General features: G+C 43.1%; 57 protein-coding genes (2 of these 57 cut by a window edge). 9 read left to right on the forward strand and 48 right to left on the reverse strand.

Features of this window, described 5'->3' with window-relative positions:
- Positions 1–2560, reverse strand: partial view of a metallophosphoesterase gene (locus Q5C82_RS00580; RefSeq protein ID WP_003219780.1) — the 5' portion only. Its footprint begins 1310 nt before the window's first position; 2560 of the gene's 3870 nt are visible here — the first part of the coding sequence; its start codon is at positions 2558–2560; its stop codon lies beyond the left edge, outside the window.
- Positions 2561–2724: 164 nt separating this feature from the next.
- Here Q5C82_RS00580 and Q5C82_RS00585 point away from each other — a divergent pair, with 164 nt between their 5' ends.
- A complete protein-coding gene (locus Q5C82_RS00585; protein ID WP_003219779.1) occupies positions 2725–3198 on the forward strand; it encodes a MarR family transcriptional regulator in 474 nt (157 codons plus the stop codon).
- Between the two features lie 40 nt (positions 3199–3238).
- Here the strand turns inward: Q5C82_RS00585 and cypX are convergent, their stop codons facing one another.
- Both cypX and pchC read right to left on the reverse strand, forming a co-directional pair.
- Positions 3239–4456 (reverse strand): pulcherriminic acid synthase, encoded by a 1218-nt coding sequence (cypX, locus tag Q5C82_RS00590; RefSeq protein ID WP_003219778.1) that lies wholly within the window; start codon positions 4454–4456, stop codon positions 3239–3241.
- A 14-nt stretch (positions 4457–4470) separates the two neighbouring features.
- On the reverse strand, positions 4471–5217 hold the full coding sequence (gene pchC / locus Q5C82_RS00595; protein ID WP_003219776.1) for a cyclo(L-leucyl-L-leucyl) synthase: 747 nt from the start codon (positions 5215–5217) through the stop codon (positions 4471–4473).
- A gap of 439 nt (positions 5218–5656) precedes the next feature.
- Here pchC and pchR point away from each other — a divergent pair, with 439 nt between their 5' ends.
- Positions 5657–6166 carry a pulcherriminic acid biosynthesis transcriptional regulator PchR gene (pchR, locus tag Q5C82_RS00600; RefSeq protein ID WP_003219775.1) on the forward strand — a complete coding sequence of 170 codons (510 nt, stop codon included), beginning with the start codon at positions 5657–5659 and terminating at the stop codon, positions 6164–6166.
- 21 nt (positions 6167–6187) lie between these two features.
- The gene (locus tag Q5C82_RS00605) at positions 6188–7399 is read left to right on the forward strand and encodes an MFS transporter (protein WP_003219773.1); all 1212 of its coding nucleotides are present in this window, start codon (positions 6188–6190) and stop codon (positions 7397–7399) included.
- A gap of 29 nt (positions 7400–7428) precedes the next feature.
- On the opposite strand, the gene Q5C82_RS00610 is transcribed toward Q5C82_RS00605, so the two are convergent.
- The 4 genes from Q5C82_RS00610 to yvlA are packed head-to-tail and all read right to left on the reverse strand — an operon-like array spanning position 7429 to position 9440.
- Positions 7429–7788 carry a phage holin family protein gene (locus Q5C82_RS00610; RefSeq protein ID WP_003219771.1) on the reverse strand — a complete coding sequence of 120 codons (360 nt, stop codon included), beginning with the start codon at positions 7786–7788 and terminating at the stop codon, positions 7429–7431.
- A 1-nt stretch (position 7789) separates the two neighbouring features.
- On the reverse strand, positions 7790–7987 hold the full coding sequence (locus tag Q5C82_RS00615) for a PspC domain-containing protein (protein ID WP_003219770.1): 198 nt from the start codon (positions 7985–7987) through the stop codon (positions 7790–7792).
- Between the two features lie 4 nt (positions 7988–7991).
- Positions 7992–9089, reverse strand: a complete 1098-nt coding sequence (locus Q5C82_RS00620) for a DUF4097 domain-containing protein (RefSeq protein WP_003219768.1) — start codon at positions 9087–9089, stop codon at positions 7992–7994.
- A gap of 24 nt (positions 9090–9113) precedes the next feature.
- On the reverse strand, positions 9114–9440 hold the full coding sequence (yvlA, locus tag Q5C82_RS00625) for a protein YvlA (RefSeq protein ID WP_003219765.1): 327 nt from the start codon (positions 9438–9440) through the stop codon (positions 9114–9116).
- 218 nt (positions 9441–9658) lie between these two features.
- On the opposite strand from yvlA, the gene Q5C82_RS00630 reads away from it, so the two are divergent.
- Positions 9659–9889, forward strand: a complete 231-nt coding sequence (locus Q5C82_RS00630; RefSeq protein WP_003219764.1) for a hypothetical protein — start codon at positions 9659–9661, stop codon at positions 9887–9889.
- 43 nt (positions 9890–9932) lie between these two features.
- On the opposite strand, the gene uvrA is transcribed toward Q5C82_RS00630, so the two are convergent.
- From uvrA to Q5C82_RS00645, 3 genes are all read right to left on the reverse strand, one after another.
- Positions 9933–12806, reverse strand: a complete 2874-nt coding sequence (gene uvrA, locus Q5C82_RS00635) for an excinuclease ABC subunit UvrA (RefSeq protein ID WP_003219761.1) — start codon at positions 12804–12806, stop codon at positions 9933–9935.
- A gap of 7 nt (positions 12807–12813) precedes the next feature.
- Positions 12814–14799 carry an excinuclease ABC subunit UvrB gene (uvrB, locus tag Q5C82_RS00640; protein ID WP_003219759.1) on the reverse strand — a complete coding sequence of 662 codons (1986 nt, stop codon included), beginning with the start codon at positions 14797–14799 and terminating at the stop codon, positions 12814–12816.
- A gap of 184 nt (positions 14800–14983) precedes the next feature.
- Positions 14984–15214, reverse strand: coding sequence for a CsbA family protein (locus tag Q5C82_RS00645; RefSeq protein WP_003219756.1), 231 nt, complete (start codon positions 15212–15214; stop codon positions 14984–14986).
- A gap of 969 nt (positions 15215–16183) precedes the next feature.
- On the opposite strand from Q5C82_RS00645, the gene Q5C82_RS00650 reads away from it, so the two are divergent.
- The 3 genes from Q5C82_RS00650 (at position 16184) to Q5C82_RS00660 (ending at position 20688) form a co-directional block, all read left to right on the forward strand.
- A complete protein-coding gene (locus Q5C82_RS00650) occupies positions 16184–18679 on the forward strand; it encodes a PEP/pyruvate-binding domain-containing protein (RefSeq protein ID WP_003219755.1) in 2496 nt (831 codons plus the stop codon).
- Between the two features lie 76 nt (positions 18680–18755).
- The gene (locus Q5C82_RS00655) at positions 18756–19319 is read left to right on the forward strand and encodes a TetR/AcrR family transcriptional regulator (RefSeq protein ID WP_003219753.1); all 564 of its coding nucleotides are present in this window, start codon (positions 18756–18758) and stop codon (positions 19317–19319) included.
- Positions 19320–19353: 34 nt separating this feature from the next.
- Positions 19354–20688: an MFS transporter gene (locus Q5C82_RS00660; RefSeq protein WP_003219751.1), complete on the forward strand. Its 1335-nt coding sequence runs from the start codon at positions 19354–19356 to the stop codon at positions 20686–20688.
- A 47-nt stretch (positions 20689–20735) separates the two neighbouring features.
- Here the strand turns inward: Q5C82_RS00660 and minJ are convergent, their stop codons facing one another.
- The 30 genes from minJ to degS form a co-directional block, all read right to left on the reverse strand.
- A complete protein-coding gene (gene minJ, locus Q5C82_RS00665; protein WP_003219749.1) occupies positions 20736–21932 on the reverse strand; it encodes a cell division topological determinant MinJ in 1197 nt (398 codons plus the stop codon).
- 78 nt (positions 21933–22010) lie between these two features.
- Positions 22011–22364, reverse strand: a complete 354-nt coding sequence (gene swrA / locus Q5C82_RS00670; protein WP_015251121.1) for a swarming motility protein SwrAA — start codon at positions 22362–22364, stop codon at positions 22011–22013.
- A 382-nt stretch (positions 22365–22746) separates the two neighbouring features.
- On the reverse strand, positions 22747–24189 hold the full coding sequence (ctpB, locus tag Q5C82_RS00675) for a carboxy-terminal processing protease CtpB (protein WP_003219743.1): 1443 nt from the start codon (positions 24187–24189) through the stop codon (positions 22747–22749).
- A 336-nt stretch (positions 24190–24525) separates the two neighbouring features.
- Positions 24526–25416, reverse strand: coding sequence for a permease-like cell division protein FtsX (gene ftsX, locus Q5C82_RS00680; RefSeq protein ID WP_003219742.1), 891 nt, complete (start codon positions 25414–25416; stop codon positions 24526–24528).
- Entirely contained in the window at positions 25409–26095 is a 687-nt protein-coding gene (gene ftsE / locus Q5C82_RS00685) for a cell division ATP-binding protein FtsE (RefSeq protein ID WP_003219741.1), read from the reverse strand. The genes ftsX and ftsE overlap by 8 nt, the downstream gene beginning before the upstream one ends.
- A 234-nt stretch (positions 26096–26329) precedes the next feature.
- Complete coding sequence (gene cccB / locus Q5C82_RS00690) at positions 26330–26668, reverse strand: cytochrome c551 (protein ID WP_003219740.1); 339 nt, start codon at positions 26666–26668, stop codon at positions 26330–26332.
- Between the two features lie 48 nt (positions 26669–26716).
- Positions 26717–27562 (reverse strand): YitT family protein, encoded by an 846-nt coding sequence (locus Q5C82_RS00695; protein WP_013308056.1) that lies wholly within the window; start codon positions 27560–27562, stop codon positions 26717–26719.
- Between the two features lie 167 nt (positions 27563–27729).
- Positions 27730–28831, reverse strand: a protein-coding gene (gene prfB / locus Q5C82_RS00700; RefSeq protein WP_100069435.1) for a peptide chain release factor 2 whose coding sequence is annotated in 2 segments (ribosomal slippage) — positions 27730–28758 and positions 28760–28831 — 1101 coding nt in all. Because the reading frame shifts where the segments join, the coding sequence is not laid out codon by codon here.
- Positions 28832–28900: 69 nt separating this feature from the next.
- Positions 28901–31426: a preprotein translocase subunit SecA gene (gene secA, locus Q5C82_RS00705; RefSeq protein ID WP_003219737.1), complete on the reverse strand. Its 2526-nt coding sequence runs from the start codon at positions 31424–31426 to the stop codon at positions 28901–28903.
- Positions 31427–31594: 168 nt separating this feature from the next.
- Complete coding sequence (gene hpf, locus Q5C82_RS00710; RefSeq protein WP_003219736.1) at positions 31595–32164, reverse strand: ribosome hibernation promotion factor; 570 nt, start codon at positions 32162–32164, stop codon at positions 31595–31597.
- 190 nt (positions 32165–32354) lie between these two features.
- Positions 32355–32732 (reverse strand): hypothetical protein, encoded by a 378-nt coding sequence (locus Q5C82_RS00715; protein ID WP_003219735.1) that lies wholly within the window; start codon positions 32730–32732, stop codon positions 32355–32357.
- A 9-nt stretch (positions 32733–32741) separates the two neighbouring features.
- A complete protein-coding gene (locus Q5C82_RS00720; RefSeq protein WP_003219734.1) occupies positions 32742–33083 on the reverse strand; it encodes a flagellar protein FliT in 342 nt (113 codons plus the stop codon).
- Complete coding sequence (fliS, locus tag Q5C82_RS00725; RefSeq protein WP_003219733.1) at positions 33080–33481, reverse strand: flagellar export chaperone FliS; 402 nt, start codon at positions 33479–33481, stop codon at positions 33080–33082. The genes Q5C82_RS00720 and fliS overlap by 4 nt, the downstream gene beginning before the upstream one ends.
- A gap of 21 nt (positions 33482–33502) precedes the next feature.
- Complete coding sequence (locus Q5C82_RS00730; protein ID WP_003219732.1) at positions 33503–34999, reverse strand: flagellar hook-associated protein 2; 1497 nt, start codon at positions 34997–34999, stop codon at positions 33503–33505.
- Positions 35000–35016: 17 nt separating this feature from the next.
- Positions 35017–35346 carry a flagellar protein FlaG gene (gene flaG, locus Q5C82_RS00735; RefSeq protein WP_003219731.1) on the reverse strand — a complete coding sequence of 110 codons (330 nt, stop codon included), beginning with the start codon at positions 35344–35346 and terminating at the stop codon, positions 35017–35019.
- A gap of 229 nt (positions 35347–35575) precedes the next feature.
- Positions 35576–36403, reverse strand: a complete 828-nt coding sequence (hag, locus tag Q5C82_RS00740) for a flagellin Hag (RefSeq protein ID WP_003219729.1) — start codon at positions 36401–36403, stop codon at positions 35576–35578.
- A gap of 144 nt (positions 36404–36547) precedes the next feature.
- Entirely contained in the window at positions 36548–36772 is a 225-nt protein-coding gene (gene csrA, locus Q5C82_RS00745) for a carbon storage regulator CsrA (RefSeq protein ID WP_003219727.1), read from the reverse strand.
- A complete protein-coding gene (gene fliW, locus Q5C82_RS00750) occupies positions 36766–37197 on the reverse strand; it encodes a flagellar assembly protein FliW (protein WP_003219723.1) in 432 nt (143 codons plus the stop codon). Before fliW ends, csrA begins: the two co-directional genes overlap by 7 nt.
- 20 nt (positions 37198–37217) lie before the next feature.
- Positions 37218–37793, reverse strand: coding sequence for a DUF6470 family protein (locus Q5C82_RS00755; protein WP_003219720.1), 576 nt, complete (start codon positions 37791–37793; stop codon positions 37218–37220).
- Between the two features lie 46 nt (positions 37794–37839).
- On the reverse strand, positions 37840–38736 hold the full coding sequence (gene flgL / locus Q5C82_RS00760) for a flagellar hook-associated protein FlgL (protein WP_003219718.1): 897 nt from the start codon (positions 38734–38736) through the stop codon (positions 37840–37842).
- 9 nt (positions 38737–38745) lie between these two features.
- Positions 38746–40269, reverse strand: a complete 1524-nt coding sequence (flgK, locus tag Q5C82_RS00765) for a flagellar hook-associated protein FlgK (RefSeq protein WP_003219716.1) — start codon at positions 40267–40269, stop codon at positions 38746–38748.
- Between the two features lie 18 nt (positions 40270–40287).
- Positions 40288–40770 (reverse strand): flagellar protein FlgN, encoded by a 483-nt coding sequence (gene flgN, locus Q5C82_RS00770; protein ID WP_003219714.1) that lies wholly within the window; start codon positions 40768–40770, stop codon positions 40288–40290.
- A gap of 15 nt (positions 40771–40785) precedes the next feature.
- Entirely contained in the window at positions 40786–41052 is a 267-nt protein-coding gene (gene flgM, locus Q5C82_RS00775) for a flagellar biosynthesis anti-sigma factor FlgM (RefSeq protein ID WP_003219712.1), read from the reverse strand.
- Positions 41053–41132: 80 nt separating this feature from the next.
- Positions 41133–41552 carry a TIGR03826 family flagellar region protein gene (locus tag Q5C82_RS00780; protein WP_003219710.1) on the reverse strand — a complete coding sequence of 140 codons (420 nt, stop codon included), beginning with the start codon at positions 41550–41552 and terminating at the stop codon, positions 41133–41135.
- A gap of 72 nt (positions 41553–41624) precedes the next feature.
- Positions 41625–42347 carry a ComF family protein gene (locus Q5C82_RS00785; RefSeq protein ID WP_013308058.1) on the reverse strand — a complete coding sequence of 241 codons (723 nt, stop codon included), beginning with the start codon at positions 42345–42347 and terminating at the stop codon, positions 41625–41627.
- Positions 42311–42607, reverse strand: a complete 297-nt coding sequence (comFB, locus tag Q5C82_RS00790; RefSeq protein ID WP_003219707.1) for a late competence protein ComFB — start codon at positions 42605–42607, stop codon at positions 42311–42313. Before comFB ends, Q5C82_RS00785 begins: the two co-directional genes overlap by 37 nt.
- Positions 42608–42675: 68 nt before the next feature.
- On the reverse strand, positions 42676–44058 hold the full coding sequence (gene comFA, locus Q5C82_RS00795) for an ATP-dependent helicase ComFA (protein ID WP_079996654.1): 1383 nt from the start codon (positions 44056–44058) through the stop codon (positions 42676–42678).
- Between the two features lie 107 nt (positions 44059–44165).
- Positions 44166–45011 carry a DegV family protein gene (locus Q5C82_RS00800; RefSeq protein WP_003219702.1) on the reverse strand — a complete coding sequence of 282 codons (846 nt, stop codon included), beginning with the start codon at positions 45009–45011 and terminating at the stop codon, positions 44166–44168.
- Positions 45012–45108: 97 nt separating this feature from the next.
- Positions 45109–45798: a two-component system response regulator DegU gene (gene degU / locus Q5C82_RS00805; protein ID WP_003219701.1), complete on the reverse strand. Its 690-nt coding sequence runs from the start codon at positions 45796–45798 to the stop codon at positions 45109–45111.
- Between the two features lie 82 nt (positions 45799–45880).
- Positions 45881–47038, reverse strand: a complete 1158-nt coding sequence (degS, locus tag Q5C82_RS00810; RefSeq protein WP_003219693.1) for a two-component sensor histidine kinase DegS — start codon at positions 47036–47038, stop codon at positions 45881–45883.
- Positions 47039–47253: 215 nt separating this feature from the next.
- Between degS and Q5C82_RS00815 the strand changes: the two genes are divergently transcribed.
- Both Q5C82_RS00815 and Q5C82_RS00820 read left to right on the forward strand, forming a co-directional pair.
- The gene (locus tag Q5C82_RS00815; RefSeq protein WP_003219692.1) at positions 47254–47907 is read left to right on the forward strand and encodes a YigZ family protein; all 654 of its coding nucleotides are present in this window, start codon (positions 47254–47256) and stop codon (positions 47905–47907) included.
- Entirely contained in the window at positions 47907–49031 is a 1125-nt protein-coding gene (locus Q5C82_RS00820; RefSeq protein ID WP_003219689.1) for an LCP family protein, read from the forward strand. The genes Q5C82_RS00815 and Q5C82_RS00820 overlap by 1 nt, the downstream gene beginning before the upstream one ends.
- 73 nt (positions 49032–49104) lie before the next feature.
- On the opposite strand, the gene Q5C82_RS00825 is transcribed toward Q5C82_RS00820, so the two are convergent.
- From Q5C82_RS00825 to Q5C82_RS00860, 8 genes are all read right to left on the reverse strand, one after another.
- Positions 49105–50181 carry an MraY family glycosyltransferase gene (locus tag Q5C82_RS00825; RefSeq protein ID WP_003219687.1) on the reverse strand — a complete coding sequence of 359 codons (1077 nt, stop codon included), beginning with the start codon at positions 50179–50181 and terminating at the stop codon, positions 49105–49107.
- Between the two features lie 144 nt (positions 50182–50325).
- Complete coding sequence (locus Q5C82_RS00830) at positions 50326–51519, reverse strand: glycosyltransferase family 1 protein (protein ID WP_079996656.1); 1194 nt, start codon at positions 51517–51519, stop codon at positions 50326–50328.
- Between the two features lie 28 nt (positions 51520–51547).
- Positions 51548–52306, reverse strand: a complete 759-nt coding sequence (locus Q5C82_RS00835) for a glycosyltransferase family 2 protein (protein ID WP_003219681.1) — start codon at positions 52304–52306, stop codon at positions 51548–51550.
- Positions 52307–52329: 23 nt separating this feature from the next.
- On the reverse strand, positions 52330–53010 hold the full coding sequence (locus tag Q5C82_RS00840; protein WP_003219679.1) for a Wzz/FepE/Etk N-terminal domain-containing protein: 681 nt from the start codon (positions 53008–53010) through the stop codon (positions 52330–52332).
- 28 nt (positions 53011–53038) lie between these two features.
- On the reverse strand, positions 53039–54505 hold the full coding sequence (tuaE, locus tag Q5C82_RS00845; protein WP_003219676.1) for a teichuronic acid biosynthesis protein TuaE: 1467 nt from the start codon (positions 54503–54505) through the stop codon (positions 53039–53041).
- 83 nt (positions 54506–54588) lie between these two features.
- On the reverse strand, positions 54589–55974 hold the full coding sequence (gene tuaD, locus Q5C82_RS00850; RefSeq protein WP_079996657.1) for a UDP-glucose 6-dehydrogenase TuaD: 1386 nt from the start codon (positions 55972–55974) through the stop codon (positions 54589–54591).
- A gap of 61 nt (positions 55975–56035) precedes the next feature.
- Complete coding sequence (locus Q5C82_RS00855) at positions 56036–57205, reverse strand: glycosyltransferase family 4 protein (protein WP_003219671.1); 1170 nt, start codon at positions 57203–57205, stop codon at positions 56036–56038.
- A protein-coding gene (locus Q5C82_RS00860) for an MOP flippase family protein (RefSeq protein ID WP_032727386.1) crosses the window boundary here: on the reverse strand, positions 57202–57671 show its 3' portion. It continues 982 nt past the right edge of the window; 470 of the gene's 1452 nt are visible here — the last part of the coding sequence; its start codon lies beyond the right edge, outside the window — the gene reads right to left on this strand; its stop codon occupies positions 57202–57204. Before Q5C82_RS00860 ends, Q5C82_RS00855 begins: the two co-directional genes overlap by 4 nt.

Raw genomic sequence — 57671 nt, forward strand, 5'->3', positions numbered from 1 at the left:
CCTTCCAGACTGCTTCCGCCAAGTCATTCTCATCAACTGACGGATCAACCGTCACTTCAAAGCGATGATATGGGAAAAGCTCCTTCTTTTCTGTCGATACTGTTTTTCCGTCAGCAGCAGATACCCTCTCCAATTCTTTATTCGTAAACGGGGTCTCACTTTCCGGCACCAAGCTTTTCGGCGGTTCAGTCAGTGACGCATGCTTGAATATTTTCACATTGTTTCGCGCCGTATACTGAAATCCTCTATAAAAAGCGACATCCATGGCATCATTCGTCGGGTCCTTCACCCGCACAGAGAGCTTAGCCCTATGCGTGTCGGCTTCGCTGTCTATGACCTCCGGCTGATCTGGATGCTCTCGTTCTGTTTTAAACATCCGCTCAACAACTGTTTTATTGCCCGCTAGATCCGTTGCTGTCACTTTTAGCGAATGTTTTCCCGGCAAAAGTTCAGAAGATGACGTATGGTATGGGAGTGTAATGCTTTCACCATCTAAAGAGGCCTCCGCTTCTTCAATTTTGCTCCATTTATCATACATATCCGCCTGCAGGATGAGGTTTCCTTTGTACGTTTGTCCCTCGGTGATATTCGGCTCAATGTGAGGCCCTGAATTATCTACCCGCACAACCAAGCTTACATTTTCCTTGCCGTCGCTTGCTTGAATATGGTGAGCGCCTTCAGAAAGCTTTGATGTATCCCACTCCAGCAACTGTGACGTAAACAGTCCGTCAGGCAGATTGAATTGAAATTGCCAGCTTTTATTCGAGCGCTGATTATCTCCAATAAAGAGTTCCTTCTCAGGAGAAACCCTCTGATCCCTGATCACCGTACCATCCGATAACACCAATCGGGCGTTTTTGACTAAGAAATCATCACGGTTTTCAGCCGTATCAAACGGCGATACCTTTGAACCTGACCGTATCGTAATATGCTGCAGCTGCTTCCCTTTACGAAGCAGCGTCTCTGGCAATGGAACGGAATAGGTGCGGTATTTATTTGTCGTATCATCAAACACCTTTAACACTTTGCCTTCCATCGTTACCGCGTTTTTAAAGTAAAGATTCGTTTTTCTCGTATCGAACGCAAAATACACTTCTTTTTCCATAGCGGGCTCTGTCACTTGTTTTTTTCCGTCAATCCACAGCTTAATGCTGTCAGTGCGCCCGTCTGTCGTCGCTTTAAGAAACTGAGTTCCCGACAGCGTGTCTCTGTTTTCAATATTCATCCGCAAACCGTGCGACTTGCTTGTTTGTTTAATATCAATCATTTTGACCGGGGTTCTTGCTTCATTGATCCCGTCTCCTGCAGTCACGTAATACTCAAGCTGATCCTTCCCGATCAGTTCAGGCGAATACACAATATAATGATAGAGATTGTCGTTGCGGTCTTTTTCAGCGAGAATGCGCTTAAACGGTTTGTTTTCATCTGTCCGATAGTAGAAAGCCGCCGTTTTCACAAGACTGCGATCCCGTATGTCAGCACGCAGCTCAATGCTTTCAGCAGGACGGACAGGCTTGCGGTCAGTCAAATCCTCAATGACTGGTTTTTCTTTATCAAGCTTGATTTTTCGTTTCTGCTTAGGCACCTGCGCCTGTAATACGGTTCCGGGGGATGGATTCTTTTCTCCGATTGAAATATTGAGAAGTTCTGCGGTACCGTCCAGCGGATACTTGTAAAGCACAGACGACAGCCGGCGCAGCGCATGTTTCCGATAATGCGCAACCGAAATATCTTTTCCTGTATTCGTTGATATCACGACTGACCTCGGTCTGGTATTAGCCATGCCCTCTGTCTCTTCTATCACCGCAAGATTTTTCCCTTCCGTTAATTGTGTCTGATAATATCGATTGAAATCCTCCGTCGTCAATTCTGGATGTCCGGCAGGCTTCAGCCAAACCACACACGTTTCACCGGATGGAATCGTGATCTTTTTTTCCGGTCTCCAAATCAAATCGGAGTCAGGCCCTTCTTTCGGATAGCGGTAACGGATGTGATAGTCTTTAAAATCAATCGTTCTGTCAGTCGTATTATAAATCTCAATAAATTCATAACCGTCTGCACGTCCAATGTTCTTTGTATCAACAGCTAGCTCTGTGATCAGAAGCTCCGGAATATGGGCAAGATCAGCCTGATATCCTTCGAGCTTCAGTTTCTTCATCTCCGACTCGACCCGCTGCTTCCCGTTGGAAACCACAATGTAATACTCAAGCTCGCTGTTCCAAATCAATCGTTTCGGAATTTGTGCGAAAAACTTGCGAACCGCTCCGGGTGTCGGGTCCATCGGTACCATTTTGTAGCCCAGCTCATTACTTTGTTTATAAAACAGAAAGGCAGAAAATGCTTGATACTCATGGTCACGCACTTGAGCCTCAATCATCAGATTGCTTTTCATTTCAGCTTTCACATCGATTTGAGGAGGATTTTCAAGCAAGGGTATGTAATGAGGCGCTTGGAATGGTTCCTGGTTTATAACAGGAAAAGCTTTCGGTTCATGATGGCCGCCAGACAAACCTGAAAGAAAAGACAAGAATAAAGAAGCAATAACAGTATATTTCCTCATCAAATCACCTCCCTTTTCATGTATTTTGCGTCTGAACAGGGAAGCTTATGAGTTCATTTTTGTGCATAAAGGACAAAAAAGCGTCTGCCTCTTGAACATTCCACTATTACCCAGTAAACTAAGGATAGTTAACCAGTTAACAATTAAGTCAGAGAGGCAAATTGATGGACAACAGCATTTATGATGAATTAATTCAAGCTATACAACAATTCGCATTAAAAAGGGATAAACGTGTTATGCAAAAGGTCCAGATACCGTCCCGCAACATGTCCTCAGAACATCCCGAACACCTCAGAAAAGAATGGACATTGACTCAGCTTCACATTGTTTCCTGTATACATACCAGCCAAAATGTGAACAACAGCTTCTTAGCATCCCGCTTACACATCTCAAAAGCCGCTGTTTCAAAAGCAGTTCAAGCTTTGTTGAAACACAATATCATCACAGTGACAAAAAAGCCCGGCAACAAAAAAGAAATTTTTTATACGCTAACTGAAAGCGGCAGAGAACTGGCGGCATTACATGAACAGCTTCATGAGAAAGCAAAGGAGCAATATAAACAGCTCTTCAATGAATTTTCAATTGATGATTTAAAAACAGTGACTGCGTTTTTCAACTTGTGGGTAAAACATATGTAAAAAAAGCCTCCCCCGCATGGGAGAGACCTTTGAAATCTTATTACGCCCTGTCAAACGCAACGTGAAGTGAAACAGGTCCGCGTGTATACAGACCGGACTCAGCATAACGAAAACCTTCCTCTAATCTAATATTCCGCATCTTATCCAGCACAATATTGGCTACAATCTCGATTTCGGTTTTGGCAAAAGCTGCTCCTACACAGTTATGGATGCCGGATCCGAAAGCGAGATGCCTGGCGGCGCCGCTAAAAGCGCTCTTGATGCCGAGATCTTCCCGATGAATATGAAACACGTCGGGACGTTCAAACGCTTCAGGGTCCCGGTTAGCCGCTCCGATCATACAAAAAACTATCGTATCTTTTTTGATTTCCATACCGCCGATCACTGTATCTTGGGACAGCTGCCGCGGAATCAGCTGAACCGGCGGTTTATAACGCAACGTCTCCGCAATGGCTCTAGGCACTAACGAACGGTCAGCCAAAACATCATTCATCTGATCGGGATTGTTGAGCAAATGATAAATCATCAGTGCCAGCGTCTTATCTGCCGGTTCCGTTGCGGCTAACAGCACATTGAGAATCAGTGCCAGTATATCCTTGTCCGACATCGCCATGCCTTCATATTCAGAAGTGCATAGGATAGAAATTAAATCGGATCCCGGATTGACGCGGCGTTCTTCGATGACCGGCATCAAGTATTGGGAAAGCTGTTCGCTGCACCATAAAGAATGCGCCCGCGCTTCAGGAGTCTGAGAGAGGCTCGTAATAAAATCGGCAACTCCACTGTGCCACTCAGCGATTTTTTCATGATCTCTTTTATCCAGCCCGAGCATGTCCATCGTGACACACACCGCAAACGTCTTTCCAAAATCATTGACGAGATCGATTCTCCCTCTTTCAAGATAAGGTGCTAACAAGTTTTCTGCATTTTGTTTAATCAATGGAGACAGATGATCTAATGCGTCCCCTACAAAGCTTCTCACTACAATTCTTCTTTTTGCGGAGTGTTCTTTCCCATGCATTTGGGCCAGCACAGGGCCGCGCATGACTGGTTCAGCACGCTCAACAAGTGATTTAGTCGTGAAAATATCAGGATGCTGAAGGATATAGCGGACATCGTGATAGCGGCTGATAAAATAGCTATCTATCGACTCTTCATAATGAACAGGATCTTCCTCCCGCAGCTGTGAAAAATAAGCATATGGATTTTCTTGAAATTGATCTGAAAGCACGCTAAACAATTTAATGGATTGATTCATGTTTACTCCCCCTATCATCCTTCAGATATGATCCGTGTTTCAGAAAGCATCTGCGCCATTTCTTGCACAATGAGATACCCTTGATTCGGCCGCATACGAATAGAAAATTCTTGGTTACTGATCTTCTCACCCAGCTTCCATGGACGATGATAAGCAAGGAGCGTCTCTTCCACCTCAAGAATATCCGGAGCCCCGATAAAAAACGGCAGCTCAGCAATGACATATTCCACAGCCAAATTCAGCATATCCTCACTGACTTCTTCCATCATCAAACTGATTCCGCGTGCACGCCCGATCATCGCTTCACGAGACATGTCCAAACAAGCATGCCGAAAATGAGGCTGATCAAAAAACGCATGTTCAACTTCTTGTCTCATCAGCTGATAGGCTTTGTTTTCCGCGAAATCAGAAAATGTATGAATCGCCTTCGTGTCCCCGCCATGAGCCGCAAGAGCCCTTTCTGCAAATCTCCTGTTTCGCGATACCTCTTTCCTTACTTTTCTTTCAGCCTTGCCTCTGGGAGTGCCGAGCGCTTCAAGAAGGTTAGCCGCCTCATGCCCCGCAAGCAAAACGGAAACGCTTTTAAATTCTGCTGTTGCCCATCCAATCAATCTGTAAATATAATCCTCAGAAAACCTGCTGTTAAATGGGCTGATCCCCACCAAAACATGCCGGCGCCGTTCAAATATTTCTCTGCAATTTTGTGTCAGTGACTCAGCAGTAAAATCTATAGGCTTTCTATCCGTCACCATTTCGGTCATCTCATTCACCCCTAAAACACTTATCCCGCTTTAAGTCATCACCCTCAAAAATGAGTTGGAACAACTGGCACAACTGAACAAGACGAATGGCAGGCAGCACTTAAAGTTACCAAGCGAATTATGTTAAGATTCAAACTTCTATTTTCATTTTTCAAAATGCACACCATAATTAATGTTTACTAGTAAACATTAGTCATTTTATCCCTTATTCCTCTACCCGTCAATATAATCTGTACCCAAATATTTGAAAATAAATGTAAATGTCACATTTTTCACACACTTTTTACACTCGTTTTCAGTATGACGCCACACCAAACAAAGCTTAAACACCAGCAATTGACAACGAAAACAAGAAAAGATAAAATGAAATTGTTCACCGGTAAACAATATTACTTATTGTTTCATCGTAAACTATTATTCCTAAGAAAGAAGGTAGCCTATGTCTGATTTGACAAAGCAGATGATATACGACATATACGTGAGACTGCTGCACCTTAATGAACAAAAAGCGAATACTTCACTTCAGCAATTTTTTAAGGAAGCCGCAGAAGAGGATGTGATCGATATCCCTAAAAACATGACAAGCATTCATGTCATTGACTGTATCGGCCAGCATGAACCCATTAACAATGCGGGAATTGCCAGAAAAATGAACTTATCGAAAGCGAATGTAACGAAAATCAGCACAAAACTGATCAAAGAAGAATTCATTAACAGCTATCAGCTGACAGATAACAAAAAAGAAGTGTATTTCAAATTAACACGTAAAGGCAGACGGATTTTCGACCTGCATAAGAAATTGCATAAAAAAAAGGAGCTGGCTTTTTACCAATTCCTCGATTCATTTTCACAAGACGAACAAAATGCTGTATTGAAATTTCTAGAGCAGCTGACATCCACACTTGAAGCAGAGCAAACCGATGAGACTCCGGACAAACCCGTAAAGTAAACAAAAAGGCGGTGTACACTGATGACTCAAACAAAATCAAAGGCGGTATTGATCTTATACATTGTTTGCTTCAGCGCATTTTTTGCATCTTTAAGCCAAAACATTTATTCACCTATTATCCCGATTATTAAAGAATCATTCCATGTTTCCGCAGCAATGGTAAACCTGTCAGTCTCAGTTTTTATGATTGTGACAGCGATTATGCAAATTATATTAGGGACCATCATCGATTTTAAAGGCGCGCGGTTTGTCTTGATTGCCGGAATTATGGCAACAGCAGCTGCCAGCATCGGCTGTGCGGTGACCACTGACTTTACTTTGTTTCTGATATTCAGAATGATACAGGCTGCCGGATCCGCAGCACTGCCTCTTATTGCTGCCACAACGATCGGACAGCTGTTTACAGGCAGTGACCGCGGGAGTGCAATGGGAACGTATCAAATGCTCCTGTCCGCCGCGCCGGCTATCGCCCCCGTTCTCGGGGGATTCATAGGCGGAGCAGCCGGATACGAAGGGATCTTTTGGATGCTTACAGCCATCTCTGTCGTTATGCTGGTAACAAACAGCATCATCTTTCCTAAGGACTCTCCCGCTGGATCTAAGCAGCAAGCCCAAGGCAATGTGTTCACTCATTACAAATCAATATTTACAAATCGAACAGGAAACGTCATTTTGACCTTAAGCTTTGTCCTCTTTTTCATTTATTTTGCGGTGATTGTCTACCTCCCGATATTGCTGACGGAGCACTATCATATTGATGTGAGCATAGCAGGACTGTTATATTTGCCACTGGCGCTAAGTACGATTGCCGGTACGTTTCTATTTAAAAAAATACAGGCAAAAGTCGCGCTGAACACCTTGTTTACCGGCAGCAATGTGGTTGCGGCCTGCAGTATCGTGTTGTTCGCCGTTACACATTCCGTTTCTCTCATTCTCATGGCTCTCACACTGGCGCTGTTTGGTATCTCGATGGGGGTCATCCCTCCCTTGTACTCCACAATGATCACCAATGAATTTGAACACAATAGAGGGAGTGCAATCGGAGTTTTTAACTTTATCAGATATACAGGCATGGCGGCAGGTCCGATGATATCCGCCTATCTGCTCACACTGATGCCGTCTGCCATGTCCTTTGGTCTCTTAGGCCTTGTATTTGCCGCATTGAGCTTTTGCCTTCTGCCGCAAATGTATCCGCCACAGAAGCGCATTAAATCAAAAAAACACCACATGTAAAAAAGCTGCCTTCTGTACGGCAGCTTTTTTTATTTCTTTCGCAGTGGCTCTAAAATGCCTTTTTGAATCAGCAAATGGAACACCGACAGGATAACAGATGCCCATATCGCTGTGCCGAAGCCGTCAATTTGAAAACTGTCACCCATAATGGACGCGGTCATCATCAGGGTGATGGCGTTAATCACAAACAAGAAGAGACCAAGCGTCACCATCGTGACTGGCAGTGTAAAGATAATCAAAAGCGGTTTAATCAGCACGTTTAAGATCGATAAAATGAGGCTGGCGATAATCGCTGCCCCGATGCTGCTGACATGGATGGAGTCAATGTATCCATCAATGACGATTAATAACAATGCATTTACCAAAATGCTGACTGCCCATTTTACCATGTCATTTCATATCCCTTTCTGACGGGACGATAAAAATCCAAATGATATAAATGAGCAAAACAGGGAAAACACTTGTCATAACAGCTAAGATGACAGTGATAACTCTGAGGAGTGATGCGTCCCAATTGAAATATTCCGCGAGACCTCCGATGACACCGGCCATTTTCTTGTTTTTTTCTGAACGATAAAGCCTATTCATTTGATCACCTCTGTGAGTACTTTAGTTTAATGGCGCCTGTTAATGATTCTGAGAAGACGGTGATGTTTTGATCATGTGCCTGATTTGAAGTGAACAACATTTCTTTTTGAATGGTATCATTTTTTTCTTTCAGCATCTCAACATCCATTAATTCATGGGACAGCGAACCAAGATTGCTTTTTAGCTCTGCCTTCACTGCAAGATCTTCCGGAATCGCAAGCTCCACATTTCCAGTCGTCGTTTTGGTATAAATAGAGCGGCAGTCCGATTCTGTTACGTGAATCGCAATATTTCCGTTAAAGCTTTGAACGTCAATGGATTCGCTTCTCCCGCGGAGATCGATCAATCCGTTAATGGTTTCCGCTTCTATCGTGCCGCAGCTGTGGCTGGCAAGCTTAATTTGCCCGTTGGCCGTTTCAGCTGTGGCTTTTTCGGCTGTTAAATGCGAGAACGACAGCACGCCGTTTGTCGTTTTCGCAGAGAACTCTTTTACATGTAAATGTTCCCCTCTGACCGGACCATTAAACAGCTTCACCCGAATCTTATCATACTCCTTCTGAGGAATATATAAAGTCACATTGGTTTTCATTGTTTTCTTCTCAGTACGGATAAAAAACTTATTTCCTTTGATTTCACATTCAATATGCTGAAGAAATGCATGTCTCGCCGCATCCTGGCTGTCAGCGCGATATACCTTCGCCTGGCATTCCGCTCTGATATCCTCGTCTTCCCAAGGGACGATATTCACGCTGCCGTTGGCAATTTGAAGCTCAACACTGGAGAAGTCAGTATCTTTAAATTGAAAAATGTGCTGAACATCATACGCATGGCCAAAGTTCAAATCAAGGTCAACTTCCTTGACCTTTTTCACGGCCGAATCAATCCAGTCAAACAGCTTGGCTCCTAAAGACGGCTTGCTGCTTTCTTTTTTTTCTGCTGTAAACGGCTCTTCCTCGTCATGTACATGAACTGATAGCGCTGTGATTTTTTCTTCTTTTTCCTTGTAGTCGCTGTCAAGCTTTTCAATCAGTGTCAAAGCCTCTTGTGCTGTAAGCTTTCCTTCCTCAACAAGCTTAAGGATACGTTCCTTTTCTTGTTTCATTACGATCTCCTCCCCATTGTCTACTTATGCTGCACGCAGCACCTTAATGCCCTGAATCACATTCCAAATCATTATGCCAATAACAACTAAGAAATAAATAACCGCTCCCCCAATGATCACAAATACAGGCAGCAGGCTGTCTCCATCAATGGCAATGGCTCCACCCAGAAAAGCGATAAAAAGGACTAGCCAGCCGGCAAAAGGAACAATGTGAGAAATAAGAGAACGTATCGCATGGCGTTTTGTTTCTTTCTCATCTACAACAAAATAAGCGACAATCGGCACAATGATTGGCGCAATGAACACACTGAAATAACAAAGTGATGCAATAATAGCTTGATTACGGTTCAATTCATTCCACACTCCTATTGTGAATTGTCCATGACAAAAGATCAGGGACGTTTTACTTATTCATACGTTTAAAACCTCTTCAGGGTTTCAAATTCATTCTTTAGACATGCTCCGATTTACGGAAATTGGATTTTAAAAAGTTTTAGAAGTAGAATCTTCCGGCTGTACCGATTACAATATGTAAAAAGCTTACGGCAATCAAGGAGGCTGGACAAGCAATGGAGAAAGATCCCAGTGACTATACAGTAACACAAGAATCGGTTTTAAAGCTGATTCGTGAACAAAAAAGAATGAACCGTGAAATGATCGCTGAGCTTGAACAGATCCACGGACCTCTTCCCATCTCTCACGATATTCAATATATAAAAGTACTGCTCGACAGCAGCAACACGCATATCGTTCAAGATTTAATGAGTGTAAGCAAGCAGCTGTATAAAAAGACTTTGTAATATATACTGCAAAGAAAAGACAAAACCCTCTGAAAAGAGGGTTTTAAGATGTTGCCGTTTCTTTCGCTTCCAAGAGCGATGTCATGCGTTTTTTGTCACGCTCCATAACAGGCTTCAAATAACGGCCTGTATACGATTCTTCCACTTCAATGATTTCCTCAGGCGTTCCTGATGCGACAATGGTTCCGCCTCCGGCTCCGCCTTCTGGCCCCAGATCCACAATGTAATCCGCTGTCTTAATGATATCAAGATTGTGCTCAATGACGAGCACTGTATCTCCATTGTCAACCAGACGCTGAAGCACGACAAGGAGTCTGGCGATGTCGTCGACGTGCAGACCTGTCGTCGGCTCATCTAAAATGTAGAGCGTACGTCCAGTTGAGCGTTTGTGCAGCTCTGATGCAAGCTTCACACGCTGTGCTTCTCCGCCCGACAAGGTTGTCGCCGGCTGGCCGAGCGTAATATAACCTAAGCCAACGTCAAAAAGGGTTTGGAGCTTACGCTTGATTTTAGGGATATTTTCAAAGAAAGAAAGAGCATCTTCAACCGTCATATCAAGCACATCAGAGATGCTTTTTCCTTTGTATGTCACTTCAAGCGTTTCCCGGTTATAGCGTTTGCCGTGGCACACCTCGCACGGAACATACACGTCAGGAAGGAAGTGCATTTCAATTTTAATAATCCCGTCTCCGCGGCAGGCTTCACATCGCCCGCCCTTCACGTTAAAGCTGAAACGGCCTTTTTTATAGCCGCGGACCTTCGCTTCATTTGTCTGCGCGAATACATCCCGAATGTCATCAAACACACCGGTATATGTCGCAGGATTGGATCTCGGCGTTCTTCCGATTGGCGCCTGGTCAATATCAATGACTTTATCTAAATGATCCAAACCTTTAATCTCTTTATGGCTGCCGGGCTTCGCCTTTGCTTTATGGAGCTTTTGCGCCAGCGCCTTATGCAAAATTTCATTGACGAGGGTACTCTTTCCTGAGCCGGAAACTCCTGTAACCGCTGTGAACGTTCCAAGCGGGAACTTGGCATTCGCTTTTTTCAGGTTGTTTTCTGCAGCCCCTTTAATTTCAATGTAACGGCCGTCCGGCTTTCTTCTTTCAGGAGGCAATGGGATGAACTTTTTCCCTGATAAATAGCTGCCCGTTAATGAATTTGAATCTTCCATCACTTCTTCCGGCGTACCCGCAGCCGTCACCTGACCGCCGTGAATGCCGGCCCCAGGTCCAATATCTATTAAATAATCGGCTGCCATCATCGTGTCCTCATCGTGTTCGACAACAATCAGCGTGTTCCCAAGGTCTCTCATATTTTTCAGAGCACTGATCAAACGGTCGTTATCACGCTGATGCAGGCCGATAGACGGTTCATCTAAAATATAAAGCACTCCGGATAAGCGCGAGCCGATTTGCGTTGCCAGCCTGATGCGCTGCGCCTCTCCCCCAGACAATGTTCCCGCTGCCCTGCTCAATGTCAGGTAATCAAGGCCGACTTTGTCCAGAAAGCTTAAACGCTCCACAATTTCACGCAAGATCAAATTGGCAATCTGCATATCCTTCTCAGAGAGGGTAAGGCCTTTGAAGAAAGCAAGTGCGTCGGCGACAGACAGCTCGGTAATTTTTCCGATGTGGCGGCCGTCAATCAGTACGGCAAGCGCCTCTTTCTTTAATCGATAGCCTTTACATGTCGGACAAGACTTCTGAGACATATACTGCTCCATTTGCTCTCGGATAAAATCAGAGCCTGTCTCCTTATAGCGTCTTTCAATGTTGCGCAATACGCCTTCAAATTGAATTTCACCTTCACGTATTTGCCCAAAATCATTTTCATATCGGAAATAAATCAGGTCGTCTCCACTGCCGTACAGCACTTTATCCAGCTGATGCTTCGGCAGATCTTTTACCGGCACGTCCATATCAATCCCGTAGTGGGTGCAGACCGCATTAAGCAGCTGCGGATAATATTGTGAGCTGATCGGTGTCCAAGGGGCGACTGCATTCTCCTTCAATGATAATTCTTGGTTGGGGATGACAAGATCGGCATCCACTTCAAGCTTCATTCCAAGACCGTCACACGTCGGACATGCTCCGAACGGGCTGTTGAACGAAAACAGCCGCGGCTCAAGCTCGCCGATTGAAAATCCGCAGTGCGGGCAGGCATGATGCTCACTAAACATCAGCTCTTCCTCACCGATGACATCAATCATAACCCGTCCTTCACCTAAACGGAGCGCCGTTTCCAATGAATCTGACAGACGGGCCGCGACGCCTTCTTTCACCACAATCCGGTCAATGACAACCTCAATCGAATGCTTTTTATTCTTCTCTAATTCAATATCATCAGAAAGCTCAGCCATTTCGCCGTCAATTCTGACTCTGACATAACCTTGTTTTCTGATCTGGTCAAGCACTTTGACATGAGCGCCTTTTCGGCCTGAGACAATCGGGGCCAGAACCTGAAGCTTCGTCCGTTCCGGGTATTCCAGAATTCTGTCCACCATTTGCTCGATGGTCTGCGATGTAATCTCAATCCCGTGCTCCGGACAATGAGGCTTCCCTACTCTCGCATACAAAAGACGCAGATAATCATAAATCTCAGTAACCGTACCGACAGTAGACCTCGGATTGCGGCTCGTTGTTTTCTGATCGATGCTGATGGCAGGAGAAAGCCCCTCAATCGCATCGACATCCGGCTTATCCATTTGCCCTAAAAACTGGCGGGCATATGCAGACAGCGACTCGACATACCGTCTCTGCCCTTCTGCATATATGGTGTCAAAGGCAAGGGAGGATTTCCCTGATCCGGACAAACCCGTAACAACGACAAGCTGATCTCTTGGAATCGTTACATCGATATTTTTCAGGTTATGCGCCCGGGCTCCCTTCACCTCTATCCGATCCATAGCCATTTGTTCATCATCCTTCCGCTTTTAGCTCTAAAAGTAAATCGCGAAGCTCCGCGGCTCTTTCAAAGTCAAGCGCCTTGGCGGCTTCCTTCATTTCGTGCTCCATTTGTTCGACGACTTTTTGACGCTCTTTCTTCGTCATTTTCGACAGCTTCGGCGCAGCTTTTGTTTTATACTCCGCTTTGTCCTCAGCAGCCACAGTCGCACGAATCACGTCACGAATTTCTTTATTAATCGTTTGCGGCGTAATGCCGTGCTCTTCGTTAAACCGCTCCTGCTGCTCGCGACGGCGTTTCGTTTCATTAATGGCAATTTCCATAGACTTCGTCATTTTATCGGCGTACATGATGACACGGCCTTCCGCGTTCCTCGCCGCCCGTCCGATCGTCTGAATAAGCGAACGCTCCGAACGCAGGAAGCCTTCCTTATCCGCATCCAAAATCGCAACCAAGGATACTTCCGGAATATCAAGCCCCTCTCTCAGGAGGTTAATGCCAATGAGCACATCATGCTTGCCGAGACGCAAATCACGGATAATTTCGATCCGTTCAAGCGTCTTAATTTCTGAATGCAGATAATTAACTTTGATGCCGATTTCTTTTAAATAATCGGTCAGGTCCTCTGACATCTTCTTCGTCAAAGTCGTCACAAGCACCCGTTCATTCCGTTCAACTCTCGCTTGAATTTCACCGATTAAATCATCAATCTGTCCTTCAATCGGCCGCACGTCAATAAGCGGGTCAAGAAGCCCTGTCGGACGGATGATCTGCTCTATCATTTCATCTGTATGCTCAATCTCATATGGCCCTGGTGTTGCTGACACATAGACGATATTGTGCATATGCTTTTCAAATTCTTCAAAACGGAGCGGGCGGTTATCAAGCGCTGACGGAAGACGGAATCCGTGATCCACAAGCACCTGTTTTCTCGCCTGGTCTCCGTTAAACATGCCGCGCACCTGAGGAATCGTCACATGTGACTCATCCACCACAATCATAAAATCGTCAGGAAAATAATCGAGAAGCGTATACGGCGTTGAACCCGGCGGGCGAAGCGTCAAATGTCTTGAATAGTTCTCAATACCGGAGCAAAATCCCATTTCCCGCATCATTTCAAGATCATATCTCGTCCGCTGCTCTAAGCGCTGCGCTTCCAGAAGCTTGCCGTTTTCATGCATGACCTTCAGCTGCTCCTCAAGCTCTTTCTCGATATTTTGAATCGCTTTCTCCATTTTTTCGGCCCGCGTAACGAAGTGGGATGCCGGGAAAATCGCAATATGTTCACGGTCGCCTAAAATTTCTCCGGTCAGGGCGTCCACTTCCCTGATCCGTTCAATTTCATCTCCGAAAAACTCGACTCTTACACAGTGTTCATCACGGGATGCCGGGAAGATTTCCACTACATCTCCGCGCACACGAAATGTACCGCGCTGAAAGTCGATATCGTTGCGGGCATATTGGATGTCTACAAGCTTTCTGAGCAGCTCGTTGCGCTCAATTTCCATATCAGGCCGCAGTGACACGACCATTTCCCGGTATTCTTCAGGCGAACCGAGGCCATATATACAAGACACACTCGCAATAATAATGACATCTCTCCGTTCAAACAGAGACGATGTAGCGGAGTGTCTGAGTTTATCAATTTCATCATTAATGCTGGCATCTTTCTCTATAAATGTATCCGTTTGAGGCACATACGCCTCCGGCTGATAATAATCATAGTAGCTGACAAAATACTCGACAGCGTTGTTCGGAAAAAATTCCTTGAACTCACTGTAAAGCTGTCCGGCGAGGGTTTTGTTATGGGCAATCACGAGCGTCGGCTTATTGACTTCTTTAATCAAATTGGACACCGTAAATGTTTTGCCCGTTCCTGTCGCACCCAGCAGAGTCTGATGCTTCTTGCCCTCCTGAATTCCTTTTACAAGTTTTTCAATGGCTTTCGGCTGATCTCCCTGGGGCTGATATTTCGAGACTAACTCAAAGCGATCTTTCACAAAATAAGCCTCCGTTTCTTTAACGAAATCTTCCTATAGATATAGTAACACAATGGAATGGAAAATCACTAAAAATACGAACTAAAGTTCGGTGGTTTTTTATTTCCAGCCGTTTTCGTGTATAAAAAACCTGCTTTTAAAACGTAAAAGCAGGAATTCAGTCTTTATATTCATTATGTCCGATTTATTCTTCTTTTTTCTCAGCAACTTTTTTGGCCATATACAGTCCGCCAGCCACAAGAGACACAACATCCAATCCTACAATAAAATACGTTTCTGTATAGCCTTTTAAATAAGAGGCAAACAGCAATGCAGCTGTTAGAGCGATCGCCACATAATGATTAAAGGTGACTCTTGTAAAAAGAACAACAAGCATAAAAGGGAAAAACAATGCAAAAACGGCTTTTGTAATCAACAAAAACCCTCCTCAGGGATTCTTCATCTGATCTGATTATAGTAAAAAATGAAGAATCGGACAATCGTGCAATCGTTCCCTCTTACTACACCATACCCTTTTTCAGCCAAAATCAATCACCATATTTGCACTTTGGTTCCGGTCAATATAAACATCAATAGATCAATAATAGAATGAAATGATTTATAAGATAAACAAGCAGAGTTATATATTATGGTTGTCAGAATTGGCCAGTTCAAAACAAAAAAGAAGTTCGAGTTCGGAAATTTTAACAGCAGCTGTACTATCCGGTTTCCTTATGGCATCACAACCCGCTTTTGCAATCACAGGTTTAGCTGATAAAAGTTCAGCTCTCGAAGTTCTTCCCGTTAATCATTATAGATGGAAGCTCCAGACAGCTGCCTGAAGAGGGTTTCTTCGGAAAACAAAACAGCTGATCATGTTCTATCCGCTTCGTTTACTTTCCAAGCGGAAAAAACTACGATCTTGAAAAACAGTTTGTGACCCCTGAGAAGACAATCGCTATCCTAGCAGAAAATCATTGCCCAGGGGAAGGACTCCCTCTTCACCTCACTTCGATTAAGCCGAGAGAACGTGTGTATATGAGGCTGAAATCCCATGATGGCATCTACAGCACAACAAGCAACTATGATTTCACTTATTCCATTCAGAAATTGATCTCACTTTAAGGAGTGCCGCTGTTCCAATCAGCGGCACTTTTTTATGAATGCATGCCACTGCCAGAATCCGAGAATAAAAGAAAAATAGGCATACTGCACCAGTTCGGCCGCATTTTTCATGATAATCTAACTAACTTAACTATTCATTTTATTTAGGACTTTCTGAGTTTGACAGCATTTTCCTGAAAACCTACAATTGAATGATAGTGTTTACTATCATTTTTTGAACACTGGTTCCGTTATAAAGACTAGAGAGAAAACCAAAATGAAGGAAAGAGGGGTTTCAAATATGTATTCTGTATTATTTCGCCAAGCAGAAGAATCCAGCCAGCTTGCAGGAGCAAAAGGCATGAACTTGATTAAATTGACCAAACACGGTCTTCCTGTTCCGGACGGGTTTATTATTCAGACGAATGCGCTCGCCCGTTTTATGGAAGATAATCAGCTTCGTGAAACTAGCGAAAACATCGAAAGCGGGATCATCACCGGAACATTTTCTGAGAAACTGAAACATGAGCTGACAAGTTCCTTTTACAAGCTGAGAGAATCATACCGATCCGTTGCCGTGCGTTCTTCATCTGCCTCGGAAGATTTAGAAGGCGCTTCATTCGCGGGTCAATATGAAACCTACTTAAATATCAAAACAGAGGAAGAGTTTCTAACTAAAGTGAAAGAATGCTGGGCCTCATTTTTCTCAGGCCGAGTCAGCAGCTATAAGAAAAAAATGAATAACCAGATTGCAGAGCCGTTAATGGGAGTTGTCGTTCAGGGCCTGATCGATTCAGAGGTATCAGGTGTTATTTTCAGCCGTAATCCTGTTACCCATGATGATAGAGAGCTGTTAATCAGCGCCAGCTATGGTTTGGGGGAAGCTGTCGTGTCGGGAAGTGTCACCCCAGACACATTTATAGTCAATAAATCTTCGTTTGAGATTCAGAAAGAAATAGGTGCAAAGGAAATCTATATGGAGTCTGCAGCAGAAGGAATCACAGAAAAAGAAACGAGCGAAGATATGCGCAGCCGTTTTTGCCTTGCAGATGAACAAGTAATTGAACTGGCTGAAATCACGAAAAAAACCGAAGACCTGTACGGATATCCAGTCGATATAGAATTCGGAATCGCTGATCATCAAGTATACCTTCTGCAGGCCCGCCCGATTACCACCATTGATCAGGACAAAAAAGAGGCAGAAGAAGAACGGAGCTTCATGATTACAGACGCTGATATGAATGATTTCTGGCTCAACATGGAGTCAAATATTGAAGGCCCGGTGAGCCCGTTATTTTCATCCTTGATCGTACCGGCGTTGGAGTATGGCTTGAAGAGGAGCATGCAAAAGTTCCCGATTGGTGTAGTTGTTGAAGAAGTAAAACTTTATCGCGGACATATTTATTCCAAAAGCCAGGGCGGACAGCAGCAGCCTTCTGAAAACTGCGGCAAAGAGCTTTTTCCAATATTATCGGAGCGTATGTATGACATCATCAATCACACATACCTCCCATTTTATAGAACGCTTGACCAGCTCGCACAAACAGAGCATACCGCAGAAAGTGCACTGGATGCTTTTCAAAAACTGAAGGCTTTTTATCTCACGGCTTATGAGGAGCACTTCAATATCGTTTTTCCGCAAGTTCTTCTAACAAACAAATTGCAAGCGATGTACCAACATATTCAAGGAGAATCAGAAAACGCTCATTTTTACGAGATGCTGACAGGCAAAATGAACAAATCACTGGAAACAGACCGCCGCCTGTGGCTATTTTCTGTTGAAGTTCAGGAAAACCCGAATCTGCTGTCTATTTTTGAAAACACCAAGCCGGAACAGCTGCAGGAAAAAATGGAACAAACAGATGAGGGCAGACACTTCCTGAAGAACATCCATGAATTTTTACAGGAATACGGATGGCGATCTGTAAAGAGCCATGATCTGATTCAAGAGACCTGGGCAGAAAATCCGTATTATGCCCTTGCCAATATTCAAAATTATGTCCGCAATGGCTATCATTTTGACAATGAATTTCAGAAAACGAAAGAAAAACGAGAGAAATTATACAATGACTTCTTGGAAAACATAGAAGACCCCGATTTGCGTAAAGAATTTGACCGTTATTATAAATGGACGCTGAACGCTGCAAATATAAAGGATGATCATCACTTTTATATTGACGCCATGCTGGATGCCAAGGCGAGAGTCTTTTTGCTGAAGGTAGGTGAATTGCTGGCGGAAAACGGTGTCATTCAAAATCGTGAAGACCTTTGGTTCTTATATGATGATGAAGTGGAAAACGCGCTTCTTCACCCTGTATCCATGCAAGAAAAGGCTGAAAAACGCAGACAGACCTTTCACGAGTATGAACTTGCTCAAGCCCCTGCCTATCTCGGCACTCCAACAAAAGAACAGCTCAAAGCTGCAGAAGAAATTGTCGGCGCTGTGATAGAGGATGAAAAAAACACGGAGAATCATGTTTTTGGCATTGCGGCATCAAGCGGCATTGCAACAGGTCCGGTAAAAATCATTCGGGACGCCAGTGAATTTTCTCAATTCGAGCCTGGGGATGTCCTCGTTTGCAAAATGACCACACCGCTATGGACCAGCCTGTTTCAAGACGCAAAAGCAATTATTACAGACACAGGCGGCATTTTGTCTCACGCTGCGATTATTGCCCGCGAGTACGGCATTCCCGCCGTTCTCGGCACACGTACAGCAACAGAAAGACTTCGGAACGGAGACATCATCACTGTTGATGGAAGCAACGGCAAAATCACGGTTGTCAGCCGGGCTTGATGCGTCCTCCCTCTTTCTTATACAAGCGGGGCAGGTGTATACTTGTCCTGCCAGTATATTCGTGAGGTGAAACGTATTGAGACCGACAAACAAGAGAATCCTTGACGCTGCCATGCAGCTGCTCGTCAAAAAAGGATATCGCGCAACGACTACAAAAGAAATTGCAGAAAAAGCAAATGTAAGTGAAGCGACGATTTTCAGGAATTTTAAAAACAAACAGGGACTAGTCGAGGCTTTGCTTTCTCAGCATTCTCCAAACAGAAGCAGCATTCTGGAACAAACTGAAGGCGATTTGTACAAAGACCTGCTTCATATCGGAACCTGTCTCTTGGAGGAGCTGGAACATAGAAAAGATATTATTAAAATCAGCTTTCGTGAACCGGCCATGTTTCAAGACGTCATCAACCACGTAACAGAATATCCCCAATCTATGAAACAGCTATTGGTTGATTATCTCAAAACAATGGGCGAAAAAGGGGTTATTCAGACAGGAGATGAAGAGGAGCATGCCGACGTGTTTATGTCGATCATTTTCGGTTATTTTATTCACCGTCTCCATTTAGGAGACCGTGTGATTTCAATGCCCCAGGAAAAAATGCTGGAGCATAGCACAGCTCTATTTGTCAAAGGAATTTCGTGATGAACTCCTTGGCATAACAAAAAGGAGGATCCCAATGAGTTCAAGAAAAGAATGGGCGCTGATCGTCTCACTATTATTAGGGGCCATCCTGGTTCCCATTAACTCCACGATGATCGCGGTCGCGCTCTCATCTATATCCCATACGTATAACGAGTCCATCGCCAGCATCACTTGGGTGGTTACCGTTTATTTAATCGTGATGGCAGTCACACAGCCGATTGCCGGGAAACTCGGTGACATGTACGGCAATAAAACAATGTACTTATGGGGCGTCGGCCTTTTTCTAGTCGCTTCCTTAGGCTGCGCACTCTCACCGAGCCTGCTGCTGTTGATTGTCTTTCGGGCATTGCAGGCTGTCGGCGGCGCACTGCTTACGCCAAACAGCATTGCCATTATCCGTCACGTTGTTTCTGAAAAACGCCTTCCGAAGGTGTTTGGATTTTTTGGACTTGGGGCAGGACTTGGGGCAGCGCTCGGGCCTTTTATCGGCTCTATACTGATTGACAGCTTCAGCTGGCATTCGATTTTTTGGGTCAACATCCCATTTCTCGCCATAGCTTTATTTACGGCATTAACCATGTTCCCTCAATATAAAGAAAATAAATCTGACGCGCCGCTGGATATTATCGGCTCTCTCTTGCTTGCAGGCAGTATCGTTTCGATTATCCTGCTGACGAAAAATGAGGCTTCATGGGGCTATGCGCTATACAGTGTATTGATACTTCTATTTGTCCCGCTTTTTTTCAGAAGAGAAAAACGTACACAGCACCCAATCATTGATTTTACACTGTTTAAAAGCTCAACCTTTACAAATGCCAATCTATCAGTCTTATTAAGCAATCTGATGATGTATGCCGTCTTATTGATCATGCCGTTATTCATGGCGAGCCAATTTGGGCTTAATACGTCTAACAGCGGCATGGCGCTCTCTGTATTTTCGATATTCATGTCGGCCAGCAACTGGGTCGGCGCCCAGCTCCATCACAAATGGGGAGCAAAAAAAATCATTTTTCTATCATTTGCCATGATGGCTGGAGCGAATCTATTATTTTTGCTATTAAGCAGCTCACATTCTGTCTTGTTCCTCATGCTCTCTCTTATCCTGGGCGGGCTCGCGTCCGGGGTCGGTCTGACCAGCATGCAGGTGTCTTCCCTCGCCACAGTAGACCCCGGGATGTCAGGAGTGGCGTCAGGGATCTTTTCGACCTTCCGTTATTTCGGAAGCATCATTTCATCAGCCTTAATCGGCATGATTTCGGGATATCGCACCCTATTTATGATTCTCTTTGCTGTATCCATCATTGGCGTTTTTGTTTCATTAGGCATCAAATCTGATGAAACGGCACGGATGGAAAAAAACTCAGCATAACACAAAACAGCCCGGCACCACATCTTCTCGCGGTGCCGGGCTGTCTTTTATGATCCGGACAAAGCGGCTGCTTCGTCTTCACGGTCATCCTTTACGAAAAGGATACCCAATTCATGATGTTCTCCCTCATAAGACGCTCGCTGATCAAAACGAATTTCTCCATTCAAACCGATAATTTCAAGCTTCACATATGCACGGTTATGCTGGAGCGCTTCATAAAAATCAGAAACATTCTTAACGGGTATGCCATTAACTTTCGTAATGATTTCCCCGATTTTTAATTCCAAATCCTCAGCCGGTGTGTTTGGTATAATCCCAAGCACCATTAAGCCCTGATCACGTTTCGAGAAATAAAACGGAGCCGCGTTATCATTCACCCTTTGCTTAATGGACAGAAAAATACGTCCTAAAACAGCCACACAGACGGCTGCACCCGCAAGCGGCGTCCACAGTAAGCTCGCTGCACCGAGAACTGTGACGGCAAGGCCGAGAATACAAACGCGTTTCGCTGTGATCCTTATACTCGTTTCAGGCAGCGATCCCTGCACCCTTTGCCCAAATCCGACAAAGTAAGGAATCCACAGAAAATGGAATGACCCACCGGGTACAGTAAATACAGGCCACCAGCTGAGGTGCGATTCTAATCCGTTACCGGGTACGAGAAGGAACAGCGGCAAAAGCCATATCCGGTTTGCCAGCTGCTGTCCGATCGGCAAACCGCGGCTGCTTACGACAAGTGCCGGTGATGTTCTCACATGTGCAGAACGATAAGCAACCGCTCCTTCAATAATAATCAGCAAGCCTAAAAACACACCCATAGCCGGCCAAACGACTGCAAATCCTTGCGGAAATCTCTCCAGAAAAGGCTCCGCCTGATACATTTGCAATCCAAAACATATCAGCATACTTACACTGACGATATATGCAGCAGACATCCAGTTTGCGCGAAGAGTGAGCGCTGCCGCTGCAGTGATAACAGCAATAATCGCAAGTAAACCGAGAGGAACCGAGATTCCGAGTACGCCTAAAACAACTGACAAAAGGAGGCCAGGGATCAGTCCCTTTGTATAAGTAAATTTCAGATCATCATAAATATCTGCTATTCTTGTATGAAAGGTTTTCCGTTCCCGTTTGATTCTAACATAGCCGAAAGCCAGGCTTATGATGATAAAAAACCAGAAAAGCGGGTGTAAGAAGAACAGGCCCGCACTTTTTAACAGTTCAATTCCCCATTGAACAGACACTATCTTTCACCGCCTCAAGCCAAACATGTTACTCATATTCTATCAAATATTAAGTGGCTTGGATATCCTCAGGAGGGTTTATCTCTCTTGCGTCATCCACAGCGTGACATTCGATAGTGAAAAATCCTTTAAATAATGGTTTACATCCACATCCAATAACCCGCTGATCAGATGCATCGACCTTTTTATATCTGTCAGATTGATTCCTAATCGCTTATGGTTTTTCATTAAGTAATTAAAATAATGTTTGGCACATTCTTCATTGATGTCATTTACTGATTCGACATTGGTGTAATTGACCAAATACCTGCTGAACAGCATAAGAAGACTTAGTGCTTTTGTAGCCGAAAATGTTACATCTTGTGTTCTGTCTTTTAATTGTTCAACTAATTCATAATATTTTTTTTCACGCACAATACTTGCCCTCTTCAATTGTGAACCCCCATTTTCTTTATACAGATAAGCACGGGCCAGTATAAGCAGCAGTACTGGAGTGCTAACAAGCATTCTCGCTAACGTTACTCTTTAATACCTGTCGTTCAGCTGCCATAAACCTGATTACTGTTCTTTTTAGAACCTTCTTATATTGTATGAAGTAAACAAAGACTAGGCAACTTGCAAAAGTTTCATTTTAAATGCATATTATCTCGTTAGAAAGTCTCTCTCATATATTGATATCGGGTAATCACAGTCCTTTATAAATGTTTATTTGTGAAAATTTTTTTAATTTCTTGTCAAAAACTCATTTTTTATGTGACTTATGATTCATTTTATCGTTAAGTATAAAGAAATAGGAGATGGAACACCATCTCCTTTAATTGACAAATAATGATTTAAGCGCTGTTTGGAGCTGCAAGTCATTTTTTTCATCAGATTTTTTCTTTTCTACCAGCTGATTTAATGCCTCTGCAGTGCGAGTGTCGATTACACCCGTTTTATCCAGTTTGTTTTGATCCTGAAAGGCCATAACTGCTTTTTTCATGTCTTTGCTGAAATAGCCGTCGTCACGTCCCGGGTCAAAGCTGAGGCCTTTTAATAATACCTGTGCATGCTTGACGTCTTCATTGTTCATATCCACTTTAAGCGGCTCTTTCAGCTGCAAGGGCCCGGCGGAAAAATAATCAGGCTGCTTAATCGCAATGGTCGGCTCAATTCCTTTTTTATGAATCCAATTCCCATTTGGCGTCAGCCACTTGTAAAGCGTCAATTTGATATTGCTGCCGTCTCCCATCGGAACAGCCTGTTGAACCGTTCCCTTTCCAAAAGACGTATCCCCTACAACATCATAATGCCCTGCCTCTTTTAATGCGCCGGCAAGAATTTCTGATGCGGAGGCACTCCCTTTATCCGTGATCACATTAACAGGATACGCTTTTTTATGGGCCAATGTTGAAAAATAACGTTTTTTATCTCCATTGCGTTCAGCAATTTGAATATACGGCTGATCCTTTGTGACGAAGTGCTTAAGAATTTCTTCCACACTTTGAAGATATCCGCCCGGGTTGCCGCGTACATCAATAACGAGGCCTTCTATTCCCTTTTTCTCAAGATCTCCCAGCGCTTTTGCAAAATCTTCCGCGGTATGCTCAGAAAAAGTTGAGATGGCGATATATCCGACAGAATGCCCCTGCACTTTTTTCTCTGAAGCAAAAACCGTTTCGAGGGGAATCTCAGCTCTTTTGATCCGGAATGACAGCTGCTTCTTCGTCCCAGGCCGCTGAATCTTCATTGAAACGCTGGACCCTTTCTTTCCTCTTATTTTTAACACAGCGTGGTTTAAATCCTTGCCGGCCATCGATTCTCCATTGATGCTGATGATTTCATCATTAGGCTTGAGTCCGGCTTTTTCCGCTGGCGATTTCTTAAATGGTGAAACAATAATAATTTTGCCGTCTTCCATTCCAACCTCGGCTCCGATGCCTTCAAATGAGGAATCAAGAGAATCAGAAAATTGTTTAGCCGTCTGCTTGTCCATGTAGACAGAATAAGGATCATTTAGTGTAGACAGCATTCCCTGGATGGCTCCCTCGAGCAGCTTTTCTCTATCAACTTTTTCTACGTACTCATTCGAAATTAACTCATACGCTTTTTCGATTTTGTCCATAGCCTTATCCCGTTCAGAGTCAGCTTGTGCCGTCGCGGGAGCTGCTGCAGTCTGGGGCTTATCCATCTCAAGCAGGTTCATTCCCGCATATACACCGGCGCCTCCGAACAGCATGCTCCCCGCTGCGATCACAGCCATTATTTTTTGCTTCATCCTTTACTCCTCCTGTATGCCAGACTGTCTTTATCAAAACCTAGAGATAGTATATGTAAAGGATGGAGATTTCATGTAATCATAGAAGAAAAAGAAGGCAAAAGAAAAGCCGCCCCGAAATTGGGACGGCTTCAGCATGTCGACAAACCCTCACACTCGTTGTCAAATCTGCTCTTCGGTGCTCACGAATTTCAACATTCGCTGTGCTTCGATGCTTGTTTGCTCCTAGACTTCGGGTTTTTAATCACGCTAAAAAAATGACAAAATCCTAAACCGTTTTAGTTAGGATTCTGTCAACATTCTGGAAACGCCCCGAGAACGGGACGTTTTTTTCTTTTATACTCGCAGAAACTTGCGGATGGAAGTCAGACTTCCCCATACTCCAATTACTGCGCCGATTGCAACAAGCACTAACGAAATTTGGAATACAAATGGATTATAAGGAAGAAGAGAAACAAATGATCCTTGAACCTTCGGAACGACCCATCCGATGACATATTGGTAAGTGCTCAGCACCAGTGCAATCGGAATTACTGAACCGAATACGCCAAGCAGCAATCCTTCAAGGAAAAACGGCCAGCGGATAAACCAGTTCGTCGCGCCGACAAGCTTCATGATTTCAATTTCTTTTCTTCTTGCGAAAATTGTAATTTTAATGGTGTTGGAAATTAAGAACATCGCCGTAAATACCAGGCCGATAATTAACGCGATTCCGATGTTGCGGGAAACGCCGACCACTTTAAACAAACGGCTGACCTCTTCTTTTCCGTAAGTAACTTTATAGACATGATCCATTTTTTCAATCTTTTTCGCCACGTTCGGCGTATCATGCGGATCTGTCGTTTTGACGACAAACGCGTCATTAAGCGGGTTTTCCTGATCCTTCATCGTCAGGGATTTTCCGCTGTCGCCAAAGCTGTCAACCAGCTGATCAAGCTCTTTTTCTTTAGATGAAAAAGTGACACTTTGAATGCCCTTCAGATCCTTAATATCGTTCTGCAGCTTATCCTGTGCCTTCTGATCTGCAGTCAGATCAATCAACACTTTGATTTCGACTTGTTTTTCAGCATTCGAAGCCATGTTATTCAAATTCAGCATAATCACTAAAAACACGCCGACTAAAATCAGCGTTACGGTTACAGCACTAATGGATGCAAACGTCATCCATGTGTTTCTCCCGAGAGATTTAAAACTCTCACGCAAGTGGCGCCCGAGAATTTTAATCATATGAACCATACTCCCCTCTTGACTCATCACGCACAATGATACCATCTTCGATTGCAATGACACGTTTCTTAATGGTGTTTACGATTTCTTTGTTATGTGTCGCCATCACGACTGTTGTCCCTCGGTTATTGATTTCTTCCAGCGTCTTCATAACTTCCCAGGACGTATCCGGATCAAGGTTTCCTGTAGGTTCATCCGCAATGACAACATCAGGGTTGTTCACAATTGATCTGGCAATAGATACTCGCTGCTGTTCCCCGCCTGAAAGCGTGTCAGGAAATTGTCTTGCTTTATGCTTCAGCTGCACGAGATCAAGCACTTCAAGCACCCGTTTCTTAATGACAGACGGCTGTTCTCCAATCACTTCAAGGGCAAAAGCCACATTTTCAAAAACAGTAAGTTTCGGCAGAAGCTTAAAATCCTGGAAGACAACACCTATTTTACGGCGCACGAAAGGAATCTCTTTTTCTTTAATTGTAGCGAGATCTTTATGATTAATTAAAATTTGTCCTTTTGTCGGTTTTTCTTCTCTGTATATCATTTTAATAAAAGTAGATTTACCCGCTCCGCTCGGACCGACAACATAAACAAACTCGCCGGGATGAATGGTAACAGAAATCCCATTGAGCGCTTTTACGCCGTTCGGATAGGCTTTATATACTTCCTTCATCTCTATCATGAAATCACCTAATCTTTTATATCATTTTATCTATCACACGGTCATACTCTTCGAATGCATTCGACAATTTATGACCCACTCATTTGTAAAAAGATGAAAAATCTGAAAGTTTCATTTTTCAATACACTTCATTATACGTCAAATTTAGACATAATACTATTACAGTTTCTTTTCATTCATATTGTCATGGCATAAAAAAATCCTTGCCTGCACTGCGGCAAAGATTTTCTCACCTTACTTTTTTTCTGACAGCCATTTGGCAATAACGGCGGCTTCTTTGTCATCTACAAGCCCCTTCGGCATATTGCCGCGGCCGTTTTTAATAATACTTTCAATTTTGGCTTCGTCGTATTTGCCTCCGACCTCTTGGAGATTAGGCCCTGACATACCTTCTAAATCCTTGCCGTGGCAGCCTACGCAGCTTTGCTGATATAATTCTTCCCCTTCAGATGCAGAGGCTTCAGTCTTGCTGCCGGTGTCTGTCTTCTCCTCTTTTGCATCGTTTGAACCGCAGGCAGCCAATAGAACAGAAAGCGCAAATACAAGCATTAGTATCGATAACTTTGATTTCATGTTGAGAAGCACAACTCCTTTACGATCTCTTCCATATTATAACCTCGATTAAGCACGTTTGAAACCCTCGCCCAGCACCTCACTCGCATCCGCCACAATCACAAAAGCTGACTCATCAATCTGTTTGACGATTTGTTTCAATTTGGTGAATTCAGTTTGCCCAACCACACACATTAAAATCGGGCGATCATCGTCAGTATATCCGCCGACCGCGGAAATTTTCGTCACGCCTCTGTCAATCTTCTGTAAAACGGCTTCCTTGACAGCCTGCTCCTGCTTTGTAATAATGAGCGCCATTTTTGAACGATTGAAGCCAACTTGAACGACATCAATCGTTTTGCTGGACACATAGACGCCAAGCATGGCATATAAGCCTTGTTCAATATTAAATACGATCATAGCGGTAACGACAATCAATCCGTCAATGAGGGCGAGACACGTCCCTAATGACAGACCTGAGTACTTATGAATGATCTGTGCAGCCAAGGCCGTTCCTCCCGTCGACCCTTTCCCTAAGTACACAATGCCAATTCCGACACCGATGCCTACGCCGCCAAAAATCGCCGCCAGGAGCTCATGATGAGTGGCGGGCTGAATATCTCTTGTCAAAAACACAACAAGCGGCAAAAAAACAGAACCCGCAAGCGTCTTAAGTCCAAATTTCCCGCCGAGCAAAATGACACCGGCAATAAATAAAGGAATATTAATAATCCACTGTACATACGCTGCTTCAAAACCATATGATTGCAAAATCGTGCTGATTCCGCTGACACCGCCGGCAGCAATCTTGTTTGGAAGCAAAAATACATTAAAGGACACACCTGTAATCGCTGCTCCTATCAGTATGTATGCATAATCCCGTATCATTCGATATGTTTTCGTTCGTACATCCATCATATATCCTCCGTTTCTTCCAATGCTCTCCGATAGCATTTTAATCCTTCCCTGATTAGATGTAAATAACACCCAAATACAGTGGTAATATGCTAAAGCAGCAGTGAAATCAAGGATATGAAGAAATTAAAAAAACACACCTGTCTACATCAGGTGTGTTTTTCTGCTTATGATAGCTTAGAACGCAGGTAGGCATCAATAAATGTATCAATGTCTCCATCCATTACCGCTTGAACGTTCCCCATTTCTGTATTGGTCCGATGGTCTTTTACCATGGAATACGGATGGAATACGTAAGAACGGATTTGGCTGCCCCAGCCGATTTCTTTTTGTTCACCACGAATTTCATCCAGCTCTGCCTGCTGTTCTTCAATTCTGCGCTGATACAGCTTGGCCTTTAGCATTTTCATGGCTCTTTCACGGTTTTTAATTTGTGAGCGTTCCGTTTGGCACGTCACAACCACATTCGTTGGCAAGTGAGTAATCCGAACGGCTGAATCCGTCGTATTGACGTGCTGTCCGCCCGCTCCGCTTGCACGGTACGTATCAACCTTAATATCCTCCGTACGGATATCGATATCGATCTCATCGTTAAATTCAGGCATGACTTCACATGAAACGAAAGATGTGTGGCGGCGGCCTGACGAATCAAACGGCGAAATCCGCACGAGACGATGGACACCTTTTTCTGCTTTGAGATAACCGTAGGCGTTGTGCCCTTTGATCAGCAATGTGACTGACTTGATTCCCGCCTCATCACCCGGAAGGTAATCGAGCGTTTCCACCTTAAAGCCGCGGCGTTCTCCCCATCTGGTATACATTCTAAGAAGCATAGAGCCCCAGTCCTGTGACTCTGTGCCGCCAGCACCAGGGTGCAGTTCTAAAATCGCATTATTTTTATCATACGGCTCACTGAGAAGAAGCTGAAGCTCAAACTCATTGAACTCTTTTGTTAATGATTTTAGTTCTTTTTCAAGCTCAAGCTGGAGGTCAGAGTCCGGCTCTTCCTTCAAAAGATCATGAGTCATTTGCAATTCTTCGTGGGAGTCATTCAATTTTTTATACGAATTGACATAATCCTTTATACCGTTTGCTTCATTTATGACCGTTTGAGCTTTTTGCTGATCATTCCAGAATTCCGGATCAGCCATTTGTTCATCTAGCTCAGCGATGCGGGCCTCCTTTGATTCGAGGTCAAAGAGACCCCCTAAAGTCCGCTAAACGAGAAGCCATATTTTCGAGCTCTACTCTGATTTCTGATAATTCCATTCCATTCACCTCATTAAAAGATCCGCGGGCGCCTATAGGCGCCGCGGTCAGTAAACTTGCCCGAGCAAACTATTCAGTCCGGCCGCAGCAATTTTTATATTTTTTCCCGCTTCCGCAATGGCATGGGGCATTTCGGCCAATATCAACCACTTTGCGAACCGGTGCTTTCTTTGCTTTTTTGTTATCGTCGCCTTCTTGCTGCTGATGAGCCGTTGTCTGGCCCTGTACAACCTCTTCACGCTCCAGATTGTTTTCAATCTCAGCTTTCATCACAAATTTTGCAACCTCGTCTTCGATTGATTCAATCATATTCTCAAACATCGTAAAGCCTTCCATTTGATACTCTCGAAGCGGATTCGTCTGCGCGTAAGCTCGAAGGTGAATCCCTTGGCGAAGCTGATCCATTGCATCGATGTGATCCATCCATTTTGAATCAACGGCTCGAAGGACGATGACTTTTTCAAATTCGCGCATTTGCTCTTCGCCGAATTTCACTTCTTTTTCATTATATTTCGTCATGATGCGATCCATAATGAGTTCATGCATTTCATCCGGCTCTTTACCGAAGATATCGCTCTTCTCAAGCGCACCTTCATCAAGATAAGTCGTGTTGACAAGCTCAACAAGACCATCAAGCTTCCACTCCTCAGGAAGCTCTTCTCTTGGCGTATAGGCTGCAATTGCACGTTCGAGAGAAGACTTGATCATATTTTCAACGATTTCGCGCAAGTTTTCAGAGTCAATGACTTCAAAGCGCTGCTTATAAATAACCTCACGCTGCTGGCGGAGAACGTCATCATATTGCAGAAGCTGTTTACGCGAATCGAAGTTATTGCCTTCGACGCGTTTTTGAGACGATTCAACCGCGCGGGATACCATTTTGCTTTGAATTGGAGTAGAGTCGTCCATCCCGAAGCGGTCAAGCATTGCCATTGTTCGCTCAGCTCCGAATCTGCGCATCAATTCATCTTCCATAGAAAGATAAAATTGGGTGATCCCCGGGTCTCCCTGACGTCCGGAACGTCCTCGGAGCTGATTGTCAATCCGGCGTGATTCATGGCGTTCCGTTCCGACAACTGCAAGACCGCCAAGCTCTTTTACACCTTCGCCAAGCTTAATGTCCGTTCCACGCCCCGCCATGTTTGTCGCAATCGTAACTGCGCCTTTTTGGCCGGCCTCTTCAATGATCTGCGCTTCACGTTCATGGTTTTTGGCGTTTAGCACTTGATGCGGGATCCCTTTGTTTTTAAGCAGCTTAGAAATCAATTCAGATGTTTCAACCGCAACCGTACCGACAAGAACAGGCTGTCCGGTCATGTAACGCTGTGCGACATCCTCCGCAACCGCCTTAAACTTACCTTCCATCGTACGGTAAATTAAATCCGGACGGTCATCACGGACAACAGGCTTGTTAGTAGGGATCGTGACAACCTGCATGTTGTAGATGTTGCGGAATTCTTCTTCCTCTGTCTTAGCCGTACCAGTCATACCGGCAAGTTTTTCGTACATCCGGAAGTAGTTCTGGAATGTAATGGTCGCCAAGGTCATGCTTTCGTTTTGAATTTCAAGCCCTTCCTTCGCTTCAATCGCTTGGTGAAGCCCCTCGCTGTAGCGGCGCCCTTTCATCAGACGTCCCGTGAAGGAATCAACAATAACAACCTGTCCGTCTTCCACTACGTAGTCAACGTCCTTCTGCATCGCAGCATGCGCTTTTAAGGACTGGTTGATATGGTGGTTGAGCGCGACATGTTTCACATCAAACAGGTTATCGATGCCGAACGCTTTTTCCGCCTTCGTCATTCCTTCCTCAGTCAGCTGTACACCTTTTGTTTTGATATCATACGTATAATCCTTCTCTGCTTTTAACGTACGGACAAAAGCATTTGCCTGCACGTACAGCTTAGTGGATTTCGCAGCTTGTCCAGAAATGATAAGCGGTGTTCTCGCTTCATCAATTAAAATAGAGTCAACTTCATCTATTACCGCAAAATGAAGCGGGCGCTGAACCATCTGCTCTTTATAAAGAACCATATTGTCACGCAAATAGTCGAAACCAAGCTCGTTGTTTGTGGAGTAAGTAATGTCAGCGGCATAAGCTTCCCGTTTTTCATCTTTTGACATTGAGTTTAAATTCAAACCGACAGTCATACCGAGAAACTCGAAAATTTTCCCCATCTGCTCAGCGTCACGGCTTGCCAAGTATTCGTTGACAGTCACGATATGTACGCCTTTACCTGTTAACGCATTTAAATAAACAGGCAGAGTAGACGTTAACGTTTTCCCTTCCCCTGTTTTCATTTCAGCGATATTTCCGTCATGGAGCGCTACGCCCCCCATGAGCTGGACTTTGAACGGAAACATGCCGGTTACGCGGCGCGAAGCTTCCCGAACAACAGCGAAAGCTTCAACAAGCAGATCATCAGTTGTCGCCCCTTTTTCAAGGCGCTCTTTAAATTCAATCGTTTTATGTTTCAGCGCGTCGTCAGAGAGATTTTCATAGTCTCCGCGAACCGCATCAATATCGTTAGCTATTCTTTCGTATCTATTCAGCGTACGTTTTGTTGGATCAAACATTTTATTTAAAATTCCAAGCATTTATAACGCTCCTCTATCATCACATGCCTGTTTGACAAGCATGTATAAATAATTTACTAGTCCATGTATACCTCTCATTATCATATCATACCTTCTCTTATTTCCAAAGAATTTGCAAATAAGAAAAAACAAAAACCTTCCGCGAAAATCACGGAAGGTTGCTCTTCATTATTCAGTCGGTTCAATCAGGCCATATTTCCCGTCATTTCTGCGGTACACGACGTTTGTAAGGTTTGTTTCCGCATTTGTGAAAACAAAGAAATTATGGCCGAGCATATTCATTTGCAAGATCGCTTCTTCACTGTCCATCGGCTTTAAATTAAAGCGCTTCTGACGGACAATGTCCAAGCTCTCCTCATCTTCTATTTCATCCTGAACCGCAATATCAGTATCAGAGCCAAGACCGTTTGCCAATAAGTATTTTGGAGAGCCCTGCTCACGGAATTTACGGTTTACTTTTGTTTTATGCTTACGGATTTGACGTTCCAGTTTGTTTGTTGCGAGATCAATTGCGTTGTACATATCCTCGTTATGCACCTCGGACCGAAGCGCCAGATCTGTCATCGGAATCGTAACCTCAACTTTAGACTCCTTGTCATTGTAAAACTTCAAGTTGACGTTCACATCGGCATTCACGCTATGGTCAAAATAACGCTCCAGTTTGCCGATCTTCTTCTCGACATGATCCTTTAACGCGGCTGTCACTTCAATATTTTCTCCTCTGATGTTATAGTTCATCAAAGAACGCCTCCCTTTTATTAAGGATATGTATCTATTTCTTCTTTACCCTTTACAATTCCTGCTGAAACGTAAACCTTTTGTGAAAATTCAGTGAACTTTGTCGAATAGTGTTTGTATGTGCTGATGATTTGGCGGTTCGGAGGTATATGTATATGCTGATTGTAAGAAACAAATACCTCACCCTCGCCTAATTGATTACAAAGGGCTCCATACATTGATGAATGGACAGCATCCATTTTCTATAATGAGTCAGAAAATGTTCTTTTAAAAACTCGCAGAACTCATGAGAGGGAAAAGAGAAAGAAACCAATTGATCAAACTCCGCAAAAATTTCGTCAAATGCTTTAATACATATTTCAGCACATCGCGTGTTCATAACAAAGAGGAGTGTTGAATGTGTTGAATCCAAATAAAAAAAGGCTTGGATCAGATCTTGGTAGATCCGATCCCCTTCTGTTTTTGATAAATTCTGTTCAGCTTCTATCAAATAACACAGCCCTTCCTCAATGGTAAAAAGAAGATGATAATAAGCTGATAAAAGCGTATAATCTTCAATGCTCTTCAAGGCACTCACCTATTTACGCTTGTCATAATATCTGCCGTCAATCGTAATGTTGTTATAAGGATTTAAATACGTCGTGTGCATCGCACGTTTTCTTTTTACCTGCTGAAGTTCTGTTGCGATTGACTGCTTTAATCTTTTCAGTTCCTTCACAATAAGCTGATCCCATGTCAGGACAAGCTTCACCTGCTTTTTTTCTTCTTCTGAAAGCGGCAGAGATATCTCCTGAATAAGTTCAGACCGTTTAGCCACATAGTCTTCAATTTGCTTTAAAAGTTCATCGCTTTCCGATGTATCTTGTATGTGCGACAGCATACTCTGCGTCTCAGTGTATAGTTGATCTATGTTATTCATGCGATCCCGCCTGATCCGTGCCGGTCCTTCCGTTCACTTTGAATGGCTTGTTTCCATGCATCACGAAAATCTGTTACATATCCTTCAACCTCAGCCAGCATGCTCGTATCATTTTTGATATTTGCCTGTACCAATCTTCGATACATATAATCGTACATCGCACCCATGGAAGCGGAAAGCTCTATGTTGCGGTTAAGTGTAAAATTTAATTCCTGAATGATATTTTGCGCTTTAATCAGATTTTCATTTTTACGTTCCATATCATCATTCTCAATGGCCTGAGATGCAAGTCTTATAAATTTCAAACAGCCATTATACAGCATAAGTGTCAGTTCACCGGGTGTAGCAGTATTCACTGAATTTTGCTGATAGGCTGTATAAGGATTTTGGATCGCCATGTGTCATCCTCCAAATTACATTTATTGTACAAGAAGCTGTGATAAATAGGACGCTTGTTCGTTCATTTTTTGAATCGCAGAATCCATTGCACTGAATTTTTTATAATAACGGTTTTCTATCGTGGTCAATCGGTCCTGCATTTTGGTGATATCAGTACTGATCGTGTTTAAATTTTTACCGATTGAGTAGTCACTGGTTCCCATTGTCGAGTTACCAGCTTTTGCTTCAATGCTTTTCACAGTACTTTTCAGTGTGTCGCCGATGCGTTTCATAATTCCTTTATCACTATAGGCGCTGCTGCTCGTTCCGCTTGTAAATAAGGCAGCAACACTTTGCGGATCTTCTTGTATTTTTGCCTTCAGTTTATCTTCATTAATCTCTAAATGTCCCCGTAATTGGTAAGCACTTGATGTCGTGATGCCAAATTCAGTTAATTGATAGGTTTTCCCATTCGCATTTACTTGAGAATAAAAGTCAGTCCGCATTTGGTTCATACCGGTGCTTATACTGGTATCATTTCTCAGCAATCCGCTTTTTGCCTTCTCTTCCCAGAGTTCTACCTCTTTATCGGTCATTGCTTCTTTTTGTTCACTCGTCAGCGGCGTATAGTCTCTGTATTTTTCTTCCTTAAGCTTTTCATTCAGGCTGTCAACCAATTCATTGTATTTATCTACAAACTCTTTAATTTGGTTATAAATCCCGTCAACATCAGTAGAAACAGATGTTGTAACAGGGCCTGTCGCTGCAGTTGTATTTTTGATCGAGTAGGTAACGCCATTAACCGTAAAATTGTTTGTCAGCTTCTCCATTTCAAAGCCATTAATTGTGACTTTTGCATTTGTTCCTTCTTTGTAAGCAGTGAGCTTATTATCAGCGTCTAAAGAAAAACCAAGCTGACCGGACATAAAGTCGGCTGTAGCAGAGTCTGCTGCCTGTATGCTGCCTCCTGCACCTGTTGCTTTAGAAGAAAACGCAATCGTTTCTACATACTCTGTGCCGTTCCAAATTTTATCTTTAAATGCTGATACTCCCAGATCTGAACTGTTAATTTTAGAAATCACATTATCAATCGTATCGGCGCTCGTCACACTGATGTTCACTGTTTTTGCCGTTGTCTCGCCAGGCGCCACAACGTTAAATGCCAAATTATAATCACCTTGTGTGTATCCCGTATAATTATTTGCCTTATACGTAGCTGCAGTTGCCAAGCTCGCTACTTCAACAGTAGAAGAAGAGTTTGGCGCACTTGCGCTTCCTGTAGCAGTTAACACAGACTCATTGGAGCTGGTCACAGTTTTGCTCTGATACGTACTCGGATATGTCAATGTATTTTTAGACATATAATCTTGTAATTCTTTTATTTTTGAGTTTACTTCACGATAGCTGTCACGCTGCCATTCAAGAGTCTGCTTTTTTTGTGTCAGCTTATCAAGCGGCGCTCTTTCTGTCTGCATCAGCTTTGATACGATATCATCTATATCCATTCCTGACGCCAGACCTGTTATTCTCGTGACCATTCCAAACCACTCCTAATCTACTTTTTTTCATCTACAAATAACCCAAGAAACTCAGTCATAGCCGCATAAAAATCAAGCCACCGTTTCGGCGGAATTTCGCGGATGACTTCATTTGTAGAGTCCTCTATTACTTTGACATAGTATTCATTTAACTTCTCATGGAGCTCAAACTTCAGGTGAACTTGCGAAGGTTCCAAAAGCTTGTTCATTTCCCCTACCATTTCAGCAAGATTGGTATATGAAACTTGATGAACAGGAACCTCACCCTCATGATCTTTCTGATTATGTATTTGAGTATCATAACGATCCCAAACAGGTTGTAACGTAGTGAGCCTTTCAATATTCAATTGATCATCCCCTATGTCCCAATCTATCGTTTATATCGACTAAGTCGAGATAAGATTACACATATTTTTGGAAAAAAACTCATCCGTTTTAGATTTCTTGTTTGGAAATACATTTATAAGTTAGTGGAGAATCCGATTATTATATCACGGGTTATAGACAACAAGGGGAAAGATTTGGAGTTAGGAATATAAAAAAAGACCCCGGCAAACGCCAAGGTCTTTATCAAAATTAACGTAACAATTGAAGTACGTTTTGAGGCTGTTGGTTAGCTTGAGCAAGCATAGCTTGAGAAGCTTGAGAAAGAATGTTGTTCTTAGTGAACTCGCTCATTTCTTTAGCCATGTCAACGTCACGGATACGAGACTCAGCAGCTGTCAGGTTTTCACCAGAAGCGCCTAAGTTGTTGATTGTATGCTCTAGACGGTTTTGTACCGCACCTAATTTAGCACGTTGAGTTGATACAGTATTGATGGCAGTATCAATACTTTTAAGTTGATCATCAAAAGCAGTAGCAGCGAAATCTGTTACATCAAGTGCGTTTACTCCTAAAGCAGTTGATGACATGCTGTCAATTTTTACATTTAGTTGTTGGCCAGCATTCGCACCAATTTGGAATGTGAAACCATCAGTAGAATTAGTTCCGTCTAGCAACTTTTTACCGTTAAATTCAGTACGGTTTGAAATGCCATCAATTTCCTCGATAAGCGCATCCATTTCATCTTTAATTGCACCAAGATCTTCAGCTTGTTGTGTACCTGTGTTTCCTGCTTGAACAGTAAGTTCACGCATACGTTGAAGAATTGCATGAGTTTCAGTTAATGCACCCTCAGCTGTTTGGATAAGAGAGATTCCATCTTGAGAGTTTTTAGAAGCCATTTCAAGACCTCTGATTTGTCCTCTCATTTTTTCAGAGATCGCTAGACCTGCTGCGTCATCTCCCGCACGGTTGATACGAAGACCTGAAGAAAGCTTCTCCATATTCTTTTGTGCTGCTCCGTTGTTTGAACCCAAACGATTCAATGTGTTAAGTGCTGCGATATTGTGGTTAATTCTCATTGTGTTGTTCCTCCCTGAATATGTTTTTAGGCACGTCCTTGTGCCTCATTTTTTATAACTGGAGGAGTCTTTTGCGCCTCCTCCCGGCTACATCATTAATATCGGATTGTCTCTGATTTTGTTAATACCAAAATAAAAAAATCCTCACTTTTTTTGTGAGGATAATGCGGAGATTACATCGCTGGATAACGCTGCCGCACGGTTATTTTCTTCCTGAATGGTCAAGTAAATTTCTTTCCTGTGAATATCAATATGCTTTGGGGCGTCAATTCCAAGTTTCACTTGATCACCCTCAACCGCAATGACTTTCACTTCAATATCAGCACCTATTTGAATCGCTTCGTTTATTTTCCGCGATAAAACTAGCATAATTCTCCTCCAATCGGATGCTTTGTCGTATATGAGGAGTCGTGTAAAACGACTTGCTTAGCCATCATGTTTTTGCGATTCACAATAATGGGAGCCAATAAATTGGCAGTAGATTTTTCGAACGGCTCTGCCATGGTCAATATCGTCATGACTTCTACGTCTTCAATATTATCGATATCCAAAAGTTCAGCAGTTGATTCATCAAGGTCAAATTCATAATTCTTAAAAAAGATGAACGGACTTACAACGATGAACGCAAGATTTTCTGAAGTGACGGACTGCAGCGCCACGAATGGAGAGTCTTCTGAAAGCGGAAGAATGACGAACTGTTTTTCTTCTAAAAAGCCTGGAATCCCGTTTTCAAAAAGAATGATTTGTTCTTCTTTTACGTTCATTTGGCCATGGTATTTAGTATGAATGATCATTGTTCACGATCCTTTTCTATTTACTTTTCTAGTGATTCTTTCGGGTATTCTACATCTATATTTAAATCAGGGTATTGAAGCATGTCAACCTTAACGTTTCCAGGCGTATATTCAACAATTGGTTTATGCGGTTCAGCCTGAATAACAGGCTTTTGCGGCGTAATCTGAATATCAAGCTCTGACGGGATATATTGTATTTTCACCCTTGAAAGAGAAGGGGCATAATTTTCGCCTAATTGAATTTGGTGCATCTCAGAGTTCCTCTTTGCTTGTGAAGCGATTGGGTTCCCCTTATTTTCAATTCTCATAAGCTCGTCGCCTTCTTCTGCAGTACGGGCTATTCCTTCCATTACATCTTCATGCCCTTGTTGGGCAGCTTCTTCGATTCTTTTGAATACATGCTTTCTGTCTAATTCTTCCCATGCTTGCGTCTGGTCAATCGTGAGCTTTCCAGGTGTCACCGAAATTTCCATTTCCGCGCTTGGCTGTTCGATCTCTAGATCGGCTTGCGGCTGCTCCATTTTTAAGCTGGCGGGCGTCGTTGTTAAACCAATTTTCCCTTGAACACTATGCATAATCAATCTGGGAATTTGCATCACTCTACCTCCTGAACTATAAAAAAAGCGAACTCCTGAGAGCCGCTTACTTTAAAAAGTCAATCAATGTAGGCTGAACAATTTGCGCATTTACAGCCAGAGTAGCCCTGTGCACGCTTTGCTGCGCAATAAATTCAGTTATTATTTCTTCCAGTTCTACATCTTCATTGTCTGACAACACTTTTGTAGCTGTTTCTTCTTGAGCTGAAAGTCTTGTATTAACCAGTTCAAGACGATTATATCTTGCTCCAAGATCAGAGCGTTCAGCGCTCATGCCGCCAGAAAATTGATCAATATCATCTAACACACTATCCATGCCATCTATTGAACCCGAACTCAGTGCTTTCTCAAATGAGTCAAGCATTTCAAATACATTCTGTCCGCTTTCAGAGGTGCCCCCAAAAGCTGACTTTGGATCTGAATTCACTTTCAATGTCATATTATTTGATATATTGACAACAACATCAGCAGTATCAGAAATTGTATAAGTTCCGTCTCCGTTATCTGTAACCGGAGGCTTGTCTGAATTTGTGCCGTTAAAGATATATCTTCCGTTCACTTGTGTATTTGCAATATTTAAAAGCTGTTCCTTTAACTGCTTCACTTCTACGCCAATTGCTTGCCGCTCCGCTTCGCCATTTGTATCACTTTGAGCTTGAACAGCTAATTCTCTGACCTTTGATAGGATGTCAATTCCTTCAGTAATGTTTGTTTCTGTGTTTTCGAGCCAGGTAAATGCCTGAGAAGCATTGCTTTGATATTGCTGCACTTGTGACAATTGATTATTATACTTTAAGCTTTTCATTGCTACTACAGGATCGTCGGAAGCTTTTGAGATTTTTTTTCCTGACGAAATCTGTGATTGAAGTTTATCCAGCTTCGAGTAGCTTGAACCGATATATCTCAATGAGTTTTGCTGAATCATCCCTTGTGTTACTCTCATTTGATCTACCTACCTTCCTCCGACACCCATGCCATTGATCACTTTGTCGAGTATTTCGTCTTGTAACGTCACCATTCTCGCAGCAGCATTGTATGCGTGTTGGAATTGAATCATATTGGTCATTTCTTCGTCTAAAGAGACTGCGCTCATTTGCTGACGGTTGATGTCCGCATCATTGAGCTGTGTTTCTGTATTAGACGCCAGGCGATTCGCCTCTTGAGCTTTGATCCCCAGCTCGCCAATCAAACCCGCATAATAATCTAACACACTAGTTTCTTTGCCATTAATGGTTATTTTACCGGTTAAAACATTCGCTAATTTTGTAGCATTTGCATTATCGTTGGCTGCACCAGTCAGTGAGAAAGCAATGTTTGCGCCTTTTGAATCTATTATGCTGTCAGCAACTTTAATCTTGCCCGCCGCTCCCTTTGCAGGCTCAGTGTCACCGCCAGTAAAATCAAAAAAGTCCCCGCCTTGGTCACCGCTCTTGGTCAAACCATTTCTGTGCACTTCATTGAAAGCTTTCGCGAATTCAAGTGCCATATTGTCAAGATCAGAAAGCATTTCCGGGTATATGCCCTTTTCTTCACCGTCTGCTGTTATATACCCGTAAGACTCTACAAATCCTAAAAGGGATCCCTTACTGCTGAATGACTCCACCTGTACAGCTGTATCTCCGATTGAAATACTTGATACTAACCCAGTTTCATTATCATAGTTGGCTGCAAGTTCTGAAACCGCGTAATTTTTACCGTCCAAAACAGTTCCCAGCGACTGTTTATTTTTATCAAGGATTTCAATTGATACAGTTCCTTCAGCAGAAGAAAGTGCATTCCCTCCTGATTTGTTGTAGCTGACTTTGATATCAACCATTGAGGATAATTTATCTATCAGCAAATCTCGCTGGTCATATAAGCCATTCGGAAGAAGCCCAACCGGTTCTACTTGTGCAATTTGCTTATTTAAACTGTTTAATTGAGAAAGTAGAGAATTAACATCCAACACAGTTGTATTTAGTTCTGCTTTTAGGTTCGATTGAACATTTGTAAGTGATTCCGAAATATAATTAAACGTTTCAGCTACAGCTTGTCCTTTTCGGGCAACAACAGAACGCGCACTGTCTTCATTTGTATTATTCGATAATTCCTGCAAGGAATTCCAAAACGAATTGAGCACACTGTTCAAGCCGCTGTCATCCGTCTCATTTAAAATGCCTTCCATTTGGGACAGAGCTTTGGCTTTCGTGTCATAGTATCCGGCACTATTGTTTTGAAGGCGGTATTGGTAGTCAAGAAAGATATCTCTTATTCTCTCAACTGACTTCCCTTGAACACCCGTTCCCATTTGTCCCGCAGTTTTTTCTGCATTTTTTGATACAGCAGGGAAATAGTCAGTTGCCTCTAATGAGACTCGCTGTCTTGTATAACCATCAGTATTGGCATTTGCCACGTTATTTGCAGTAGTGCTTAACGCTGCTTGCTGAGCGCTTAACGCCCGCCTTGCAGTTTCAAGCCCCATAAAGGTAGATGTCATATTCTGAATTCCTTTCTGCTAAGCTTTTGAATCAAAAAGTTTCATTCGGCTGCTCTTTGGAAGCTCAGCTTTAATTGATTTGCTGTAATTGAAATGATTTTCCTTAGGAACCAGCATATCGTACGAAATAGAGATGAATTGCAGCGCGTCTCTCGTCAGCTGCCTATTCATCTCATTCACTTCTTTCAGATGTCCGAGAACGTTAGAAAGAGCTTCATATAGTTGTTCCAGCTCTTCCTGTTCACTGCCTGAAGTTTTGGCAATACATGCGGAAATGGTGTTATTTTCGCTGTATCCGAGAAAGGCGGAAGTCGCTTTGATCCGGTCATCTTCTGTCTGCCCGATAGCTTGAATATACTTTTGTTCTTTTGTCAAAATGTTAGAAAGCTCTTTTGTTTTGCCGGCTTTGAGCGCTTCCGTCTTTTCCTCAGACAGCGTGAGCAGATGCTCATGCAGAACGCAAAGTCGCTTCAATTGTTCAATAATTGGCTTTGCTGACATGGGCTTTCTCCTTTTTTATTGCTTTTTATAAAAATTAATCATATTTTTTGCTATATGATTTGCGTCTACTTTGTATGACCCGTTTTCAATTTGCGCTTTAAGCTGCTCAATTTTTTCCTGGCGTGAACCAGTGACTGCGTCGGATGCATTTTGCAGTTCCTTAGCCTGTGATGAAATTTCAATTTTATCTTTAGGCTGTGCAGCAGTTTTTTGCACCGCTTGCTTTTCATAATTTTTTTGGTATGGATTAACGGATTGTGTTCCAAATTGATTGATTTTCATAGGATTCCTCTCGCTTTCCGTTGCAGTCTTTAAACAATCTTAACCCTTTTATCGACTGCGGTTTCAGTTAGTTTAGGGAATCAGTTGTTTTTGGTATTATAGGCATAGTATGTGTCTTTTTTACTATTTTCTCTCTCTGTTTTCAGCGCTTCCTCGTGGTCCAAATGATCCATTTGAGTCTTTAAATCGGACTGACAAGCCTTGCAGAACTTGCCTTCCCGAATCGATGTCCCACACCTTTCACAAGGGTATGCCAAATTAGGGAGATGAGTGATTTGAATGCGTTTCTGCCTGATGAATTTCAATATCAGCTCTTCTTCTACACCTGTTTCCTCGGTTATCCGGCTCAAAGTCGATTGCCGGTTTTCCTGTTTCCTTAAAAACTTATATACAATCTCAAATGATTTTTCTTCTTCCTTAATACACGCCTGACATACGGTTTGCAGCTTTGTTTTTAAAAATAAAGCATTGCATTTCGGACAATTCGCCAGTTCTCCCATCTTTTTTCTCCTTATTCGATAATATGCCTGTGTTAATTTCTAGTGATTATATCGGCATAAAAACAGAATCATTTAGCTTCTGATTAAGGTAAAAGATGCCACTGAAGCGGCTCTTCCTTTCTCTAATAAACAGCGGGCTGCAAAATGCAAAGTGGCGCCTGTTGTATAAAGATCGTCTATTAAAATGATATTCATACCTTCAGCTGAGTTGTTTTTTGTATCAAAAATACGCGCTGAAAGCAGACGTTCTGTTTTCTTTTTCTTAGACTGTTTCTCATTATTCAAGCGGATGAGGGGGTGGTGGATAGGCCGGTCTAAACATTCTGCCAGGAGCCGTGCCTGGTTAAATCCGCGCTCTTCTTCCCGTTCCTTGCTAAGCGGAATAGGAACAAGAACAAAATGCTTATCGGGGTAAACCTGTGAAAAGGTTGAAGAAAAATCACTTTTAAAAGCATTTATGATTTCTGCATCTCCTCTAAATTTAAAACGGGAGAGCGTTTCTTTCATCACATCATTATATGTGTAAACTGAACGGTTTTGGCGCAGCAGCAAGCTGTCACTGACTCTTGATTTCCATGCTTCGCAATCTTTGCATACCGCATGAACGGATTGAGGTCTGCCGCACAGGGTGCAGATATGTCCTGTGATTTTCTTTAATTTGCTTCTGCAGGTATGGCAGACCTTTTCTTCAGGCTTTAATAAAAAAAGAGCTCTCCATGTAATAGCTTGAGAAAATGGCGAATCGCATAATAGACAGATCAGTTTATAAATGCCTCCTCCTGCTTCATTTGGCATAAATCGCTTGGACTCTCCGATACCACAGCAGCAGATTCAGCCAAAATGACAAGCATAGCCGTGTTTTTTTGTTTATCTACCAGCTCAGCTTTTGTATATGCGATCTTTTTAAGATCAGTGACGTAAGATGGTCTTACTTTGTTTAAAGAAAGTGCCAATACATCGTTTTTGCATACTTGGCAAGTGCAGGTCATATGAAGCTGATCCATATATCGGTCGAGCAGTTCTTTCATTACGATTTCTTTTGAATTGACAAGCATTTTTACAGCTCCTCATCGTCGGTTATATGAGTATACTGTACCACGTTTTCAAATAATGGCTAGTCTGTTCATTCTTTTTTTGCTGCCAAGGCATTCATTTCTTTTATATGCTTTCTTGCATCCAGCATACTCTTTGTTTTTCCGTAGTGAAAGAAAATGACATCACCGTCTGCATGCTCTTTATGCCGCCCGGTTCTTCCTGCGATTTGAACAAGTGCGCTTTCCGTAAAGATAGGCGATTCCGCCCCTAATACACCCGTTTGCACCTTGGGAATCGTGACGCCTCTTTCTAATATTGTTGTTGTGATTAAGAGATCAAGCTGACCGTCTCTGAATTGCTGTACTTTCTCTTTTCTGTGTTTATCTTCCGCATGCACTGCCGCTGCTCGGCAAATAACATCTTTAAAGCATGCAACTGCCTTTTCCAGAACAGAAACGGAGGGAACAAACAAAAAAACAGGCCTCCCTTCTTTCACATGAAACTCTATCCATCTTTTTACCGCTAGCGGAATTTTATTTCGGTATAATTTCTTTTTCCAGTTTCCACACCATAGAAAGCGCGGTTCAGGCAAAGGTTTCTGATGGTGTCTGGCTGGAATACGAACTGAATATAACTGTCCGTTCAGTGTTTTTCTTTTTAATTCTTGAGAAGGTGTTGCACTTACATAAACAAGGGTGCTGCTTTTCTTTCTAGCTTTTTGAACAGCGAATTGAAGAGTTTGATCAGCAGAATACGGAAAAGCATCAACTTCATCAATGATTATAACGTCGAATGCGCCTTTATATCGCAAAAGCTGATGTGTGGTGGAAATCATAAGCGGAGATAAACACCCTTTGTCATCACTTCCTCCGTAAAGTGCTGAAATGTCAGCACACTGAAAGGCAGCCTTAATTCTAGGAGCAAGCTCTAATACCACATCGGTGCGGGGTGTCGCAATACACACACGCAACCCTTGATTTAACGCGGATTCTATACCGGGGAATAACATCTCTGTTTTCCCAGCGCCGCAAACTGCCCAAATGAGGAGCTCTTCTTTTTTTGATATTGCATCAATTAAGACATTGGCGGCTTTTTGCTGTCCGCTTGAGAGCTTGCCATCCCATGTCAGCTTTATTTGTTGCCAGTTTTGTTCATCCTCTCCTATCCACGAATATAAAAGAACATCCTCACTCACTCTGCCCATCATGACACAGGAACGACAATACAGCCGATTCTTTCCAGATGAGGGGTAAAAAGAAAAATACCGCTGATCATTTTGGCCGCACCTATTACACTGATACCCCCGTTTATTTATAGATATAGAGTTTTGTGCTGCGATATATCCATTCTCGGTATGCCATTCAATCAACTCATCGGAAAATGGGAGTTCGGTTCTGAGCAAATGACGGCTTTGAAGCGTCTGCTGCAATTCTTTTGAAAAAGAAATGTTCTTTTCAGCTGGCACAATCAGCATAGCACCGCCTCCTTTCGAGACAGTATGCCTTAGTGAATATTTTCTGTCCAGCAATCAAAATAAGAATATAAAAAAATCTCCGCTGCTAAAACGGAGATTTTACGTTATTTAAAACACCAGCATATTCCTAGCGCGCCCTCACCCAAATGAGTGCCGATTACCGCGCCAAAATAACTGTTATAAAATTCAACGTGAGGATATTTTGCAGAAAGCTCTTCAATGATTTTCGCTGCTTCTTCTTCTCGATTAGCGTGGATAACAGCAGCACGCATAGGCAATCCTTTACTCGCATCTTCGTCTAAAAGCTCATAAATTCGCGAAATAGCCTTTTTTCGTGTTCGAATCTTCTCAAAAGGCACAATTACCTTATTGTCAAAATGAAGAATAGGCTTTACCTTTAGAAGACTCCCAATAAAGGCTTGGGCGCTGCTTAATCGTCCGCCCCGCTGAAGATGGGCTAAATCATCTACCATAAAATACGCCCGAACTGTTTTTTTCATTTCTTCCAGTTCTTTTATGATATCTTCCGGCGATGCTGCTCCATTTCTGATTAATTCAGCAGCTTTAAGAGCATAAAAGCCTTGAGCCAAACAGCTGATCTCTGAGTCAAATGGATACACTTCAATATTGTCGACCATTGTGTCAGCTGTTGCTGCACTGCTGAACGTTCCGCTGATCCCGCTGGAAAGATGGATACTGATGACCGCATCATAAGACTTGCCAAGCTCTTCATACAAAGCAACCAGCTCGCCGATTGACGGCTGAGAAGTCGTCGGAAGCTCGGTATGTTTTTTTACTTCATCGTAAAAGCTTTTCCAGTCCAGCTCAATTTCTTCACGATAAGTTTCTTCCCCAAAAACAACCTGGAGAGGGATCATATGTATTTGATGTTGTTCACGCATTTCTTTCGGAATATACGCCGTGCTGTCTGTTACGACTGCAATATTCATAGCTTCGATACCTGCCTTATTGCTTTATAACTCTATTGTAAGGGAAACGGCAGCCTAAAAAAAGACCTGCCCAGTAAAAGGCAAGTCTCTTATTATACTATCTCATTTCTACCCAGCCATTTTTAATGGCGACCACAACGGCTTGCGTCCGGTCGTTTACATTCATTTTTTGCAAAATATTGCTCACATGGTTTTTCACGGTTTTCTCACTGATAAACAATGATTCACCAATACCGCGGTTGCTTTTTCCGTCTGCAAGCATCTGCAGCACTTCACATTCCCGCCGAGTTAAAATATGTAATGGTCTGCGGATTTCAGGATAGACCTCATGCTGAGGGTGTGCAGAAACTCCGCTTGTTGCAAGGCGGCGGAATTCGTTAACGAGATTGTGAGTAACCTTCGGATGAAGGTAGGAACCGCCCTCGGCAACTACTTTAACCGCTTCGATTAATGTATCAGCATCCATCTCTTTCAGCAGATAACCTCTTGCGCCTGTTTTCAGGGCATGTGTTACATAATTTTCGTCATCGTGAATTGATAGAATAATTACTTTAGATTCAGGATACAGCTCTACAAGCTGTTTTGTAGCTTCCACACCATTTACGTTTGGCATATTGATATCCATGATCACAACATCAGGATGATAGTGCTCAACAATACGAGCCGCTTCGTCTCCGTCGTCACCTTCGGCTACCACTTCAAAGGTAGGTTCAAAATCCAATATCCGTTTAACACCTTCACGAAATAACTGATGGTCGTCGATAATAACAATGTTTACTTTAGTCACAAGCCACGCCTCCTTGTATTATTGTTCTATATACTCTAGCATTCGGTCAATATGCCTTTTGGCTCTATTTTACAAATCATAGTCAAAGAGATAACGGAACCTTAATCATAATAAATGTCCCAAGACCTATTTTCGAATCTATTGTCATGGTTCCTTCCAATAAATCTACTCTTTCTTTCATGCCCAGCAAACCGAATGATTTGTTTTTCTTCTCTTTCGCTTCCTTCAGGTCGAACCCTTTTCCGTTATCTTTTATCATTAAAATCACAAAATCCTTTGTAATTTCAACTTTGACTGTAATTTCTTCAGATTCAGAATGCTTTAGCGCGTTAGACACAGCTTCCTGTGCGAGCCTGAAGAGCGCAACTTCAAACTGAGGCGCAAGCCGCTTATCCTCTGTTTCACCAATGCACTGAAAATGTATTTTGACCTTTCCGTTATATTCTTCGGTTGTATATAGATATTTTCTTAAAGTTGGAATCAGGCCTAGGTCATCAAGGGCCATCGGTCTTAAATCATATATAATCCTTCTCACTTCGTAAAGGGCATTCCGCACATTTTGACGGAGATTTTTAATTTCTTGGAATCCGTCCTCAGCGCCCCGGTCACGGAAAATCCGCTCGATTAATTCCGATCTCATCATCACATTTGCCAGCATTTGAGCAGGTCCGTCGTGAATTTCTCTGGAGACTCTTTTTCGCTCTTCTTCCTGTGCCTCAATAATGCTTAAGCCGAAATCCTGTTTTGCCTGAGCATCCGCAAGAAGCAGTCCGACCTCGCGCAAATCCTGATTCAAGTAGTTGAGCACAACTGTTATTTGGCTTACTAATGATTCAGACCGCTCAATGATTTCCTGAAGGCCTAACAATCTTCGCTCTAAATCATCCCGGCGTTCCCGCAGTTGCTTCTCACGCTGCTGGATCATCGTCAATTCTACCTGCAGCTTATGGGCTTTTTCGTAAGCATTGCGGATTTCTTCTTCACTGAACCTATGAAAATTGCGGCTGACCTCGGATAAACGGTTTCTCGCATGGCGGGTTTGCACTTCAAGTTTATCGCCAAGCTCGATAACTTCATACACCTGCTGTTTAATTTGTTTCAGTTCTTCAACCAGCTGTTCATACTGCTGGCGTGACTGCTCCCCGATTTGAAAAACCTCGTCCTTGCTCCCGTCAACGGTTTTTAGCATCTTCATCAAAATAGAATCCAGAACTTTGGAATCCATCTTTGTTTTATTCATAATTTCCCTCCGTCACGGCGTTGTCATATATTTTTATTATAAATGTAATTGATATGCAAATTATGTCGAATTATAATGAAAGAATGCGTATATTCTAGAAAAAAACAATTTTATATACCTTCTATTCTTTATGATACCAAAATACGCACAAAAATTCTAAAGACTGTACGAATTTGTATAGGCAGTCTTTTATGCTTAGCAGGGGGTCAGCAAGCATGCTGCACAGCTATTTTACTGTGAAAGAAGCAGGAGAACACGAGATTGTTATAGAAAAATCGCGTTTTATCTGTCATTTAAGCCGTGTTTCTACCGAACAAGAGGCACAGGAATTTATACAGAAAATAAAGAAACAGCACTGGAATGCGACTCATAATTGCTCGGCTTACGTAATTGGCGAGAACGATCATATCCAAAAAGCCAATGACGATGGAGAACCAAGCGGTACAGCGGGAGTGCCGATGCTTGAAGTATTAAAAAAACGCGGACTTAAGGATACTTGCGCCGTCGTTACACGATACTTCGGAGGCATTAAACTTGGAGCCGGCGGATTAATTCGCGCTTATGGGAAATCAGTGTCTGAAGGATTAAATCATATAGGTGTTGTAGAACGGAAGCTTATGCGGGTCATGCATACTTCCGCAGATTACACTTGGCTTGGCAAGATTGAAAATGAAGTAAGGGAATCACAATTTCTGTTAAAGGAAATCCATTATGCCGAAAACGTTGAATTCGAAACATACGTGGAAGAAAAAGAAACAAACACATTTTCTGAGTGGATGACAGAACTGACAAATGGAAAGAGTGATATTAAAGAGGGAGAGTTGACGTATCTTGAAAAAGCCGTCAATCACATAAAGGAGACTGAATAATGGCTGAACGCGTTAGAGTGCGTGTGCGAAAAAAGAAAAAGAGCAAGCGCAGGAAAATTTTAAAAAGAATTATGTTATTGTTTGCCCTTGCATTATTGGTAGTCGTAGGGCTAGGTGGATATAAACTTTATAAAACCATTAACGCTGCGGACGATTCATACGATGCCCTTTCCCGCGGAAATAAATCAAATCTTCGCAGCGAAGTTGTAGACATGAAGAAAAAACCATTTTCTATTTTATTTATGGGAATAGAGGATTACGCGACCAAAGGACAAAAAGGGAGATCAGACTCTCTTATTGTAGTTACCCTTGATCCCAAAAATAAAACCATGAAAATGCTGAGCATTCCGCGTGATACACGGGTGCAATTAGCAAATGACACAACCGGAAGCAAAACAAAGATCAATTCCGCTTACAGCAAAGGCGGAAAAGATGAGACAGTTGAAACCGTTGAAAACTTCTTGCAAATCCCGATCGATAAATATGTCACAGTTGATTTTGACGGATTTAAAGATGTGATTAATGAAGTCGGCGGTATTGATGTAGATGTGCCTTTCGATTTTGATGAAAAAAGTGATGTAGACGAAAGCAAACGGATCTACTTCAAAAAAGGCGAGATGCACTTAAACGGCGAAGAAGCCTTGGCGTATGCCCGTATGAGAAAACAGGATAAACGCGGAGACTTTGGCCGTAATGACAGGCAGAAACAAATTTTAAATGCACTGATTGACCGAATGTCAAGTGCAAGCAACATTGCCAAGATCGATAAAATCGCAGAAAAAGCCAGCGAAAACGTTGAAACCAATATCCGCATTACGGAAGGTTTAGCACTGCAGCAGATTTACAGCGGCTTTACCAGCAAGAAAATTGGCACGTTGAGCATCACAGGTTCTGATTTGTATTTAGGGCCTAACAACACGTATTACTTTGAACCTGATGCCACAAATCTGGAGAAAGTCAGAAAAACGCTCCAAGAGCATTTAGATTATACTCCAGATACAAGCAGCACTGGCACAGATGAAAGTACAACAACTGACGGTACGACAAGCGGAAGCAGCTATTCGAATGACAGCAGCACAAGCACAAACAGTACAACGAATTCAACAACTGATTCATCTTATTAAAAAAATGCCCGGTCCTTTAGAGGATCGGGCATTTTTGCACAGAAAAAAACTCCGGCACAATGGCTGGAGTTTTTTAATTTCTTTTCACTAGCCGTTTATAAAATTTCGTAAACGGCTTAAATTTTTCATTCACGAGTCCTGTCACTTCGGCTATGATCTGCATAAAAATAATTAAAATGAAGATAATAAACAAAGAGAGCCAAATTGTGGCACTTTTTAGTACAATTGCACTTATGCTGAAAATAAATCCAATCAGATAAATGACAAGAACTGACATCCGATGTGAAAGGCCAAAGGCCATCAGTCTATGGTGGATATGCGACTTGTCGGGTGCCGAAATCGGCTGTTTGTTTAATATTCTCCTGATGATCGCAAACGTTGTATCAAAAATCGGTACACCTAAAATAATAATCGGGATAACGATACTGAACAATGTTACGCTTTTATACAGGCCTAATAATGAAAGAATTGAAATACTATACCCTAAAAAAAGTGAGCCCGTATCTCCCATAAAGATTTTTGCCGGGTGGAAGTTGTAAAACAAAAATCCAAGTGTACTGGCGATTACAACCAATGAGAGGGACAGAATCAGTACTTTTCCGCCGGATAGCGCCATGACGGCGATCGTTGACAGGCCAATAACAGAAAGACCGGCGGCAAGGCCATCCAATCCGTCAATCAGGTTAATCGCATTTGTAATCCCTACAATCCATAATACTGTCAGCGGATAAGCCATCCATCCTAACTCAAACCGTTCTGCTAAAAAAGGTACTGAGAAAAAGTCCATTTTTAAGCCAGTGCTTACAATCATAATGGCTACACCTAATTGAATCAAAAACTTAACTTTTGCACTTAATTGATATTTATCGTCAAGAATACCTAACACAATAATGATGAACGCTCCGACTGTAATAGCCGTCATTCTTGTTTCTGTGTAAATACCGGATGCAAGCACGCCTGCAACCACCCCGATAAATATGGCCAGCCCGCCCATCCGGGGCATAATTTTGTCGTGTACTTTTCGATTGCTGGGCTGGTCAACTGCACCTATTTTAATCGCAATCCTTTTTACGATTGGGGTTATGATTAAAACTGTCAGCAGCGAGACAATAAACGCAACAACAATGCGAATCATGCGTTCGTCAAGCATAAAGAAGTCTCCTTTGGAATTAAATGAAGTCTTTATTTATATAGAGAACCGTTCCTTCCATTATACCTTCTCCTTAGTTATTATAACAAGCTTCATCAAAAAGAAACACGTATAATCAAAAAACGCGCATCCCAAATTATAGGACTACGCATGTTTTTGAATCCCTGTATATTTCATAATTTGTTTAAATAAGCAGTTCCAATCCTGTGCGCGGGCGATGTTTCGGCGCATTTCTTTATACGTTTCATCTCCGTTTTGGCCGATTACTTTTTCGCACGCAGCTATAAAATCAAGCGGATGATCGCCTTCTACATATTCGTATACATACGGCTTTTTCATTTTTGAGGTAGACGGAAGATTAGAGCCGACGACAGGCTTTCCAGCCGCTAAAAATTCAAAAAGTTTCAGTGGAAACACGGCTTGATTATACGATGATTTTTTATATGGCATGATGCCGATATCGATAAGCTCCATATAATGAGGAACTTCTTTTGGATCCGCCGGACCGGTCCATATGACATTGGGAAGCCTCAGAAGCTCTTGAAACGAAACGTCGCCATTTGTAGCATCCGGACCGACCCATAAAAATGTCCAATCAGGCTTTTGCAGTGCAGCCTCTTCAATCATTTTAAAATCGAGCTTCGGTTTAATCCCGCCGATAAAGCCTAATACTGTTCCTTCTCTTCCCTGCAATATGCTGCGATCGGGAGCCGCTTTATTTGCAGAAAACAGCTCATATTCAACACCGTTTTCGACAGTATGCACCTTTTCTCGCCCTGCAGTTAGTTTTTTGTCTACTTCTTTGTGAAGATAATCCGATGAACAGGTAATGGAATCTGCACGATGTATAATTCTCAGCTCTGCCGATTTAATGACCTTTCGCCGGAATTCAGACAGCAGATTTGAACGGCCGCTGATCGGCGCCGCCCATAAATCACTGCAATCATAAATGACTTGATCCCAGGGATACAGCGATGACAGCAGCGGGAATCCGGGGAACGTATACCATAAACAGCAGCGTTCGCCGTTTGCAGAAGCAGATGTCAGTTCATCAAGTAATGGTGACAGCTTATGTCTGTAAAAGACATCTGTATATCGTCCGAAACGAAACATTTTTTTCTGTAGCAAGTCTTTGATAGCGAATTGCCTGATGCCTGAATGAACTTGCTGAAATTCATTCCCTTGGGTGCGCGGAGCCGGACACACCCAAATGACCTCCTTCGTTTCCTCCTGAGCAGCTAAAAATTCCGCCAGCCGGTGCCTTCTGTATCTCAATTGGTCTTTTCCCCATTCAGCAGTGGCAACGATGACATGAATGATTGCTTCTTTTGTCTCCACCTTCATCACCTTTTCTCTCTGTTTGCGGCTATAATCTTTTTTTGACCGCATTTTTTGCATATTGAACAAAACACCATGTTGCTTTCATTAAATGTAACCGTTCGATCTCCCTGTAGACAAACCACGTTTTTTTAGCAGCCTTCCATTTGTTGCTGGATATCGAGTTATTGACTAGCCGATATTCAGCCAGGCATTCATTCATACCATATGCGGTAAATCCCTTTTTCAAAAGAGACAGCCATGTGGCCAAGTCCTGTCTCGTTCTGATATTTGGCATTTGGATCTGTCCCGTTTGTTCCCTGTCAATCATCACCGTCAAGCAGCCGATAATCGTATTTTTAAGAGCGTCATCGTACGTCAGACTTTCCGGGGCATGAATAAATTTATCGAGCGGGGTCCCGTCCTGCGCCATTAAGCTGTAGCCTGTGAAAGAAAACGCGCAGGAACGTTCCATCATAAACTCAAGCTGCTTTTCCAGTTTGTCTTCTTTCCATTTATCATCACTATCCAGAAATGCTACGTAACGTCCTTGAGCACGCTCCAATGCTTTATTGCGAGCAACCGCAGCTCCGCTGTTCTCCTCCAGATACACCACTTGAATTCTTTCATCTATCTTTTCATACTGCTGTAAAATGTCACGTGTGCCATCCGTTGAGCAATCATCCACGATAATCATTTCCCATTGAGAGTGGCTCTGATCTAACACTGAATGAATCGTGTCTTCAATATAGTCACGCGCATTAAAGGAAGGCGTAATGACAGATACGAGAGGTTTCCAATTGGTCATGATCACATCTCCATCGTATGATTTTAAAGGGATTCCCTGAAAAATTCAGGAATGACAACGAACATAAAGGCAATCGTGAGGCCGATCATAACGCCGAGAACCGCTTTCTTTTTCGGAGACATTCCGCCGCCTGCTGTCTCACTTACGGTTTCAGAATCAGTGACACTGGCCGCTTTCAAATTAAGCTGCGTGTTTTTCAGCTCATACAAAAATCTCTCTTTATCCACTTTGGAATCCTCGCTCACCGACTCGCCTTCGAGCGCGTCTATGCTGCGGCGGATGACGGCTTCTCTTTCTGCATACAGTTTTTGATCGTTTTTGAGAAAAGCAGAGGAAATGGCGTTTAAGACGGATTCCGTTTTATCCTTATCCTTGTCGCTATAGCTCAACGTCAGCAAAGATTTGGATTCCGTTTTGATGGTAAGCTTCTCTTTGATCTCTGCCAAATCTTCATCCTTTTCGTCAGGAAGCGCCTCCTTCAAAAAAGAGTCGCTCTTAAGCAAAAGAGGAATCTCTTCTATGCTGTTATAAACCGGATGGTCATATCTCCCCACAGCTAAAGTGTCCTCAGCTGTATAGCTCTTTTGATCAGCGATCTGTGACGGCAGGATATACCCCGCCGCCCCTAATATAATGGGCACAACTATTATCCAAATGATATTTTTTTTAATGCGACGGGCTATTCTTATCAATATATCGTTCATATAAGTCTCCCTGCTTTTTGTAGTCTGTTTATCTGTACATCGGTTCAGGCATCTGTCTGGATCGCCTTAACACATTAACGGCGGCGATGACGAGTGCCAGAAACACCCAATGGAAAAATAAATTTGAAACAGAGCTTGGGCTGATACTAGATACCAGAAAACTGACCAGAGCAGTAATAAGCCCTTCTGTGATCAGTTTTGACTGATTTTCTAATTTTCTTTCATAAAATTTGTAAAGCACCCATATGAGGTAGGCATAAACGGCCAGATATCCCAACATGATGAACAAGCCAAAATTAGTTAGGATTTCAACGAGCCAGTTGTGCACCTCTGCCACATTGTCAGTATCATATAAAGCATTGTGCTCAAGATAATAGGATACATTCCCTGCTCCGACTCCGAATCCGTATGAATCAAGGAAAAAGTGCCATGCGTTTTTCAGCAGATTGGCCCGGCCCACATTTGATGGAAGCCTGTCGTGAAATGAATGCAGCGTCTGCGGTGCCAGAAACAGCTCCCAAAACTTTGAATAAATTCGGCTGGCGAATAGAACTGCAAAAATGACAATTCCCGCCGCTGACAGCCATATGGCCATTTTCTTTAGAACAGGCGGCAATACAATGAAGATATAGACAGCAACGCCTGCAAAAATCCCCAGAAGGCTGGCTCTTGAACCAGTAGCAAAAATTAAATACAACGCACAGAGCGAAAGCACAAGGCCAATCGCCTTGATGTATCCATTCTTTATGTTTTTCATTAAAGCGATGTAAAAAAAGAAACTGATTGATAAAAAGGTCGCAAAGTCATTTTGATTAAAAAATACCGAAGTCGGATAATGCTGCTTATATTCCGGTCCGCTGTACAGCGTGGAACTCGGGAGATGATGATGGGTGATATGATTGTAAAAACCAATGATCATCAGGAATAATGTCATCACCAGCCAAATGGTATAAACAATCATCAGCCGCTCCATTTTTTGCACATACATCACAATGAGGTATATGAAGAAAATTCCCATTGCCAATAAGGCCAAATATTTGATGCCGGCTGTCACCGACTTAGCCCATAGCAGAGAAACAAGGCCGTATATAAACCAAAAGGCGAAAAAGAGCAATATCCCTTTCACTTGCAGTCCGTTCCATCTTTCAATATGTGTTCGATTCCGAACCATCCCGATCACATGGAGGCACCCCGCTGCAATGAGCAGAAGCCTGTAAAGAAACAAACTGAAAAACCCAAGATGTATCGCGAAAAATGCATTATTTAAGAAAGTGCAGGCGATCAAAATATAGATTACAGCCATAAAGAGCCGTTCTTTTGTTGTAAATGCGGTTGCAAGCGTCAGCGCAAACAGACCGATCGCCAACACCGCAAGCAGGGCAGCCATCTGTATGAAACCTATATCTTTATGGATGGCTCCCAGCAATAGAACGACTCCAAATATGACAGCGGCCAGTAACGCAAGCGTATGGACCGCTGAACGTTTGATACTCACATGTTTAACCCCTTTCCTGATGTTTCAGGAGCCGGTGCCGAGCCTAGCAGCCGGCAGCTTCAACCAAGTAACACTTTTTCTTTTTATAAATTGACGCTCCCCAAGTCTTTAGCCAATTCCTCGAGCGGCAAGCCCGGAAAATACTTGTCAGAAGGTTCCGTTCCCCGAACAGCAGGACGGCCGATAGAGTGGTAAATGTATCCGGCTGCCTGCATCTCTTCAAGTGAAAATAAATTTCTGCCGTCGATGATGATTGGCTGTCTTAAGAGGGTTTTCACCTTTACAAGCTCCATTTCTTTGACTTCCGGCCAATCCGTTAAGATCAGGCATGCATCCGTGTCCTCAATCGCACCATACACATCTGTGTAATACTCGACCTGTTCGCCAAGGATCGCTGAAGCTTCAGGAATAGCGATCGGATCGTATGCTTTTACATGTGCCCCCAGCTGTTGCAGCATCGGGATAATATCAAGAGCGGGAGCGGATCTCACATCGTTTGTATTCGGCTTGAAAGCCAATCCGAGGACGGAAATGGTTCTTCCTTTGATGCTTCCCATAACAGTTAAGAGTTTATCTACAATATGAACGCGCTGTTTTTCGTTCGTTTCAATGACAGCTTCGATGAGCTTAAATGGATAACCGGCCGATTTTGCGATTTGAAGCAGTGCGGTTGTATCCTTAGGAAAACAGGAGCCGCCAAACCCAATACCCGCTTTTAGAAACTTTCTGCCGATACGGCTGTCAAGCCCCACGCCATCAGCAACTTTTGAAACATCTGCGCCGACTCGCTCACAAATGTTTGCAATATCGTTGATAAAGGAAATCTTTGTCGCCAGAAACGCATTCGCGGCGTATTTAATCATTTCTGCACTTTCTAAGTTTGTTTTAATGACAGGAGCATGGAAAGGCTGGTGCAGATCCTCAATGATGGCAGCTGCTTTATGACTTGTTGAGCCAATCACGGCACGCTCCATATTCATCGTGTCATGAATCGCTGAGCCCTCTCGAAGGAATTCAGGGTTAGATACAACATCAAATGACCATCTTCCCTTTGAAGCTTTTTGAACGATAGATTGAACCAGTTTTCCTGTTCCGACCGGAACTGTGCTTTTATTTACGATCACTTTATAGCCGTTGAGGTGCTCACCTATTGTTTTCGCTGCCGATTTTACGTACGTTAAATCAGCTTCACCTGTTTTGGACATCGGCGTTCCGACTGCAATATAAATAATGTCTGACGCCCGAATGGCGGTCGGGATATCGTTAGTAAAGGACAGACGCTGATCCAGCACATTTTTTTCAACTAAGTCTGCAAGCCCTGGCTCATAGATCGGGATTACCCCATTTTTTAGACTTCTGATTTTTGATTCATCGATATCACAGCAAACAACTTTATTGCCGATCTCCGCAAAGCAAGTGCCTGATACGAGTCCTACATAACCTGTTCCAATGACAGCTATTTTTTTCACAGTGCTCATCCCTCTCCTGTAAAATGGCCTTCCTATTTATATTGGTCGCAGTTTCTTACGATTAAACGGACGTTTTCATGACCGTCTGATACTGATGATGCAAGGCCTTGGCATTTTTTCCGGCGTCAAATTGAGCCTGCACGATTTCATACAAATCATCTGCTACTTCCGGTTTCCAAATTTGCTCATGTTCGTACAGAGCGATCGCCTCCGCCAAGGCTTGAGCAGATTTCGGTTTAATCAGCAGATGCCGATGCTTTCCGAATAACGATGCCACACCGCCAACATCTGTACAGATGACAGGAACCCTTAGCGCCAACGCCTCAATCACGACAGTCGGCATCCCCTCACTGTAAGAAGGAAGCACGAACATGTCTGCCGCAAGCAAATAGTCTCTTACCTTATGATTCGGTACTTGGCCTGTGACGATATGTCCTTTCTGGGTCAGCATTGATTTTGCAGGACCATCCCCGACAAAGACTGCCTTAGGAGGTTCCTTTAACGATTCGATGGCTTCAGACAGTTCAAAAATGCCTTTCTCCCTGACGAGCCGGCCCACATAGACGGCCAGACGCTGACCTAGCGGGAGCCCGAGTTTTTTTCTGACTTCTTCTTTTGTCTGCTTATTCTCCTGGAAGCGGCTGAGCTGTATGCCAATCGGCAAAACCAAGCTGTCAAAGCCAGATAGCTTTTTGGTTTCTTCCTGAAGCTTGTGACTAACTGCTAAAACAGATGACGCGGAACCTACCGCACGATTGAAGGCTTTAAACGCCCCTTTGCTGTAATGCGGATAGACATTTACATCACTGCCATGCAAAGTCAGGACATAAGGAATTCGCTCTGACTCCGACACGACTGCCGCAGCCCCGCCCGATGGCATGGCAAAATGCGCATGGATCAGATCCGGATGTAAGTCATGCTGTTTCATCGTTTTTAAAACAGATGATGCGATTCTCCGGTGAGGCTGCGCCCACTTCAGCTGGCCGGGAACTGCTCGATAGAAAGGCCGGTAAACCGGTATCCCCTTCCTAATCTCATACTCCGGTCTGGCATCCTTTTTTCGATATGCCTTTTTCAGCATGCGGACAGGCGCAGAGTGAAAAGGCCTTGGGCATATGACGGTGATATCAAGCCCGAGCTTTTGCAGCTCTTGCACCTGTGTCTCATGAAACACACCCTCACCAGGTTTCAGGCTGCTCGGATATACGCTTGTGATCCACAAAATCTTCATGACAAACGTCCTTTTCTTAGTAGTTTGCTTTTCGTTTGAGGGTACGCTTTTACTAAAAGAAAGAGATAGCACAGCGCCCCGGCCGCCACTGAAATGGCCAGCCGTATTTCTGTCTGCAGACTGAAGTGTTCCGTACCTAGGCTTACACCAAACGCGATGATGGCCATCACGGCTGTGAGCAGAAACGGCTTGATAATCGACTGGAAATAAGCCGAAAGGTTAAGCTTGATGACATATGCCAGAAGCCAGCGCCCGATCAGGAAATTGAAAACACTGATGATGGCGTATACCCATGCGACTGTCAGCAGACTTCCCGTTTGAACGGCTGCAAATAATGACAATCCGTACAGCAGCAGTACACCGGAGTCCCAATAAAATGCTAAGTCTGCTCTTCCTTTAGCTAGCAACACAGATCCATTTGGATTCATGAGCACTCTGAGTATCCCGACAATGGCCAGAACATTTA

Origin of the sequence: uncultured Bacillus sp., assembly GCF_958411575.1 — a bacterium.
In the GTDB taxonomy this organism is placed as follows: domain Bacteria; phylum Bacillota; class Bacilli; order Bacillales; family Bacillaceae; genus Bacillus; species Bacillus spizizenii.

What these genes read in the sequence shown, in the direction of transcription:
- Q5C82_RS00585 (WP_003219779.1), top strand. Translation starts at nt 2,725, where the DNA reads ATGGACAACAGCATTTATGATGAATTAATTCAAGCTATACAACAATTC.
- cypX (WP_003219778.1), bottom strand. Translation starts at nt 4,456, where the DNA reads ATGAATCAATCCATTAAATTGTTTAGCGTGCTTTCAGATCAATTTCAA.
- pchC (WP_003219776.1), bottom strand. Translation starts at nt 5,217, where the DNA reads ATGACCGAAATGGTGACGGATAGAAAGCCTATAGATTTTACTGCTGAG.
- pchR (WP_003219775.1), top strand. Translation starts at nt 5,657, where the DNA reads ATGTCTGATTTGACAAAGCAGATGATATACGACATATACGTGAGACTG.
- Q5C82_RS00605 (WP_003219773.1), top strand. Translation starts at nt 6,188, where the DNA reads ATGACTCAAACAAAATCAAAGGCGGTATTGATCTTATACATTGTTTGC.
- Q5C82_RS00610 (WP_003219771.1), bottom strand. Translation starts at nt 7,788, where the DNA reads ATGGTAAAATGGGCAGTCAGCATTTTGGTAAATGCATTGTTATTAATC.
- Q5C82_RS00615 (WP_003219770.1), bottom strand. Translation starts at nt 7,987, where the DNA reads ATGAATAGGCTTTATCGTTCAGAAAAAAACAAGAAAATGGCCGGTGTC.
- Q5C82_RS00620 (WP_003219768.1), bottom strand. Translation starts at nt 9,089, where the DNA reads ATGAAACAAGAAAAGGAACGTATCCTTAAGCTTGTTGAGGAAGGAAAG.
- Q5C82_RS00630 (WP_003219764.1), top strand. Translation starts at nt 9,659, where the DNA reads ATGGAGAAAGATCCCAGTGACTATACAGTAACACAAGAATCGGTTTTA.
- uvrA (WP_003219761.1), bottom strand. Translation starts at nt 12,806, where the DNA reads ATGGCTATGGATCGGATAGAGGTGAAGGGAGCCCGGGCGCATAACCTG.
- Q5C82_RS00650 (WP_003219755.1), top strand. Translation starts at nt 16,184, where the DNA reads ATGTATTCTGTATTATTTCGCCAAGCAGAAGAATCCAGCCAGCTTGCA.
- Q5C82_RS00660 (WP_003219751.1), top strand. Translation starts at nt 19,354, where the DNA reads ATGAGTTCAAGAAAAGAATGGGCGCTGATCGTCTCACTATTATTAGGG.
- ctpB (WP_003219743.1), bottom strand. Translation starts at nt 24,189, where the DNA reads ATGAAGCAAAAAATAATGGCTGTGATCGCAGCGGGGAGCATGCTGTTC.
- ftsX (WP_003219742.1), bottom strand. Translation starts at nt 25,416, where the DNA reads ATGATTAAAATTCTCGGGCGCCACTTGCGTGAGAGTTTTAAATCTCTC.
- ftsE (WP_003219741.1), bottom strand. Translation starts at nt 26,095, where the DNA reads ATGATAGAGATGAAGGAAGTATATAAAGCCTATCCGAACGGCGTAAAA.
- cccB (WP_003219740.1), bottom strand. Translation starts at nt 26,668, where the DNA reads ATGAAATCAAAGTTATCGATACTAATGCTTGTATTTGCGCTTTCTGTT.
- Q5C82_RS00695 (WP_013308056.1), bottom strand. Translation starts at nt 27,562, where the DNA reads ATGGATGTACGAACGAAAACATATCGAATGATACGGGATTATGCATAC.
- secA (WP_003219737.1), bottom strand. Translation starts at nt 31,426, where the DNA reads ATGCTTGGAATTTTAAATAAAATGTTTGATCCAACAAAACGTACGCTG.
- hpf (WP_003219736.1), bottom strand. Translation starts at nt 32,164, where the DNA reads ATGAACTATAACATCAGAGGAGAAAATATTGAAGTGACAGCCGCGTTA.
- Q5C82_RS00720 (WP_003219734.1), bottom strand. Translation starts at nt 33,083, where the DNA reads ATGAATAACATAGATCAACTATACACTGAGACGCAGAGTATGCTGTCG.
- fliS (WP_003219733.1), bottom strand. Translation starts at nt 33,481, where the DNA reads ATGGCGATCCAAAATCCTTATACAGCCTATCAGCAAAATTCAGTGAAT.
- Q5C82_RS00730 (WP_003219732.1), bottom strand. Translation starts at nt 34,999, where the DNA reads ATGGTCACGAGAATAACAGGTCTGGCGTCAGGAATGGATATAGATGAT.
- hag (WP_003219729.1), bottom strand. Translation starts at nt 36,403, where the DNA reads ATGAGAATTAACCACAATATCGCAGCACTTAACACATTGAATCGTTTG.
- csrA (WP_003219727.1), bottom strand. Translation starts at nt 36,772, where the DNA reads ATGCTAGTTTTATCGCGGAAAATAAACGAAGCGATTCAAATAGGTGCT.
- fliW (WP_003219723.1), bottom strand. Translation starts at nt 37,197, where the DNA reads ATGATCATTCATACTAAATACCATGGCCAAATGAACGTAAAAGAAGAA.
- Q5C82_RS00755 (WP_003219720.1), bottom strand. Translation starts at nt 37,793, where the DNA reads ATGCAAATTCCCAGATTGATTATGCATAGTGTTCAAGGGAAAATTGGT.
- flgL (WP_003219718.1), bottom strand. Translation starts at nt 38,736, where the DNA reads ATGAGAGTAACACAAGGGATGATTCAGCAAAACTCATTGAGATATATC.
- flgK (WP_003219716.1), bottom strand. Translation starts at nt 40,269, where the DNA reads ATGACATCTACCTTTATGGGGCTTGAAACTGCAAGGCGGGCGTTAAGC.
- flgN (WP_003219714.1), bottom strand. Translation starts at nt 40,770, where the DNA reads ATGTCAGCAAAGCCAATTATTGAACAATTGAAGCGACTTTGCGTTCTG.
- flgM (WP_003219712.1), bottom strand. Translation starts at nt 41,052, where the DNA reads ATGAAAATCAATCAATTTGGAACACAATCCGTTAATCCATACCAAAAA.
- Q5C82_RS00780 (WP_003219710.1), bottom strand. Translation starts at nt 41,552, where the DNA reads ATGGGAGAACTGGCGAATTGTCCGAAATGCAATGCTTTATTTTTAAAA.
- Q5C82_RS00785 (WP_013308058.1), bottom strand. Translation starts at nt 42,347, where the DNA reads ATGCCAAATGAAGCAGGAGGAGGCATTTATAAACTGATCTGTCTATTA.
- comFB (WP_003219707.1), bottom strand. Translation starts at nt 42,607, where the DNA reads ATGCTTGTCAATTCAAAAGAAATCGTAATGAAAGAACTGCTCGACCGA.
- Q5C82_RS00800 (WP_003219702.1), bottom strand. Translation starts at nt 45,011, where the DNA reads ATGAATATTGCAGTCGTAACAGACAGCACGGCGTATATTCCGAAAGAA.
- degS (WP_003219693.1), bottom strand. Translation starts at nt 47,038, where the DNA reads ATGAATAAAACAAAGATGGATTCCAAAGTTCTGGATTCTATTTTGATG.
- Q5C82_RS00815 (WP_003219692.1), top strand. Translation starts at nt 47,254, where the DNA reads ATGCTGCACAGCTATTTTACTGTGAAAGAAGCAGGAGAACACGAGATT.
- Q5C82_RS00820 (WP_003219689.1), top strand. Translation starts at nt 47,907, where the DNA reads ATGGCTGAACGCGTTAGAGTGCGTGTGCGAAAAAAGAAAAAGAGCAAG.
- Q5C82_RS00825 (WP_003219687.1), bottom strand. Translation starts at nt 50,181, where the DNA reads ATGCTTGACGAACGCATGATTCGCATTGTTGTTGCGTTTATTGTCTCG.
- Q5C82_RS00835 (WP_003219681.1), bottom strand. Translation starts at nt 52,306, where the DNA reads ATGACCAATTGGAAACCTCTCGTATCTGTCATTACGCCTTCCTTTAAT.
- Q5C82_RS00840 (WP_003219679.1), bottom strand. Translation starts at nt 53,010, where the DNA reads ATGAACGATATATTGATAAGAATAGCCCGTCGCATTAAAAAAAATATC.
- Q5C82_RS00855 (WP_003219671.1), bottom strand. Translation starts at nt 57,205, where the DNA reads ATGAAGATTTTGTGGATCACAAGCGTATATCCGAGCAGCCTGAAACCT.